Here is a 57,671-nt window from a genome sequence, read left to right on the forward strand (position 1 = left end):
AAAGTGCATAATCAATTGCTTGCTGTTTAAATTCAGCACTAAAACGTTTGGCCATTTCTTGGATCTCCAAAGTTAACGTTACGTTATCTTTAGAGGGAAGTACTGTCCATTATTTTGGCTAGGATCAGTTCATCCTGATGAACTCCTAAATATTGCCCTATCTTAATAGATGTATAAAAATTGTCTAGTGTGTAAATATATGAAATTTAACAATTTATTTAGAGTAAAAACTCTAAATTATTACCCTAATCCATTAATTATTGTGAAGGATTAAATCAAATGAAAATAAAAAAGCCTCTATATTCCAGAGGCTTATTTATTGGTTTAAAAATTATACAGATGAAAGTGCTTGTTCTAAGTCGGCAATCAGGTCATCAACATGTTCAATACCGATAGAAAGACGAACCATATCTTCACTTACGCCGGCAGCTTTTAATTCTTGTTCATTGAGCTGGCGGTGAGTTGTGGTTGCAGGATGACACGCCAGACTTTTCGCATCACCAATATTCACCAGACGAGTAAATAGCTGTAGTGCGTCAATGAAGCGAGTACCCCCTTCACGACCATCTTGAACACCAAAGGATAAAATTGCAGAAGGTTTACCTTTTACATATTTTTGTGCAAGTTGGTGTTGTGGATGATCTTTTAAGCCTGCGTAATTGACCCATTTTACTTTTGGATGATTTTGCAAATATTCCGCGACTTTCTGTGCATTTTCAGTATGGCGTTCCATCCGTAAATTAAGCGTTTCTAGACCCTGTAAAATTAAGAAAACACTGAGCGGGCTAATCGCAGCACCTGTATTGCGTAATGGCACTACACGAGCTCGTGCTATATAGGCAGCCTCACCTAAAGCTTCGACATAATTAACCCCGTGATAACTTGGGTCTGGTGTATTCAAAACCTTAAACCGCTCTGGATATTTACCCCAAGGAAATTTGCCGCTATCGACAATTGCACCGCCAATACTATTACCATGGCCACCAATATATTTAGTAAGCGAATGGATAACGATATCAGCCCCATATTGAAATGGTTTTAATAAAGCAGGGGTGGCAACTGTGTTATCGACAACGACAGGTACACCATATTCATGGGCGATTTTTGAAATTGCTTCTAGATCAATGATATTGCCGAGCGGGTTACCAATTGACTCAACAAAAACAAGTTTAGTTTTATCATCAATTAAATTACGCAAGCTTTCAGGTTTTTGATAATCAAAAAAGCGAACTTCAATTCCTTGTTTTGGTAGTGTATGGGCAAATAAGTTATATGTACCGCCATATAAAGTTGAGACAGAAGCAATATTATCTCCAGCTTCAGTAATGGTCTGAATGGCATAAGTAATGGCTGCCATTCCCGATGCTAAAGCTAAAGCACCAATGCCTCCTTCGAGTGCAGCAAGGCGTTGCTCAAGTACAGCAGTGGTCGGGTTCATAATACGGGTATAAATATTACCTTGTACTTTTAAGTCGAAAAGGTCTGCACCATGCTGTGTATTATCGAAGGCATAAGAAGTGGTTTGATAAATAGGAACAGCGACCGCTTTGGTTGTTGCTTCAGGAGTGTAGCCTGCGTGAATGGCTAAGGTTTCGTTTCGGTATGTATGTGACATTGTTATCATCGAAGTGGTCAAAGAATAATCCAGATTTTTTAGCATACTCTTTATGCATGATTTAGATATTTTTATGTAAAGTTCAGCAGTTTTAAGCATAAAAGAACTTAGTTTAATTTTTTCAGATCACTGAATTGAATTTACATGATGTTGAGAGAACGCCACAAAAACTTACTGGCAGTCTGAACTTTGCAAGAACACTATAAAAAGCAAAAGTAATTCAATTCATGATAAAAAAGCTGGAGAAGTGAAGTAATGAGTACTCAAAAAGTATCTGACATTATCATTGAGGTGCTGGAACAAGCAGGTGTTCAACGTTGCTACGGTATTGTAGGTGACACCTTAAATCATGTCACCGACTCCATGTCTAAGAGTAAAATTGAATGGATTCATGTGCGCCACGAAGAGGTTGGTGGCTTTGCAGCAGGTACGGATGCTTTACTCAGTGGTCACTTAACGGCATGTGCAGGATCTTGTGGACCAGGGAGTCTGCACTTTATTAATGGTTTGTATGAATCGCATCGTAATCGTGCCCCAGTCATCTTGATTGCCAGCCAGATTTCCACCGAGATGGCCGGATTTATCGACTTTCCACAATATGTCGATTTTAAATCGGTTTATGCCAAAAATTCGGTTTTCTGTGAAGAAATAACCCAACCTTCACAGGCCAGACATATTATGAGTATGGCTTGTCAGGCTGCACTAACCAAGCGTGGTGTCGCGGTGGTTATTGTTCCTGCGAATATCAGTGAAGCGTCAGCCGAAGCAGGTCTACCTTTTGTACCACGCCAAACAGATCCCGATATTTTGCCGAGTAAATCTGAGCTCAAACAGATTGTTGATCTGATTTCACAGCATCAAAAAATTGGAATTTATGCAGGGGCAGGATGTGAAGGTGCGCATGACCAACTAGTGGCTTTTGCAGAGAAGTTAAAAGCTCCCATAGCACATACTTCACGTGCCAAAGATTTTGTCGAATATGACAATCCATACAATATGGGTATGACAGGTATTTTTGGTAATAAAGCGGGTTATCAGACCCTTATGGATTGTGATTTACTAATTTTACTGGGTGCCGATTTTGCATGGGCACAGTACTATCCAAGTCATGCCAAAATCTTGCAAATTGATATTGATCCGACCCATTTGGGTCGACGCCATCCAATTACATTGGGCGCCGTGGGTAAAATTTCATCGACGCTCGATGCTTTATTGCCACTACTTGAAACACGTCATGAACGTGACTTTCTAGATCATTGTCTTGCACTGAAACATCAGAGTGATGAAACACGCCATAAAGAAGAGCGGGTAGGTAAAGATGGGCTGATCCATCCACAATATCTGGTTTCGCTACTCAACCGCTATGCAGATCAGGATGCAATTTTCTTCGGAGATGGTGGTTCACCGATGGTATGGGTATTAAGACATATTGACGTCAATGGCAAACGTCGAACCTTTACCAGCTTATTACATGGCACTATGGCCAATGCCATGCCACAAGCACTTGGAGCACAAAAAGCATTTCCGAATCGCCAGATTATTGCATTGTGTGGAGATGGTGGCTTAGCCATGTTACTGGGCGACCTGCTCACTACAATTCAGGAAAAATTACCCATCAAGATTGTGGTATTTAACAATAGTTCGTTGAATTTTGTAGAGCTTGAACAAAAAGTTGAAGGATTGCTTGACCATTATACTGATTTGCTCAATCCTGATTTTGGTCAGCTTGCTAGTGTAATTGGTTTGCATGGGCAAACAATAAAGCATGGCGACGGGTTGGAGCAGGCAGTTGAAAGTTTTTTAAAACATGATGGCCCAGCTTTACTCGATGTTCATACCAATCCGATGGAACTGGTAATGCCGCCAGATCCTAATCTGAATCAGGTTTCATCAACCTCACTCTATGCAATTAAAGCATTAATGTCGGGTCGGGTAGATGATGTTAAAAACTTATTAGTCAATAATTTCATTAAATAACTCTATGTAAATCAGTTCAACTCTCCGCATTCTGATAAATGAAAAATGCATGATTCAAGGTCATGCATTTTTTATATCAGGAAACAATTTTGACGACATTTATCAGTCATAAAAACCGATTAAACTCAATCACGCCTTATTTTTTTGCCGCGTTCAGCATATAATAGCTACTATTTTTCGCTCATTGCGATCTGTTGGTTTTTCAATTGAGGAGTCCTGCGTGGCCCAATATATTTATACGATGAACCGAGTGTCTAAGATGGTTCCGCCAAAGCGCGAAATCTTAAAAGACATCTCTTTATCATTTTTCCCGGGTGCCAAAATTGGTGTTCTCGGTTTGAACGGTGCGGGTAAATCTACCTTGCTTCGTATTATGGCTGGCGTAGATAAAGATTTCTCAGGTGAAGCTCGTGCACAACCTGGAATTAAAATCGGCTATTTAGAGCAAGAGCCGCCACTTGATCCAACTAAAGACGTTCGTGGTAACGTTGAAGATGGCGTACGTGAAGCTTTAGATGCTTTAGAACGTCTAGATCAGGTATTTGCAGAATATGCAGACCCAGATGCAGATTTTGATGCGCTTGCAAAAGAGCAGGAAAAATTAGAATCAATTATCCATGCTTGGGATGCGCACAACCTAAATAACCAGCTTGAAATCGCGGCAGATGCCTTGAACCTTCCAGCTTGGGATGCAGATGTAACATTACTTTCAGGTGGTGAACGTCGTCGTGTAGCGCTTTGTCGTTTATTGCTTTCTAAGCCTGACATGCTTCTTCTTGACGAACCGACGAACCATTTGGATGCAGAGTCTGTATCTTGGTTAGAGCGTTTCTTGAAAGATTTCCCTGGCACAATCGTTGCGATTACGCATGACCGTTATTTCCTTGATAACGTTGCCGAGTGGATCTTGGAGCTTGACCGTGGGCATGGTATTCCTTACCAAGGTAACTACTCTTCTTGGTTAGAACAGAAAAATGCTCGTTTAGAACAAGAGCAGAAACAAGAAGAATCTTTTGCTAAAGCATTGAAAAAAGAACTTGAATGGGTTCGTTCAAATGCGAAAGGTCAGCAAAAGAAAAACAAAGCACGTATGGAACGTTTTGAAGAGCTTAACTCTAAAGAATTCCAACAACGTAATGAAACGTCTGAAATCTATATTCCACCTGGCCCGCGTTTGGGTAATAAAGTTGTGGAAGTTGAAGGCATCAGCAAATCATTCGATGGTCGCTTGTTGTACGAAAACTTAACGTTTACCGTACCTCCAACAGCTATTGTGGGTATCGTTGGTCCAAATGGTGCGGGTAAAACCACTTTATTCCGTATGATGACTGGCGAACAGCAACCGGATACGGGTACTGTGACTTTAGGTGAGTCGGTTAAAGTGGCTTACGTAGGTCAGATTCGTGACACCTTGGATAACAATAAAACGGTTTGGGAAGAAGTTTCTGGCGGTTTAGATATCCTGAAAATTGGTGATTACGAAATCGCATCACGTGCTTATATTGGTCGCTTTAACTTTAAAGGCCAAGATCAGCAAAAACGTGTAGGTGAATTGTCTGGTGGTGAACGTAACCGTTTACAACTTGCGAAGATCTTACAGATGGGCGCAAACGTGATCTTACTGGATGAGCCATCGAACGACTTGGATATTGAAACGTTACGTGCGCTTGAGGATGCAATTCTTGTGTTCCCAGGTACGGTAATGGTGGTATCGCATGACCGTTGGTTCCTTGACCGTATTGCAACGCACATCTTGTCGTTTGAGAACGAACAGCCAGAATTCTACACTGGTAACTATGCAGAATATGAAGCTTACCGTCAGTCACGTTTAGGCGAAGATGCATCTCAAAAACGTACGAAATACAAAAAGATTACGGGTTAATTATCCGTAAATGAAAAACCAGCCTAAGGGCTGGTTTTTCTGTTTTTATGAGTCAGACTCTTATTTATTAAAGTCACCTCTTAAATCTGACCAGATAAGAGAGGGTGCTACTGTCACCAAATCAAATGCCATTGCTAAAGAATAAAGTGCCATACGTGTTACACGTTTAAACGTATTTCATTTTTTTGCTGTAATGCGATCTTAAAGTTTTTAAATTATCCGCTGGGCTTTTAAGGTATTAGTGGTTTGCTAAACTTATTGTTTGCAACTAATTGATGTGAAAGAATATAAAAGCGGCATTTATATTTTTTACAATTAAGCAGTATTTTTTGAAATCCTAATTTTTAAATTTTTTAGTCACGAAAGAAAATTTAGGAACAATTTGATTTACAAGAACTGAACCTATAAATCAAGATTCTGTAATTTTATTACATGTAGATTGCCTGCTATAGTGACTTTGTGCAATTTACGTCATGGTGTACCGTTGGTACGTTCTACAGTTTTTATGTCCGTCTTGTTTAGTTTGCTTATATTCCAAAGCTTATGGAATGTGGCAGCAGCATTTTGTGTGCATGAAAATAGGGGAACAGCATTACAACATTTTGGTCATCATGCAGATTTAAATGTGTATCAATCTTCCGACCATATGCAGACTGAACATGTTGGTATTATAGAAAATTCTGATAATGCTCCACTAAGTTGGCAAGATCATCATGATCATTTACCTTCATGTTTTCATGTAGTCATGACTGATAACGCCAAACAGGCTCAAGAACCTGTTGTATATGTACATGAGCGTTCACAAGTCTATTACTGGTCTAATTTTTATCAGTCTCCGTATCTTGGAGACTTAAATCCCCCTCCTGTTTTAACCCCGCTATAGGTGGGGTAGCCGAAAAATAACCCACTAGAAATTTATTTATTTCAAAGGGTTAATTATATGTGCAAACAAGGCACGGTAGTCCTCTATGTGGATTACTCATTTAGATATTTACGTCTTTATTCTAATCAAAAGGCAGAATATAAGTTTTCATCAAATTTTTCTGAAGAACAGAAATATCATCTAAACAAAACAGTTACCTTGTCTCTGAGTATTCACGGTGATGGGGGATTATGGAAATGAATATTTTATTTTCCCCCCGTGTTCGAACTGTGAGTTCCAGAGTTATTGGTTTTGTTTTGGCTATTGTTCTCGCTTTAAGTTTTAGTAAATGGCATTTTCAGGCGGCATTTGTAGAACATATCTTATGGGTTTTTGGATGGCTATTTGTTGGTATCGGAGTAATGGGAAGAATATGGTGCAGTCTTTACATTTCTGGATTTAAAAATGCCAAGTTAGTGACTGACGGCCCATATTCTCTGTGTCGAAATCCTCTATATCTGTTTAGCTATTTGGGAGGACTCGGAATCATGTTGATTACTGAGACTTTCATTTTTCCCATATTATTCACGCTTTATTTCTTCTGTTATTACCATTATGTCATAAGCCAAGAAGAAGCTTTTTTAAGTGAAAAATATGGAACAGCATATTCAGATTATGTAAAGACAATTCCCCGTTTTTTACCCAGTTTCCAGAATTTTAAAGAACCAGATTTTTATCAAGTCTCACCAAAGCACTTTCGTCTTTTTTTGACTCAAGTCGTTTGGTTTATCTGGATTGCTGCGTTGGTTCAACTTTTTGATGAGCTGCGATCGCATGGTGTTCTTCCTTCATTATTTAGTTGGTTCTAGTAAAAAGTGAAATGTGCATGCTTTTCAAAGAATCGGAAGATTGTACTGAATTGATGAATCGAGGCATGCAAAAAAATATATGTATTTAAGGATTAACTCCTTAAATACATGCGGAATATTTAGATTAGGTGATTATGATGTTAATTAAATTAAATATAAAATCGGCTTTGATGGTTCTATTTCTTTCAACGAGTTTGGCTCATGCTGATGGAGGATTAATATTCCTCGAAAAGAATATTAAGTCTCAGCAAGAAACAAAAGCTAAAACAGAAAAAAGTAAGAATCCTCATTTAACATGTAAATGTAAATAATTTTTATTTTTGCGGAAAGCTAATTATTTAATAATTAGCTTTCTAGCTATAAAGATAAACATTTTTAATGGCTTATTTATCTTTAATCCAAGTTATTCGGTATTGTTTCTATGTTGACATTCAGAGATGTAATTTTATTACATGCGATGAGCCTGCTATAGTGCCCTTGTTCAACTTTTTAGTTTAATGGTGTGCTGTTGCCACGTTCTGCACTTTTCATGTCCGTCTTGTTCTGTTTGCTCATATTCCAAAGTTTATGGAATGTGGCAGCGGCATTTTGCGCTCATGAAAATCAGGAAAAAGAATTGCATCATTTTGGTCATCATGCAGCGCTGAATTATGAAATTTCACAGCATAGCCATACTGAAAAGACTGACGTCGCAGGGACCACTCACAAAGCTCCTTTGAACTTGTCTGATCATCATGATCATTTACCTTCATGTTTTCATGTTGTGATTGTAGAAGCGCAAGAAAAAATTGTTTCACCGTTAATGCGGTCATCTGAGCTCAAACAACAATACTATTGGTCCAATTCTTATAAGTCCCCTCATATCTCTAAACAAGATCCGCCTCCTGTTTTAACCCTGCTATAGGTGGGGTAGCCGAAAATTAGCCCACCAGAAATATTATTTATTTCATAGGGTTATTTTATGTCTATTTTTTTATACGAAAAGCGTTTCGTTAGTCTGAGTTCCTCTTGGGTACTTAAATCATTAGTTGTTGCTGTTGCACTTTCAGCTAGTGTGATAACAACTGCTGCTAGTTCAAATCAAAATCTTACTGAGAACACTCAAGCGCAGCGCGTACAGAATGTTTTAACGTTCGACCAAGTACTTGATCAGGTTAAGCAGTTTCAGACTCAAACAGGAATTTGGCAAGCTCAACAAGATATTGCAGACAGTAATATCAAGCAGAGCCAGCTATGGGAAAATCCTACTGTTTCAGTACAGCAAACGGGTTTTAGCTCTGGAAAAGATCAGGAGCTTGAACTTGGGATCTCTCAAAAGCTAGATATTTTTGGTGTACGCTCCGCGGCAAAAAAACTAGCAACTGTCCAGCAAAATCAAGTTGAGTTAAATCAGGTTTTGTATGAGGCTCAACTCAAGCTGGCTGTTAAATATTTATGGTCACAAGTATCAATTTTAGAGCTTCAACATGAGGTTGCTAAAGCTCAGTTAAGAACAAGTCAAAACTTTCTTGATGCTACGCGTTTACGCTTTCAAGCAGGCAGTATTGCTCAGGTTGATTTAGACCGGACTTTAATGACACATGTTGAAAATCAGCGTTTATATCAAGAAGTGGAATTATCACTGAGTAGTGCCAAACGAAAACTGGCGAACTTATGGGGTGAGACGGAAGATAACTTCACCTTACGTCCAGATATAAAAAGTGCGTGGCCTTTAAAAAATGAAGGTGATATCGATCAATACTTAAAACAGAATTTGTTAGAACAGTCCATGCGGCTTCAAGCAATACAGCAAAATTCTGAAATTAATTACTTAAAGGCAAAAAATCGTCCTACGCCTACGGTAGATATGGGTGTGGTTCGTAGTAAAACTGCAGATACAAATAGTACTGAAAATCAGTTTCGAGTAGGTATTGCAGTTCCCTTAAACATTTTTAATCGTCAACAATATGCCCTGAAAATTGCTCAAAGCAAACTTGACTTAATTGCTCAGCAGCAAAGTTTTTATAAAAAGCAAAGCCTAGATTCTATACGCACCTTACAGTACGAGTTGGCTGGTTTAAAGCAGCAATATAACTTGATGAATCAACAACAGATTCCTTTATCAGAAACGGTACAGGAGAAAATGTTGCTTGGTTTCAAAGTAGGTAAATTTGCAATTACTGATGTTCAGCAATCTACCCTGCAATTACAAGAACAAAGATTGAAAAAAGTTCAACTACTTAAATCTGCTTGGCAAAAAGCAATTGAGGCAGAAAGTTTAGCTCTCGGGATCGATCCTAATATAGTGATGGCTGGGGATGCATTAAATCAAATTAATCAAAATTTATGGCAAGACACTTATAAGTTGCCAACAGTTGGAGGGGCAGAGTAATGTCAGTTAAAAAAATGAAAAACCAATGGCTTATTGCTATTTTGCTTCTGGTAGTCTGTCTTGTTATAAGTGCTTGGTTATTTTTCTCAGGGAAAAAACAGCCTAATACTGAGAAAAGTGAAGAAGGACAGGCAGAGGGTGATGCGGGTCATGAAGAGTCTGAAAAAGAAGAAGGAAGTTTAAACCTGACTTCTAAGCAACTGGTTGAATATGGTGTGAAGTTAGAGCAAGTAGAACGTGGAGAGGTTGAACAGAGTCTCTCTTATCCTGCCAAACTCGTTGTAAATACAGACCAGCAAGCACATGTCTCTTCTACTTTTTCTGCGCGAGTGGATAGCGTAAATGTTGCACTGGGACAACAAGTTGAAAAGGGTCAGGCGCTTGCGACTTTATTTGTACCAGATTTGGTCGATCAACAAGCTAACTTAAGCATGGCACAAGAAGCGCTCACATTAGCTCAGCAAGATTACCAACGTGAAAAGCAATTGTGGGAACAGGGTGTTTCAGCACGTCAAGATTATCAACGTGCTTATAATGCTTATCGTCAGGCACAAATTCAGGTACAAGCTGCAAATAGCCGTTTAAGTGCCTTGGGAGCGAATCGCTCAAGTAAAGGTCGATATGTTTTAACGGCGCCTTTAAGTGGTGTAGTCAGTAATAAAGATATTGTTATTGGTGAGCAAATTGGCCCTGAAAAACAGTTATTTATTATTGATCGCCTAGATCAACTATGGGTTGAGTTTGTGTTACCAAGTACAAATACCAATATTCAGCCTAATGAGGAAATTGAATTTAAATCGCTGCAAACCAACAATATTTTTAAGGCGCAAGTACAAAGCTTAACTACTGAAGCTGACAGTCAAACTGGTCGTTTGCAGGTCCGAGCTAAGGTAATAACACCTTCAAAAGAATTACGACCTAACTTAATGGTCAACGTGTTACTTAAACAAAATAATACAGCGACTGTATTACGGGTTAATAAGACAGCAGTACAACAGATTGAAGGAAAGAATGTGGTCTTTGTTGCAAAACAGGAGAAAGACAAAATTCATTTTGCTCCTGTTACTGTGGAGTTAGGCAATTATTCTTCAGATGGACAATGGGTCGAGGTTAAATCCGGAATTACTGAAAAGCAGCAATATGTGACCCAAGGTAGTTTCTTGCTTAAGTCAGAACTGGAAAAAGGGGAGGCTGGGCATGGACACTAATAAACCTGATTTACCAGAGGCTGAAGGTTTATTTGACCGGATTATTCAGTTCTCAATTAACAATGCCATTTGGGTCATGATGTTTGTAGTGGCTTGGATTGGTGTTGGAGTCTATAGTTATCAGAAACTTTCAATAGATGCCGTGCCTGATATCACCAATGTACAGGTACAAATCAATAGTCAGGCCAGTGGTTTTACAGCTCCAGAAGTTGAGCAAAGGATTACTTATCCGATTGAAAATGCTATGTCTGGAATTCCAAATTTGGAACAGACTCGCTCAATTTCCAGATATGGTCTTTCTCAGGTCACGATTATTTTTAAAGATGGCACTGATATTTATTGGGCACGGCAGCTGATTAACCAGCGTTTACAAGAAGCAAAGAGTGCTTTACCGGATGATATCGAGCCGCAAATGTCTCCAATTTCAACTGGACTCGGTGAGATTTATCAATGGGTTGTAAAAGCTGATCCAAACGCTAAAAAAGCTGATGGTTCAGCTTATACTGCGATGGATTTACGTGAGATACAGGATTGGATTATTCGGCCACAGTTACAACGCGTACAAGGGGTAGCTGAGATTAATAGTATTGGAGGATATGATAAGACGTATGTAGTCTCTCCAGATCTGACACGTTTACAACAATTGCAAATTCCACTTACTGATTTACAGGCTGTACTTCAGAATAATAACGAAAATCGAGGGGCTGGCTTTATTGAAGAGAATGGCCAGCAACTAACCGTTCGAGTTCCAGGCATATTGAGTTCGATACAGGATATCCAGAACGTTACTGTAGCTACTAAAAATGGCTTACCAATAAGAGTTGCAGATGTAGCCTCAGTATCAATAGGGCATGATTTGCGTACTGGTGGTGCTACCTATAATGGACAGGAAACTGTTTTAGGTATCGCCATGATGATGATGGGTGAAAACAGTAAAACCATTGCTAAAGCGATTGATCAGAAAGTCCAAGAAATTCAAAAATCACTTCCTCAGGGGGTCAAGATTGAAACAGTCTACGATCGTAGTAGTCTCGTAGACAAAGCGATTAAAACGGTGGCCAAAAATTTGACTGAAGGGGCGATTTTAGTCATTGTTATCCTTTTCATTTTTTTAGGAAACTTTCGTGCTGCTATAATCACTGCTTGTATTATTCCCTTGGCAATGCTTTTTACCTTAACAGGTATGGCAGAACAAAAAATCAGTGCTAACCTCATGAGCTTGGGAGCTTTGGACTTCGGGATCATTGTAGATGGGGCAGTTGTTATTGTTGAAAACTGTATTCGGCGTTTGGCTGAAGCACAGCATTTAAAAGGTCGTTTATTGACACGTTCAGAACGTTTTACAGAGGTCTTTCTCGCAGCTAAACAAGCACGACGCCCATTAATATTTGGTCAGATCATTATTATGGTCGTGTACCTACCAATTTTTGCTTTAACAGGTGTAGAAGCAAAAATGTTCCATCCTATGGCAATGACCGTTGTCCTAGCGCTATTGGGAGCAATTATTTTATCTGTGACCTTTGTTCCGGCAGCAGTAGCTCTTTTTGTTACGGGGGAAGTGAAGGAAAAAGAAAGCCGTTGGATGATGACATTGAAAAAAGGTTATGCGCGCTTACTCGATAAAGCTTATGCCTTTCGATATGTTGTTGTCACAGCAGCTGTCAGCATCTTGATTTTGACAAGTGTAATTGCAACAAGAGTAGGTAGTGAGTTTGCGCCTCAACTTAGTGAGGGGGATTTTGCCCTGCAACTCATGCGTGCACCAAGTACTGGTATAGAGGAATCACTTAGGATTCAAGAGACCGTAGAAAAGCAGTTACTGAAAGCCTTCCCAGAAATTAAAGCTATTTTTGCAAGAACAGGAACAGCCGAGGTTGCTACAGATGTGATGCCTCCTAATATTTCCGATGGTGTCGTTTTACTAAAGCCACATGATCAATGGCCTAATCAGAAGGAAACGATAGATGAATTGCGTGCCAGAATGCTGCAATTCGTGAATCAGATTCCTGGTAATAACAGTGAATTTTCACAACCAATTGAACTGCGCTTTAATGAGCTTATTTCTGGTGTGCGTAGTGATATTGGGGTGAAAGTTTTTGGGGACGATATGCAAGTTCTCAATCAGGAAGCGGAAAAAATAGCTCAACAGCTACGCAGCATTTCAGGTGCCAGCGAAGTCAAGGTTGAACAGACTGACGGTTTGCCATTACTGAATGTAGAGGTTGATTATGCATTGGCTGCTCAATACGGTTTATCAGTCAGATCGATTCAAGATATTGTCGCTGCTAGTATTGGAGGGCAGAGTGTAGGACAAATTTTACAGGGTGATAGACGCTTCAATTTCGTGATTCGTTTACAGGAAAACATGCGTACGCCGCAGCAACTCGCACAATTACCTATTCGTTTACCAAATGGTGGTTTGATCCAGTTGCAAGACGTCGCAAAGGTTGAGAATATTTTAGGCCTTGCTCAAGTAAGCCGTGAAAATGGTAAGCGTCGAGTTGTTGTGACGGCAAATGTGCGTGATCGGGATCTTGGATCTTTTGTACAAGAAATGCAAAGCAAGCTATCACAGCAAAAGCTACCTAGCGGTTATTGGTTAGGCTATGGAGGACAGTTTGAGAATCTTGCTTCTGCTACTGCAAGAATGCAAATCGTCGTACCTATGGCACTCATCATGATCTTTGTGTTGCTTATGGCTGTATTTAGTAACTTTAAAGATAGCTTACTGGTATTTAGCGGAGTTCCTTTTGCTTTATCCGGTGGATTAGTTGCTTTATGGCTGAGGGATATACCGCTTTCCATGTCTGCTGGGGTTGGGTTCATCGCTTTATCTGGTGTTGCGGTATTGAATGGTCTGGTCATGCTCACATTTATTAAAGAGCTAAGAACAACCTTAGATCTCCATGCGGCAACTTGGAAAGGCGCTGTACTACGACTACGCCCTGTATTAATGACGGCATTTGTTGCTTCACTTGGTTTTATTCCGATGGCCTTGGCGACAGGAACCGGAGCAGAAGTACAACGACCTTTGGCAACGGTCGTAATTGGTGGGATTATTTCATCTACGATATTAACTTTGGTTTTATTACCAGTCATTTATCGATGGATGAATGAAAGCAAAGCAAAAAATGCTGAGCATTCATAATGTCATCGTTTTGATATATCTTTTTTGATGACAGCGTCAATTCAAAAAAGTGTTTGAAAGAGGTAAAAGTAAAATGTATCTATCGCTACTTTTACCTCTCCATAAAGATAAATAATAAGGAGTCCGCAAAATGGGTGGACAACATGGTCATGATCATAGTCATGCTGTAGTGACTGAAGGTAATGCTAAGAAATTAATGATTGCTTTAGCACTGACTTCAACATTTTTAATTGTTGAGGTCGTAGCTGGTTTAATCACACAAAGTTTGGCATTACTCTCTGACGCTGCGCATATGTTTACCGATGCAGCTGCTCTGGCAATTGCTTTGGTTGCAATTCAGATCGCGAAGCGCCCAGCCGATAATAAACGTACTTTTGGTTATCAGCGCTTTGAAATTCTGGCTGCATTATTTAATGCGCTCATGCTGTTCGTGGTGGCGATTTATATTTTATATGAAGCTTATATCCGCTTCTCTAAGCCGCCTGAAATTCAAAGTGTGGGTATGCTCATTGTGGCGACCATTGGTTTGGTGATTAACCTCATCTCAATGAAAATCCTCATGTCGAGTGCCAATAACAGCTTAAATGTCAAAGGTGCTTATTTAGAGGTTTTGAGTGATGCGCTAGGCTCGGTTGGCGTTATTATTGGTGCAGTTGTGATCTACTTTACCAACTGGTACTGGGTCGATACGATTATTGCGGTATTGATTGGTTTTTGGGTATTACCAAGAACATGGGTTTTACTTAAACAAAGTATCAATATTTTGCTCGAAGGTGTACCCGAAGAAGTCGATATCGAAAAGTTACGTGCCGACTTACTGTCTTTAAATGGTGTTGAAAGTATTCACCAACTCAAGGTATGGGCAATTACGTCTAAAAACATCCATTTAACCGTGCATTTATTTGCACCTGACGCTGATCGAACCAAGCTTTATCAAGATGCTGTTGAAATGCTTTCCCATGAGCATGGTATTGGCGAAGTGACATTGCAAATTGAAGATGATGCCGAGATCAATTGCCAGCATATTGCTCAGCATGCTTCACATGAACATGATGAGACTGACAAAGAACATTCACATCAGCACTAAGCTGATGTGAATAATTTTTTAAATTTCCCATTCGTGATTGCAGTCACGACATTTCCAGTGTTTTTGTGACTGCATAAATGCTTGCATAGACAACTTAAAGTCAGGCAGATCACGCCAGAACATAAAACCTGCCCCTAAAGTCACAACAAAAACAACGACCGTTGCAATTTGTAGAGAAGTGCCTGCACCATTGCCAAAAATCCACATAAAAATACTAATCACCACCAAAAGTAATAGTACAAAAATGGCAGGAACTAAAATCACTAAGCTTTTAGGCACAACAGGCTTGGCACTGTTAACACCTTGGCTTACAGGCATAATTTTAACACTTTGACATTGAGGGCAACGATATTGCATGACAGCTCCACATTAAATTTGAATCTATTCTAACGGAAATGCAAAGAAAGGAAAAAAATTGTAGGGTTTTTAAAAAGTGGTGTGAAAATGAGATATAAAATACTTTTTTGAAACAAGGATATATAAAAAAATGATGATTTACGCGTACACATAAAAGTTAAAATAATACTGTAGAGCATGCTAATCTAGATAAAAACCAAGTGTATTCAACACTGGAAATGAGCTGAAAAGCTTATTAGTAGGATGCGAAAGAAATATAAAAAGGAGAAGGACTTGGGTCAAGAAGATGACAATAAGTCGGAGCCTATAACGACATCAGCAGTTTCAGGGGCCCCTGACCCTATAAAACTGTCATTCTCACGCCGATTGCTGCATAAGACCTTGCAACATGCTCATGATGCAGTTGGCTTTGCTAGTGATACGACACGTAATCTTGCAGAGGTAGCAGATGCAGCTTTAGATGCTTTAGACCATGTAACAACTCATACAAAGCGAGGGGTTGTTGGCATGACCAATTTGGCAGCTGGAACTGTTAGAGACATGGTGTCTGAAACGAGCGAAACTGCGCGGCAAGTTGCCTTAATCATGGCACGTACCTTTTTAGGTAAAAGCACGCTGAATTTATATTTGCCTGAAATGCTGTTAAACAGTCAAATTCGTAAACGAATAGATCGTTCAGAAATTGATGATATTAAAGTTCAATGTGGGAACGATCGATTTCAGGTTGAAATAGATGGACACTATCACCGTTTCATATATCGGCTTAGTTTAGATTTCCGTGTGTTGGAGTGCCGAATTGGGCAAGAAAAATTTTTACGCTTACGCCAAATGGATGAAAGTTTAGATGTGCAAATTCGTCATGGGGGAACTTTGTCGAATTGGGCTGTGCGTCGAATTGGACGAGTTGGTTTTGAAGTGATTAACATGTTGCCTATACCATCGCTGATTAATCATTTGATTCGTGATATTCCAGGCATTCAGCGTGATGGTCACCGTATGTGGTTTATTGATCTTGAACAGGCAGGATTTATTGACTTCATTAACAACCGTTCATGGATGGTAGAAAAACTTTTAAGCTTGACAGACTTTAGTATTTTACCGGGACTTAATATTTTGAGAGAAAGCCGTGAGCTTGTACAGCAATTGGTAGATCAGTTTGAAATAAAAGGTTTGCGAGTTCAATCAGGTCGTCTTGAAGTTCAAGTTGGAATTGCGAATTAAATTAAAATGATGGAAAGCTGGTTGATGATCAGCTTTTTCTACTTTTTTAAGATAAGAAAAAAGCCACTGTCATTATGCAGTGGCTTTTTAGAATTTGGCGTCCCTACGGGGATTCGAACCCCGGTTACCGCCGTGAAAGGGCGATGTCCTAGGCCTCTAGACGATAGGGACTTATATGAGGCTAGTTACCTGTGTGCAGTAAACTGCTTACCTAAATTCTCGACAAAGATAATTAATCTTTGCTTTTCCTCGAATTTAGTGGCGTCCCTACGGGGATTCGAACCCCGGTTACCGCCGTGAAAGGGCGATGTCCTAGGCCTCTAGACGATAGGGACGTTTCAGAGGTGGGCGTATATTAGGTCGATTTAATAAAAGTGTCAAATAGTTTTCTGAAGAAATATTAAAAAAAAATGGTCAAGCGTTTAAAAATAACTCAAATTGTAGAAAATATAGGCATTTATGGCTTATTTTTATTGAAAAGGTTCAATAATGGCTTTGATAACTTCATGATGCTGTAAGTATCCTACAATTTCATGAGGCTGGTTGGCAAAAGTAAAAATTTCTTGATTGATAATTGGTGGAGTAAAATCAAAAGGTGCTTCACTTAATGGGAAAGCTGTTAAAAAATCATCTTTTGAGTAGAAATTATACCAATCACCATTGAGGCATTTTGGTCGTTCAATCGGAATGGGGAGTTTACTTTGGATCACCCGAAAAGAAAGTGGTGAAGCCAAGGTAACAAAGCGTTGTACTGAAAAATGATAAGCCGGATCCGATAATAAGTGAAATGCAATCACAGACCCCAAAGAGTGCGCGACTACAATGCAGTCTTCATCGTCGTGCATTTGTTTTAAAATTCTTTGGTGAACTTCATGCATAAAATCAGGATTTGATAAATACATATACGTTTCAATTAAGAATTGCTGAATTAAGCTCTCGTGTAGTTTTGGAAAACTATTTAGAAGGATTACCATTTCCTTAAGAAGACGGTCTTTTACTAGCTGAGAGGTTAGATATAAGCGCTCTGATAGGTTTTCTGCTGGTTGATCTGGAGAAAGCGGCAGCTGAGGAATAAAAGGAGTATGTTCCTTAGGTGTAGACTGTTGCTGGTGTAAATGAATAGGTAAATGAAAGTTAAACGATTTTGGAAGTAAGGTATTTAAGTCTAATTGATTGGATAATTGATATTTCGTCATTAAATCGCCATAAAATGGCATATGTATATGTAGATCTCTTAAATTAACTCTACAATGTAATTGTTTTAAGCCCAGTTTAAATACTTTTAGCCAATGCTCCTTTAAGCTATGTGCTGTGTAATTCTGCTGATTCATCCCGTGGATAAATATAATTTTCATTGTAGGCAAAGAATTGTTTTTAATATGAATTTTAATCTACAACGGCAGGTTCTATAAAGCCAGTGTCTAGGCAAAAAAAAGTGTAGCTTTTTGCTACACTTTTAATTACAAGCACTTAAGCTTTGTCACGATAAAAAATAAAGTAACTCACATAACATAAAGCAGTAAAAATTAAGCAACCTACAAAACCAGCTCGCATTTGAGGGTCTGCTGCCATACTTAAACAGGTAATAAAGCAGAATAGAAAACCTAAAATTGGGACAATAGGAAATAATGGTGCAGCGTATTTTAAATCTTTAACTGTATGCCCAGCTCGGTACCACTGTCTACGGAAATTGAACTGACTTAAACAGATACTCATCCAGACAATCACCATGGTGAAAGCTGCAACACCAAGCAAGTTTTTAAAGATGGTTTCAGGTGCAAATTGTTCTGACAATAAACCGGGAATTGCACCAAACATAGTTACTACTAAAGCAACAATAGGTGTTCCGCTTTTTGAAAGAGTTGAAAATACACTTGGAAGAAGCTTTTGTTCTGATAAAGACCACATCATGCGTGATGCTGCATACAAACCTGAATTGGCAGCTGAAAGTAGAGCAGTAATAATTACAAAACGGATGATGTCGTCAGCATATGGAATGCCAATATAATTAAATACAGTAACGAAAGGACTGCTACTTACACTTTCACTGCTTAAGCCTGCAAGCTGGAAAGGAAGTAATGCGCTGATCACGATAATGGTGCCTACAAAGAAAATAAGAAGACGCCAAATCGCAGCATTAATTGCTTTAGGAACATTCTGAGCCGGATCTTTAGTTTCACCAGCAGCCACACCAATCAGTTCTGTTCCAGAGAACGCAAAATTCACAATCAGCATGGTCGTAAAAATGGGGAGAAAACCGTGTGGGAACCAGCCTTGGGCAGTTAAATTACTAAACAGAGGAGCAGTTTGAGTGCCATGAAAAGGAATTAAACCAAAAATGGCTAATAACCCAAGCACAATAAAGGCAATAACAGTAACGACCTTAACCAGTGCTAGCCAGAACTCAGACTCAGCAAATACTCGAGTGGAACTAATATTGAGTCCAAAAATCGTCACTGCAAATATGAGAGTCCAAATCCACATTGAGACTTGTGGAAACCATTCCTGCATCAGTAGAGCAGCAGCAGTAAACTCGGTTCCTAGCGTTGCTGTCCATGTTAGCCAATACATCCATGAAATCATATAACCTGTACTTGGACTAATGTACTTTTGAGCATATGCACCAAAAGAGCCAGATACAGGCATGTGGACAGCCAGCTCGCCTAAGCAGAGCATAACCATGTAAGCAATCGCGCCCCCAAGAATGTAGGCAATAATTGCGCCAATAGGTCCAGTTTGTGAAATGACTTCCCCTGAACCCAAAAATAAACCAGTACCGATTGCTCCCCCGAGCGATAACATCACAAGGTGGCGAGTACTCATGGCTCTTTTTAAAGGTGCAGTACTGTTCTGATGCTGAGCATCTAGTTGATTGTCAGATGGCTGCATATTACATACACATTGAGAGAATTTGAGAAAGACGCTATTTTAGATAAAATAGACAAATGTGCAATCAAGAAGGTGTCAAAGAATAGACAGGAAGGTGACGAAAGAGTCTTTAAAATGAATTTTTCTAATAGAAAATGGCGTCCCTACGGGGATTCGAACCCCGGTTACCGCCGTGAAAGGGCGATGTCCTAGGCCTCTAGACGATAGGGACTTGATGAGGCAAACACAAAGGATCTTGGTGGAGCCAAGCGGGATCGAACCGCTGACCTCTACAATGCCATTGTAGCGCTCTACCAACTGAGCTATGGCCCCAGTTTGTGTGAGCGCAATATTAGGGTGAATGCGCTCACACGTCAACAAAAAAATGAATTAAGCTTCGCTAGTTGCTTCATTTTTCGGCAGTTTTAAGCTTTCATTGAGTTTTTCCCAGATTTTTACCTCTTTTTTGCTCGGTGCACCTACAATTTCTAATGCATGTCGTAAACGAGCAAAGGTTAAATCAGGGCCAATCGTAACCATTGATTGCATAACTGGTGTTGAACTAGTTGAACCAGCAATTGCAATAAAGAACGCTGGCATAAAGTCACGTAATTTAATACCCATCTGATTTGCCAAGTCCATTAAGGTTTGGCTAACCGTGTCATTATTCCAAGTAAATTGACCTTCAAGACGCCAAATTGCAAATTGTAAGCTTTGACGAACTTGTTCTTGAGTCAATTTTTTACTTTCAAACATTTCGGCTGTAATTTGTGGCATATGGTTAAAGTAAAAACCAGCCCAATTCACAGCTTCAGAAAGTAAATTAATACGTGGTTGAATAGCCGCAGCAATGTCTTCTAAAGTGCTGCGATCACTTTTCCAAGTAAGAAGTCGGTCTAATAGTTGGCCCGGTGTTAAGCCTTTAATCCATTGACCATTTAACCAATTGAGTTTTTCGACATCAAAAATTGGACCACCTAAAGATACACGTTGAATATCAAAGTGATCCATCATGTCTTGCAGGGTAAATACTTCACGCTCATCTGGCATTGACCAGCCCATACGGCCTAAGTAGTTGAGTAAGGCTTCTGGTAGAACGCCGATATCGCGGTAGTAATTAATTGATGTTGGGTTTTTACGTTTAGATAACTTCGATTTATCTGGATTACGTAACAATGGCATGTGGCAAAGTGTTGGCATTTCCCAACCAAAGTATTGGTAAAGCAACTGATGCTTTGGCGCAGATGGAAGCCATTCTTCACCACGTAATACATGCGTGATTTCCATTAAATGGTCATCAACTACATTGGCTAAATGGTAAGTTGGCAAACCATCTGTTTTAAGAAGGACTTGCATGTCGACTTGTGCCCAAGGAATTTCTACTTCCCCACGCAATAAGTCATTAAATTTACATACGCCTTCTTCTGGCACTTTCATACGAATGACATGAGGTTCACCTGCTTCAAGGCGGCGAGTAACTTCTTCTTGAGAAAGCTTTAAACCACGACCATCATATTTTGGTGTTTCACCACGAGCTTGCTGCTCGGCACGCATTTGATCTAGTTCTTCTGCTGTCGCGAAACAGTAAAAAGCATGACCTTTTTCAACAAGTTCTAACGCGTATTGCTTATAAATTCCCATACGTTCTGATTGGCGATAAGGCGCATGAGGGCCACCTACATCTGGACCTTCAGACCAGTTTAACCCTAACCAACGTAATGAATCTAAAATCATTTTTTCAGATTCTGGAGTAGAGCGAAGTTGGTCTGTATCTTCAATTCTTAAAATAAATTCCCCGCCATGTTGTTTCGCAAAACACATGTTAAATAAGGCAATGTAGGCAGTACCAACATGAGGGAAACCAGTAGGAGAAGGTGCAATACGAGTACGAACTTTCATAGATAATGGGTCAAAATAAAAATTGAAACTATTATAACGAAAAAGCCCAGTATTCTGACGTTTTTATTTAACGGCAGACTGGGCTTAATTTGAAACGATGAGGGGCCGTTTCAAATATTAAGAAGTATGTGGCTGGAAGATTGCCTGAACAAAACGTGAAAAACGTTCATGCTGTGCTGCAAGAAAATTTTGAGTAGGTGTTACACGAATTGTGTTAAGTACTTTTAGCTCATCATCTGTAGATGGTAAGGCTATGGCATTGCGTTTTTGTTGGTCTAGTGCTTTTTCAATAAGCGAAGACTGACGGTCAGAAACGCTTTTGCTCGGTGTATCTTTGAGTGCTGCGGCAGTAGATAATTGCGATGCAAAACTGAGCACCAAACCCAAACTTAAAGCTTTTCCATAATTAATTTTCATTTTTGCTCATCCCCTCAGTATGTACATTTCGTCTATTTTTTGAGTTTAACCAAATGTAAATTACGGTAACGCTACGATTCAAACATAAATTTTAATAAAAAAGTAGAACTATGTCACACTTTTTACAAAAAATACCTTTATTTCACCTTGGTATCTTTCAAATGTAGCCTATCTGTATCCATTACGTCTCATTATTTAACAAATTAATGTGTAGATAAAGTGAAGACTATAAATAAACTATAAGAATAATTACAAAACTTTTCGAAATTATGAATAAAAAGTAATCTTCGATTATATCTTTTAAAGTAATTAGCAAACCTTAAAATATTATAAGTATTTGATTGAAAAATAAAAAAATAAAAATATATTAGAGTTTAAAATAAATTGGATTTTTTAATAAATGAAAAAAATAGCAATAATTGCAGTTGCAACATATATGGGGTTGGCAGTAACTGCGGTGCAAGCTGCGACTACATTTTTAAATGTTTCTTATGATCCAACCCGCGAATTTTATCAAGAATATAATCAGGCATTCGGAAAATTTTGGAAACAACGTACTGGTCAGGATGTCGATTTTAAACAATCCCATGGTGGTTCAGGAAAACAGGCTCGAGCTGTAGCAACTGGTCTTCAGGCTGACGTGGTGACTTTGGCTTTAGCAAATGATATTGATGAAATTGTTAAAGCAGGATATATCCAGCCAAACTGGCAAAAAGAATTTCCTAATAACTCGGCACCTTATACATCTACAGTCGTGTTTTTGGTTAGAAAAGGTAATCCAAAAAATATTCGTGACTGGAATGACTTAACTAAGCCTGGTGTTGAAATTATTACGCCTAATCCGAAAACGGGTGGAGCACCGCGCTGGATTTATCTTTCTGCGTGGGGATATGCTTTAAAACAGCCGGGTGGCAATGACGCCAAAGCAAAAGAGCTAGTTAAAAAACTTTATCACAATGTTAAGGTGCTAGATTCGGGAGCCCGTGGTTCGCTTACTACATTTGCTGAGCGTGGAATTGGAGATGTTCTACTTTCTTGGGAAAATGAAGCATTATTGGCAACGAAAGGTCTCGATAAAGATAAATATGAAATTGTGTACCCATCAATTTCAATTTTGGCAGAGCCTTCTGTTGCGATTGTAGATAAAACAGTCGATAAGGACGGTAACCGTACTTTAGCAAAAGGCTATCTCAACTTTTTATATTCACCGTTAGGGCAAGAGTTGGCTGCGAAACATTATTTTCGTCCACGTAATCCTCAAGTCGCTGCTAAATATGCAGCACAATTTCCAAAAATTAAATTATTTACGATTAATGACGTTTTTGGTGGCTGGGCAAAAGCTCAGCAAACTCACTTTGCCAATGGGGCCATCTTTGATCAGATTTATGATGGGAAACAGTAAATAAAATATGGGCAGCTCCCTAGTTTAAAAATTAATTAAACTTTTCATATTGAAGCAAGTGAACCTGAAAAGGTGAGCTTGCTTTTTATTTTGCTTAAAAAATGCAAAGAAAACGGTTTTCTCTATGAAAAATTAATATTTTCCTACAAAAAGCCGTTTGGTGTTCATCGTAAACAAGGTGATAATGTGCAGTTACATTTTTACGCTATGATTTAACTCCTATGTCGCATATTTCTGTCTTACTTTTTGAGACCGTTGAAAGCTTATTGGCAGATCGCACAACTGGGGTGTATATCGATGCAACCTTTGGACGAGGTGGGCATACACGCTTATTATTGTCGAAACTCGATGAAAACGCTCGAGTATATGCCTTTGATAAAGATCCTCAGGCTCTAGAAGTTGCAGCCGCTTTAGCACAAGAAGACCCGAGATTTACCATTATTCATGCAAGTTTTGCTGATATAAAAGAAAAAATGCAGGAAATTGGGGTGCAAAGCGTTGATGGGATTATGGCTGACCTAGGGGTGTCTTCTCCTCAATTAGACCAAGCAGAACGTGGTTTTAGTTTCATGCAAGACGGCCCTTTAGACATGCGCATGGATAATTCTAAAGGCTTGACGGCTGCTGAATGGTTACTTGAAATTGAAGAAGAACAATTGGCTAATATCATTTATCAATACGGTGAAGAACGATATAGTCGACGTATTGCGAAAGCAATTAAACAAGCCGGAAAATTAGATACTACGGCACAATTGGCTGAACTTGTAAAAACAGCTCATCCAAAATGGGAAAAGCATAAGCATCCAGCTACGCGTACTTTTCAGGCAATCCGTATTGCTATTAACAAAGAACTGGATGATATTGAAGTGTTTTTGCCGCAAGCTGTAGACTTGCTTAAACCAAAAGGACGTTTGTCGGTGATCAGCTTCCATTCGCTTGAAGACCGCTTGATTAAACAGTTTATTCAAAAAGAATCAACTTTGGCCGAGGATTCTGGTTGGGGTATGCCAGAGCAGCAGGTTGATACAAGAAGATTAAAGAAAATTTCGCGGGTTCGTGCGAGTGAACAAGAAGTAAAAGCGAACCCACGTTCACGTAGTGCATGGCTTCGGGTTGCTGAACGCTTGGAACAAAAAGGCGAGTAATGAAAAGCAGTGATGAAATCGAAACCACAGGAAAAAAAGTGGTCAAAAAATTCGTAGTGTATGCAGTCATGGTGGCAGTGGTTTTTATCAGTGCCATGATGGTGGTATTACAGGTGTTTGAGTATCGTCATGATTATAGAGAGCTAAGCTCTTATATGCGTGAACGTGACGATCTCAATGCTGAATGGGGACGTTTATTGATTGAGCAGCAAACGTTTGGTGCTACTGCTCAAATTGGTACACGTGCTGTCACACAATTACGAATGTTTTCGCCACCTGCTGCAGAAACGGTGGTAATTTCTTTACCGATGACTCCAGAGCACAATAAGTAAGGCCTTGCTGTATGGTAGATAAGCGAACAAAGCAAACACGAAAAAAACAGCAGTCTATTTCGGAAAAACCAAGTCTTGCCTTCGATATGTGGCGGTTTTATCTGCTCTGGGCAGTGGTGTTACTGTGTTTTGTGGTATTAATTGCGCGTGCATTTTATGTTCAAATCATTAATAAGGACTTTTTGCAAAATAAGGCCAATGCCAATATTTTGCGTACTGAACGTATAGAGGCTATGCGTGGTGTGATTAGCGATCGCCACGGTGTGCCTTTAGCGATTAGTAGTCCAATCATGAAAATTGTGATGGACCCGCGTGATTATTTTGAAACCAAACATTTATACGATCAAATTACGGCTGAATTAAAACAAGATCCAAAAAATCGTAAATTAAAACGCCAGTTACCTGATAAAAATTTAAACCTAGATGAGCTTGCCGATGTAGTTGGTGTTGATCGTGCTGATCTTAAGAAGCAGATGAATGCGCGTCCGCGTTCTCGCTATCTAGTTTTGAAAAAAGAAGTTCCACCGCAACAAGCTGACCTTATTATGAAAGGCAACTTCCAAGGGGTCTATGCGGAGAAAACTTACAAACGCTATTATCCGCAACCACAGCCGAATGCCCAAATTATTGGCTTAACCAATAGTGATGGAAAAGGTGTTGAGGGCTTGGAAATGCAGTTGAATAAACAGCTTTCCGGCGTTGATGGCGAACAAAAAATTATTCGTGATAAGCGCGGTAATCGTTTAAAAGTTTCTGAAGTAATTCGTGAGGGCGAGCCGGGTGAGAATATCACTTTAAGTATCGACTCTCGCTTGCAGTACATTATGTACCGTGAATTGACGGCCGCAGGCGTTGCGAATAATGCACGTTCAGCAACGGCAATTGCAGTTGACGTTAAAACTGGTGAGATTTTAGCAATGACCAGTTGGCCATCTTACAACCCAAATGATAAGAATGGCTTATCTAATAAAGATGCTATGCGTAACCGTGGTGCGATCGATATGTTCGAGCCGGGTTCGACCATGAAGCCATTCACGATTTCATCTGCATTGGAAACTGGGCAATATACGCCGAATACCATTGTAAATACCTCACCCGGCTCAATGCGTCTGGGTTGGCATACGATTCGTGATACCCATAACTACGGGGCTTTGACTGTAACTGGTGTCATTATTAAGTCATCAAACGTAGGTTCTGCAAAAATTGCATTATCACTTCCGAAAGAGACATTGCCGACTTTCTTTAAGCGTGTTGGATTTGGTAAACGTTCTGCAGTGAAGTTCCCGGGTGAAAGTGCTGGTTTAGTACTTCCTGTAAGTAAATTAAACTCTTCTCAAATTGGTACCATGGCTTATGGTTATGGTCTAAACGCAACTATTCTTCAGTTAGCACAAGGCTATGCGATGCTTGCGAATCATGGCGTCGAAATGCCATTAAGCTTGCATAAATTGGATCAGGCGCCTAAAGGTGAGCAGGTTTTAAATCCTAAAATTGCTGATCAAGTCTTGTTAATGCTTGAGCAAGTGACTATGCCGGGTGGTACGGCGACACAGGCCAATATACCAGGATATAGAGTAGGTGGTAAAACAGGTACCGCTCATAAATTACGTGCGGATGGTAAAGGCTACTCAAATAGTGAATATCGTGCTTTATTTGCAGGCGTTGCACCAATTAGTGATCCGCGTTTAGCAGTTATCGTGGTTGTGGAGAATCCACAAGGTCGTTACTACGGTGGTTTGGTTGCTGCACCAGTTTTTGCTCGTATTATGCAAGAGTCACTGCGTTTAATGAACGTACCACTTGATAAGCCACTTAATACTCCACAGAATCCTACTCGCAGGTAAGCTATGACTATTTCTTTTCAAGAAATTAATCCAATCGAGATTGATACACAATGGCCTCACCAGCCATTTCATGGCTTTGGTTTAGATAGTCGCAAAGTCGGAGCGGGTCAAATTTTTATTGCGTTGACCAGTTATAGCCAACCTGAAAAAACACGTACATTTGCTGAAGCAGCTTTAGCAAATGGGGCACTTGCTGTAATTAGTGAAACCGAATTAGGTGTTGCAAATGAGTGGGTATGCCCTGATGTGCGCCAGCGCATGGGTGAGTGGCAAAAACGTTATTTACAACAGACTGATACAGTTAAACCGTTAAGGATTATTGCTGTAACAGGGACAAATGGTAAAACGACTATTTCTCGCTTAATTGCTGAGTTAATTAGTTCACAACAGCAGCGCTGTGCAGTGATGGGGACGACTGGTAATGGTATTTTGCCAGACTTGATTCCTTCTACGCATACCACCCTTGATGCTCTACAATTACAAAATGAATTACATGCTTATGCTAAGCAGGGTGCAACTTTTGCTTCATTAGAAGCGAGTTCGCATGGTCTTGAGCAGGGGCGACTAAATGGCTGTGATATTGAAATTGCTGTTTATAGCAACTTAAGTCGTGACCATCTTGATTATCATGGCACTTTAGAAGCTTATGCAGAAGCAAAGGCTCGTTTATTTCAATTTAATTCATTAAAAATTGCTGTGATTAATTTAGATGATGCACATGCAGATTTAATGATTAAGTCTGCTCAGAATAATCCAGCGCAACCTAAAATTTTGACTTATTCATTAACTCAAAATACAGCCGATTATTACATCACCGATTTAAGCTATAGCTTGGCTGGTGCAACCTTTAATTTGATGTGTCAGCAAGGTTCATTTGCGGTAGAAAGTCCGCTATTAGGCCATTTTAATGTTGAAAACTTGATTGCGTCGCTCATAGCTGCTGAGCAAGCTGGTTTTGATTTACAAGCATTAGTTAATTTTGTTCCTAAACTAGTTGGTGCCCCAGGCCGAATGCAAGTCATTCGTGATGATGAGCGATTGTTTGTAGTCGATTATGCACATACACCAGATGCATTAATTCAAGTGCTTAAGACCTTAAAGCGACATGTCTCTAATCAGCTTTGGGCGGTATTTGGATGTGGTGGAGACCGTGACCGTGGTAAGCGTCCACTTATGACTCAAGCCGCTTTAGATGGTGCAAATCCGGTTATTTTGACTTCAGATAACCCAAGAACAGAAGACCCTGAACAGATTTTTGCTGACATGAAGCAAGGAATCGATTTTTCAGGGCACCGTATGCATGAAATTCATGACCGCCGTGAAGCAATTAAATTTGTTGCAGAACAAGCTCAAGCTGGTGACATTGTAGTGGTTGCCGGTAAAGGTCATGAAAATTATCAAGAAATTAATGGTGTGCGTCACTGGTTTGATGATGTGGTTGAAGTGCGTTCTGCGATTGATGCACAACATCATACGGTAGATTCTGCTTACCCTGCACAATAGGAAAAATTATGCATACTTCAACCACCAGTACCGTGCCTTTGGAACCGTGGACAGCTCAACAATTACAACAGGCAACAGAGGGTTACTGGCATAAAGACCAGATCCCTCAAACTGAAATTAAACGTATTTTGACTGACTCTCGTCATGCAGAAAGTGGGGACGCCTTTTTAGCACTAAAAGGTGAACGTTTCGATGCACATGATTTCGTTGCACAAGTTGCAGCAAATGGTTGTCAAATTGCGATTGTTGAACGTCCATTAGATATTGATATTGCTCAGCTTGTGGTTGTTGATACTCGTTTAGCTTTGGGGCAACTTGGTGCTTATCGCCGTCAGCAGAATGCTCAATTGAAAGTGATTGCTTTAACGGGAAGTAGTGGTAAAACCACCACGAAAGAAATGTTAGGAAGCATACTGTCTCGTTTAGCACCTACACTCATCACCCGAGGCAACTTAAATAATGACCTTGGCGTGCCGATGATGCTGCTTGAGCTTCGCAAGGAACATCAATACGCGGTGATGGAACTTGGTGCAAACCATCAAGGTGAAATTGATTACACATCAAAACTCGTTCAGCCACATGTCGCGGGCATTTTAAATATTGGAACTGCTCATTTAGGTGAGTTCGGTGGACGTGATGGTATTTGCCGTGCTAAATCGGAAATTTATCGTCATATTTTGCCTCAGGGCGTTGCTATTGTTCCGCAACAAGACGATTTCACTGCCGAGATTCGTGAAGCAGCCAAAGATCATCAAATTTCTAGCTTTGGTATAGGTGGTGATGTATTTGCTACAGAAGTTGAGCTGCTACCACAGTCTGCCAATTTTCAGCTACATACGCCTCAAGGTTCTAGCCTTGTACGATTGCCATTTGCTGGCGAGCATAATGTACAAAATGCAACGGCAGCCGTAGCGTTTGCTCTAGCGCTAGGAATTAGCTTAGAAGATATTGTAAAAGGTTTGGAGCAAGCACAAGGTGCTAAAGGTCGTTTGAACTTTATTCAAAAAGTGCCTTACTTATTTATTGATGATACTTATAACGCCAATCCAACCTCTATGCGTGCTGCGGCACAAGTATTACTTCAGCAAAATGGCATTAAAGTCATGGTGATGGGTGATATTGGAGAGCTTGGCGATAGTAGTTGGCAAGAGCATCACGATTTAGGTCGAGATCTTGCAGAACTTCCTTTAGACCATATTGTTGCAGTTGGGCAGTTTGCCTCGGCAGCTCTTGAAGGTGCAGGCCTTCATTCTAATAAATTGAAAGCATTTCAGACTCAAGCTGAGGCGCTTCCATTTTTAATCAATCTAATCCAAACACATCAACCCCAGTCCATGAGTTTCCTGTTTAAAGGTTCTCGCTTTACTCATATGGAAACGTTGATGGCTGATTTGATGGAGAAACTTTAAATGCTGTTATGGTTGTTTGAACAACTTGCGGGCTATCACAGTTCGTTTCAAGTCGTTCGTTATTTAACATTACGTTCTTTACTCAGTGTATTAACGTCACTGACCATTGGTTTGGTTCTCGGACCGATCATGATTCGTAAATTACAAGCGTTAAAATACGGTCAGGCAGTAAGTTCGTTTGCTCCTGAAAATCATGCCAAAAAAATGGGTACACCAACGATGGGTGGGATTCTAATCCTGCTTTCAATTGGTATTAGTACTCTATTGTGGGCTGATTTATCTAATCCGTATGTTTGGATTGTGCTTGGTGTGATGGTTGTGTTTGGTGCGGTTGGCTGGGCAGACGACTGGATTAAAATCCGCTACAAAGACAATGCTGGCTTACCTGCTCGTAAGAAATTCTTTTGGACTTCTATTGCGTCACTCGGTGCTGGTATTGCGTTATATTTAATTGCAACTGAACAATCTAATGCAGAACATACTGCAAATATGTTGGATTTATTGATTCCTTTCTTTAAGAATCTTTCTATTCCACTTTCTATCGTTCCTTTGGGTTTAGCATTTATTGTATTCACTTATTTAGTCATTAATGGTGCGTCTAATGCGGTTAACTTAACTGATGGTTTGGATGGTTTGGCCATTATGCCAGTGGTTATGGTTGCTTCAGGTTTAGGTGTATTCGCTTACTTATCTGGTGACATCCGTTTTGCTAATTATTTGCATATTCCATATGTGAAATATACTTCAGAGCTGGTTGTGATCTGTTCTGCTATGATTGGTGCAGGCTTGGCGTTTCTTTGGTATAACGCACACCCAGCGCAAGTCTTTATGGGTGATGTGGGTGCTTTAGCTCTAGGTGCGATGCTTGGAACAATTGCCGTGATGGTGCGCCAAGAAATCGTATTTGCGATTATGGGCGGTGTTTTTGTGATGGAAGCTGTTTCGGTATTCCTGCAAATTGGATCGCTACGGATGCGGAATAAGCGTGTCTTCTTGATGGCACCTTTACATCATCACTATGAAAAACAAGGCTGGAAAGAGACTCAAGTAGTTATTCGGTTCTGGATTATTACGATTATACTAGTCGTATTAGGCTTAATGACCTTAAAATTGCGCTAGAAATTATTTTGGTGTCAATATAAAGCCAGTTTCTACTGGCTTTTTTTATTGGAGAGGTAAATGACAAAGGTTGTTGGGCTAGACCAATTATCTGTAATTAACCAAAAAGTGGTTAGTGATGGGGAAGTATTACCTCAAGTTGTACTTAAAGATGGTAGTAAAGTACAAACTGGAACAGTAGCGACGATGTTGCATAATATTGATTTGTATAATGCAGGGCAGCGCGGCCAAATTGAAGAGGAATTAAAAATTGCGATTCCGACTTTAATTAAAATTGGTTTATTTGATTTGTTTGATGTAGATGAATGGATTTCTGGAACAAATGCAGGCCGCACATTTGTCGGACTGCACGCAAAGGCTTATTTACAACAAAAAGAACAAGAGAATAATTAAAAGTGACTATGCAAAATTTAATGTGTCCTGTGTGTCGTCAAAGACTAGAGCTGGTAAATAAAACTTGGCGATGTGATCAGGGTCATAGCTATGACATTGCAAAACAAGGTTATGTAAACTTACATGTTGTCCAACATAAGCACAGTAAAAATCCAGGAGATACTCCAGAGTCTGTAGATGCGCGCCGTGCCTTTTTACAGGATGGCTATTATCAACCTTTAAAGCAAGCTGTGGTTGCTTTGCTAAAGCAGCTTAAAGCTAAATCAGTACTTGATATTGGTTGTGGTGAGGGTTACTACACAAGTGCAATGCAAGATGCTGTTGAGCAGTGTGTAGGTGTAGATATTGCGAAAAATGCTGTACAACGCGCAGCAAAGTTAAATCACAACGTGACTTGGGTTGTTGGTACAGGAGCGACTTTACCGGTAATCGATCGAAGTATGGATGTGTGTACCAGCCTTTTTAGTCCAATTCCCCAAGCAGAAATTTTACGTGTGCTAAAAGATGATGGATATTTAATTGTTGTCACACCTGCAACTGAACATTTATATGCGATGCGTGAGGCACTGTTTGAGCAGGTCAATCCGCACACACCGCAAAAGTTTGTTGAACAACTGCAAGATTTATTTGAGTTGAAAGAACAGCAAATTATAGATGCTCCTTTATTACTTGACCAAGATGCTTTAAAAAATCTGATCGCTATGACGCCATATGCATACAAGGCTTCTCCAGAGCGCCGTATGCAATTAGAACAGCAATCACACCTGCAAGTAACAGCATCATTTCAAATATATCTTTTTCAAATGCGTAATAAAAAAGCCATCTAACGATGGCTTTTTTATTTTTACTCAATTTGGTTAATCAAGTTTTCTAATTCATCTTTGTCACGCTTCGGTGATGCTCCTTGTGCGGGCTTCATTGCTGGAGGCGCTGCTTTAGATGGAATTACAATTTCTTCGCCTGGTAAGTCATCGAAGTCATTGGTAGTGTTTTTAGGCTGTGGCGGTGCAGGACGATAAAGTGGTCGAGCCAATGGTGGCGCTGCGCGATATGTTTTCTTATCGCCAACTTCACTTGCGACATCTTGTTTTTCACGAGAAATAGGTGCTTGAGCATCTTTCTCTAAACGAACCCAAGACGCTGGAGTGCCTTTAAGCGATTGATCCATAAAGTTAATCCAAATTGGTAATGCGGCAATACCACCATACTCGCGACGACCAAGTGTCGTTGGTTGGTCGAAACCAACCCAAGTAATAGCGACTAATTTGCCATTAAAACCTGCAAACCATGCATCTTTTGCATCGTTTGTTGTACCTGTTTTACCACCCAAGTCACTACGGCCAATTTTAAGTGCAGCACGACCAGTACCATGCTCAATTACATCACGTAAGATATTCGCCATATCATAAGCAGAGCTTGATTTTAAAATACGCTGAGCTTGTCGATATTGACTGTTATTTTTATCTGTTTGTTTAAGATTAAGCTGTTTTGCTGCTTTTTCTTTCTGCTCCAACTCTTTATTGGTCACTTCAACAACTTGATCATCTGGTGTGGTTGCTTGAGCATCATCTGTTGTTTCAGGTGCATTAATACATGGAATACATGCATATTCTGGTTTAGCTTCGTAAATAACTTTACCGTATGCATCTTCAATACGTTGGATGAAATGTGGTTGAACACGGTAACCACCATTTGCAAAAGTTGCATAACCCGTTGCCATTTGAATTGGTAATACTTGAGGTGTACCTAAGGCAATAGTGTAGTTACGTGGAATTTGATCTTCTTGTAAACCAAAATCCATGAATAACTGACGAGTACGTTCAATTCCTACAGTCTGCAAAAGTCTTACTGATACAGTATTACGAGATAAATACAAAGCGCGTCGTAATGGAATCATGCCTAGGTAACGACCATCAGAGTTCTTTGGTGTCCACTTGCCAATGGTAATCGGACTATCGTTGACCATGGTGTAAGGTGTCATACCACGTTCTAATGCCAAAGCATAAAGAAATGGCTTAATGGTAGAACCCGGTTGACGCCAACCTTGCAAAGCACGGTTAAATTTTGATTGATAAAAATTATAGCCGCCAACAATCGCTTCAATTGAGCCATCATTTGGATTAATTGCAATAAGCTGGCCTTGAACTTTTGGTACTTGAACTAACGACCATGCAGTTTTAGCTTCATTTGGACGTAAGCGAATAATATCTTTCACTTTAACAATTTGAGATGCACGTGAAGGTGCTCCACCTACGCTATTTGCATTGCGATAGGGGCGGGCCCATGACATGCCGGACCATTGCACAGTGACGGTGGAACCATCTTGCATTAAAGCTTCAAAAGAATTGCTATTTACTTTAGTTACTTCTGCGGGGTAGGTGTTAGCATAAGCTCTAAATTGGCTTAAAGGTTTATCATGTGCTTCTGCGCCACGCCAACCATGACGTCTGTCATAGGCCTCAAGACCATCTTGTACAGATTTCTCAGCAATAGCCTGACGTTGGGCATTAATGGTCGTATAAACCTTATAACCTGAGTCAATGGCTTGTTCACCAAAATGTTTTACAAGCTCTGAGCGAACCATTTCACCAGCATATGGATGAATATTATTTAAGTCGCGGTTAGGCATATTCAAATTGATAGGCTCAGCCACAGCTTTTTGATATTCCGCTTGAGAAATATAACCGAGTTGCAACATACGGCCTAAAATCCAGTTACGGCGTTCAAGTGCACGTTCAGGGTTAACAACAGGGTTATATTTGGATGGCGCTTTTGGTAAACCTGCAATCATTGCCATTTGAGCAATGCTAAGTTCATTAATGCTTTTGTTATAGTAAATTTTGGCTGCTGCTGCGATACCGTACGCATTTTTCCCCAAGAAAATCTTATTGACATAAAGACTTAAGATGTCTTCTTTAGATAAGTTTTGCTCAATTTTCCGAGCCAAAAAGATTTCTGTTAGTTTACGTTTTAACGTTCTCTCGGGACTTAAATAATAGTTTTTTGCGACCTGCATTGTGATAGTCGAACCACCCGTTTGCACATCGGAACCAGTCACACTCTCGCTTAAAGCACGACCTAAACCTTTAAAGCTAATACCGCTATGCTCAAAGAAAGATGAGTCTTCTGCAGCTAAAAATGCATGAATAAAAGCAGGAGGAATTTGTTTGTACTCGACCGGTATCGAAAGTTTACCACCATACTCAGCAATAAGTTGATTGTCGGCTGTATAGACTTGTAATGGTTTTAGAAGTGGTGCTTTCTTTAATGAACTCATTTCCGGGAGGGTTGGGGCAATATAGAGATACATGCCATAAAATCCCATCGGAAGTGAGACTAAGATAATAATAATGATCAAAAAAATTGGACGCACGAAGCCCAAACTGGATAGCTTTTTCATGATAAGTAAGCTTTAATAAGATCGAATACAAACTAATTGTGGTCAGTATAGCCTTTAGACATGCGGATTGTTAGATGAGATATTGTATCCGTGTAAAAATAAAGACCGAGATTGTTGGTTTGTAATTTTTTTTGGGGATAAAAAAATAATAGGACAATAGTGTGCTCAGGTTATATCGTAAACCTAATAAGGGGTTAATGGGCGTCGATATTAGTTCGACTTCTGTTAAGTTGTTAGAGCTCTCTGTCAAGAACGGTAAATATTGGGTTGAAAGCTACGCTTTGATGCCTTTACCTGAAAACAGTGTAGTTGAAAAAAATATCTTAAATCCAGAAGCAGTAGCGGAAGCATTGGAAAGGGCGATTAACTTAGCAAATCCCCAAACCAAAAATGCTGCAATTGCTGTTCCTACATCGACGGTTATTCATAAAACTATCGAGATGGATGCGGATATGAGCGATGATGAACGTGAAGTTCAGATTCGTGTAGATGCGGAGCAGTATATACCGTTCCCTTTAGATGAGGTGAGCCTAGATTTTGAGGTTCTACCTGACCGGCTTGCGAATTCAAATCGTGTAAATGTACTCTTAGTCGCAACAAGAACGGAAAACGTAGAAACGCGCGTTGAGGTTCTTGAGTTGGCAGATTTAAATCCTAAATTGGCTGATGTTGAAAGTTATGCTGTTGAGCGCGCATTTAGTGTGTTTGCTGATAGCTTACCTATGGGTGCAAATACGATAGGGGTTTTAGATATTGGCCATACCATGACAACATTGTCTGTCATGCAAAACGGCAAAATTATTTATACCCGTGAGCAAGTTTTTGGCGGAAAACAACTTACGCTTGAAATTCAAAGTCGTTATGGTTTGTCTTTAGAAGAGGCAAGTCGAGCGAAAAAAGATCGTTCTTTACCAGATGACTATGAAATTGAAGTATTAGATCCGTTTCTAGATGCTGTAGTTCAGCAAGCAGCTCGCTCTTTACAATTCTTCTTTTCTTCATCTCAGTTTAACGAAATAGACCATATCCTGCTTGCAGGCGGAAATGCGAATATTCCAGGTCTTGCCAAGCTTTTGCAGCAAAAATTAGGTTACCGTGTCACTATTGCCAATCCATTTTTACAGATGGGTTTTTCTCCTCAAGTCGACGTTCAAAAAATTGAAAATGATGCCTCATCTTTAATGGTGGCGTGTGGCTTGGCTTTAAGGAGTTTTGATTAATGGCAACAATTAATTTACTACCTTGGCGTGAAGAGCTGAGGGAGCAAAGAAAAAAACAATTTATAACGTTATGCTTTGGGGTGGTTGTGTTAGGAATTACAACCGTATTTGGGGGGTGGTTCTATTTTGATCATAAATTAGATGATCAAGAACAAGCAAATCAACTTATTACAAGTACTAATCAAAACCTTGATCAGCAATTAAAAGCATTAAATGGTTTACAAGAACAACGTGATGCCATCATTGAGCGTATGAAATTGATTCAAGATTTACAGAGTCAGCGTCCAGTTGTGGTAAGACTGGTTGATGAATTAGTCAGAGTCACGCCGCCTGCAATGTATTTAACAAAATTTAGCCGAACTGGGGATAAATTTACGATTGAAGGTAAAGCTGAAAGTCCAAATACGGTAGCTGAACTACTGCGTAATCTTGAAGCATCTCCTTGGTATCGAAATGCTTTTATGAATTCTTTCTTGGCTACTGAAGATAAAAAAGATAAGGCAGCAAGTTCTCTTCTTCCTAGAGTAGAAGATAATTACGGTAGTTTTGTTGTGACTGTCGATTTAGGGGAAATGGGCGTGACCACAGCTGATAATAATGCTGATAAACCAGCCGTAGCTAAAGATACGGGGGCAGCCAAATGAGTCAAGATGAACTTCAAGAGTTATCGTTAGAGCAATCGGCTTCAAAGAAAAAGAAATTTAATCTCGATAAATTCCTTCAACAATTTAATACGCTCGATATGAACAACTATGGTAGTTGGCCCATATCTGTAAAAATTACTTGTTGGATTTTTATTTTCTTTGCTGTATTAGCTTTGGGTTATTTTGTTGCTATTCAGCCAAAGTTACAAGCAATTGATAATGCTCAAGCTCAGGAAAGTAACTTGTTAAACGAATTTCGAGAAAAAGATTCGAAATTACGTAACTTGCGGCAGTATCAAGTCCAACTTCAAGAGATGCAAGCAAATTTTAATCAGCAATTAGAGCAGTTGCCTAAAGAAACAGAGATTCCTAGTTTGGTTGAGGATATTAACTTAACTGGTGTGAACTCAGGATTGAAATTTAAAAATATTCGCTTGGAAAATGAAGTCAAACAGGAAGTCTTTATTGAACAACCGATTGCGATAGAAGCTACAGGTGATTATCACGCCTTTGGAGCTTTTGTGAGTAGTATTGCTGCGTTGCCGCGTATCGTAACCATGCATGACTTTACTGTTGATGTATCTCCAACTAAAGACAGCAAATCTGATATTCCTGTATTGAATTATTCTATTAAAGCGAAAACCTATCGCTATGTAGAAGCAACAGATACAGCGGAGCAATCGACCCAAGCTCCAACACCATCTGCTTCAACTAGCACGACTGCTCAGCCGAAATAGGAGAGTTATGATGAAAATTAAGCAAATTACTCTTTATATTTTGGCTTGTGCTGCGCTTGTAGGATGTGATTCAAGAATTGATGCAGTCAATCAGCAAATGGCAAATATCCGTAATCAACCGCCGCTAGCTATTGAACCAGCACCTATTTTTACTCCTGTACCACAATTTAATTATGCTGCTCATCAATTAAAAAGTCCATTTATGCCAAGCTCACTGGCTGCTGAACTCAAAATTATGGCTGGAAAACGTGTTTATCCAAATTTCTCACGTACGCCACAGCCATTAGAAAGTTATGCACTTGAGGCTTTAAGTATGAAAGGAAGCATGCGCAATAGTCGTGGTCAAATATTAGCTCTTATCCAGACGCCAGATCATCAAGTTGAACGCGTACAAGTGGGCAATTATATGGGCATGAATCAGGGCCGTATTACCCAGATTAGTCCGACTCAGATTGATTTGGTCGAGATCGTGCCAGATGGTCGAGAAGGCTATGTCGAAAGACCGAGAACATTGGTCTTGATTGGGCCTGCACCCTAATATTTAGGGAATAACAACGAAAAAGTATTTTTAAAGATTATTTATTGGGGATGGTCAGACAATGAATCAGGTATTCCGTCAGTTTTCTATGGGGGCTGTAGCGATTGCAATTATGCAGGCTGCATCTGCACAGGTCAGCATGACCAATATTGTACCAACGCAAATTGCAGGTCAGGGTACAGAAATTAGAGTCATGTTTAATGGTTTGCCTCCACAACCACAAGCTTACCAACTTGAAAACCCTTCGCGTTTAATACTAGATTTTGATAAGGCGCAACAAAGTTTAAAGCAGTCTAAAATTGCTGTTGCAACGAATGAAGCAAGTTCCGTTGATGTGACTTCAGATGATGTACGTTCACGCTTAACTGTAAATCTAAAAGATGCTGGTGCTTTTACAACGCGCGTGGAAGGAAATACTTTTATTCTAAAAATTAATTCAGCTCAAACAACGAATAAGCCGATACCAGCAGCTACCGCACAACCACAAGGTGTTTCAAATATTGGCTTTCAGCGTGGTAGTCAGGGAGAAGGTTTAGTTGTTGTCGATCTTTTGGGAAGTAATACACCTGTAGATGTTCAACAACAAGGCAGTAAGGTTGTTATAAGAACATTAGGTACAAAGATTCCGACACATTTAGCACGTCGTTTAAATGTAAATGATTTTGCAACGCCCGTATCAAGTATCGATGCTTATAATGAAAAAGGTGCTGGTGTAATCACAATTCAGTCATCTGGTAGTTATGAATATATGGCTTATCAAGCTGAAAATAAGCTCACTATTAGTTTGAAACGTCCACAAGATAAAAGTACATCAGCTTCGTATAAAGCACCAAGTTATTCTGGTAATAAGCTTTCATTAGACTTCCAAGACATTGAAGTGCGTCGTGTATTACAGTTGCTTGCCGATTTTACAGGCATCAATATGGTGGCTGCTGATAGTGTGCAAGGTAACATCACCCTACGTTTGAAAGATGTACCTTGGGATCAAGCACTAGATATTATTTTAAAAACTAAGAATCTTGATAAACGTCGTAATGGAAATGTAATTTGGATTGCTCCTGTTACTGAATTAATTAAAGCAGAAGATGATGAGGCAAAAGCCTTAGCTCAAACGATTAAGTTAGCGCCAATCCAAACAGATTATATTCGTTTGAGTTATGCGAAAGCGACTGATGTGCTTAAGTTGATTGAAGATACTCGTGATGGTAAAGGTGCAGTTGCAAATCGTACCGCAAACTCTGATTCTCTTGCGTTGGAGAGCTTATTAAGTTCACGTGGTAGCGCTGTTGCTGATACCCGGACTAATACTTTGATTGTAAATGATACAGCACAAAATATTGATAAAATTCGTAAAATGATTGAACTACTTGATGTTCAAGTTAAGCAGGTGATGGTTGAAGCTCGTATCGTCAGAGCGTCTACGTCATTTACTAAAGAACTTGGAGTTAAGTGGGGTATTCTTTCACAAGGTATTACTAATAATAAAAATTTATTGGTTGGTGGTAGTGAAACAACTTTATGGAATTTACGTGACCCTAAAAAAGATGAAACTACTGGAGGTTATAAATATACCATCGAACGTCCAGATAACTTAAACGTTGATTTGGGAGTCTCTAATCCGGCGGGAAGTATTGCCTTTGGTCTTATCAGTATGTCTGATTTTATGTTAGATCTTGAACTCTCAGCTTTACAGGCTGATGGTTATGGTGAAGTCATTTCAACCCCTAAAGTCATGACTGCCGATAAGCAAACTGCAAAAGTTGCCACGGGTCAACAAGTTCCTTATCTAACGACAACGATATCTGGTGCGGGTTCAGCAGCCACAACATCATTTAAAGATGCTCTTTTAAGTCTTGATGTTACACCTAGCATTACGCCTGACGGTAAAATTCAAATGAAATTAGATATTTCAAAGGATTCGGTGGCGGGTGAAGCACCAAATGGTGAGTTAATTCTGAATAAGAATAATATTAATACCAATGTGCTGGTTGATAACGGAGAAACCGTCATTTTAGGTGGTGTATTCGAGCAAACAACGACAAATACCCAAACTAAAGTTCCATTCTTTGGGGATATTCCTTTAGTTGGGCGTTTATTTAGAAAAGATGTAAAGTCTGATGATAAACAAGAGTTACTGATTTTTGTAACACCACGAATTGTTAATGACACTTTGGCGAGAAATCATTAATATATTTTTCAATGAAAGCAATTGAAATAGGTGGCGCCTTGCCAAGCAAAGCGTTTGAAACCCTACCAAATATTTATTTGGTAGGGCCCATGGGGGCAGGAAAAACAACCGTTGGACGTCATTTAGCAGAACTATTAGGGCGTGAATTTTTAGATAGTGATCATGAAATTGAGCGCAAGACAGGGGCAACTATTCCTTGGATTTTTGAAAAAGAGGGAGAGGTTGGGTTCCGAACTCGTGAAACTGTGGTTTTAAATGAGCTGACCTTACGTAAAGCGTTGGTGTTGGCAACAGGTGGTGGAGCAATTACCCAAGCGCCTAACCGAGAATTTTTAAAGCAACGCGGAATAGTTATTTATCTCTATACACCTGTCGAATTACAATTACAAAGAACCTACCGCGACAAAAATAGACCATTATTACAAGTTGAAAATCCTGAACAGAAATTGCGAGACCTATTAAAGATCAGGGATCCTTTGTATCGTGAAGTTGCGCATTATACGATTGAAACGAATCAAGGGGCTGCACGTGATCTCGCACAAAAGATTTTGCAACTTATTCTATCGAACAAGCTAAAATAGACAAACTGACTAGTGGTTTTATAAATTCATGCAAACATTACATGTTGAATTAGGCGAACGCCGTTATCCTATTTTTATTGGTAGTCAACTTGACCCGAAACAATTACTAGAGCCTTATATTCATGGTCAACAGGTCATGATAGTCAGTAATGTGACGGTTGCGCCTTTATATTTAAGCCACTATCAGGAAGCTTTAAAAAGTTTAGGTAAAACAGTTGCGACTTGTATTTTGCCTGATGGTGAAAAATACAAAGATATTCAACATCTAAATTTAATTTTTGATGCATTACTTGAAGCTGGTTTTAACCGTGATTGTACCGTTTTAGCTTTAGGTGGCGGTGTTATTGGAGATATGGCTGGTTTTGCATCTGCTTGTTTCCAGCGTGGAGTTTATTTTGTTCAGGTTCCTACCACATTACTTTCACAAGTAGATTCAAGTGTTGGTGGAAAAACAGGAATCAACCATCCGCTTGGTAAAAATATGTTAGGTGCTTTTCAACAGCCGCAAGTTGTTCTGGCTGATATGGCACAACTCAATACATTGCCAGAACGTGAACTCTCAGCAGGTTTAGCTGAAGTGATTAAATATGCTCTTTTAGGTGATGTCGATTTCTTGGTATGGCTTGAAGAAAATATGGATGGGCTTGTTGCGAGAGATGCTAATTTACTTGCAGAAGCTGTCTATCGTTCATGTGCTCACAAAGCGCGTATCGTTGCTAATGATGAAAAAGAACAAGGGGAACGTGCTTTACTTAATTTAGGCCACACTTTCGGTCATGCGATTGAGTCATATCTTGGTTATGGTACTTGGTTACACGGTGAAGCTGTTGCAACTGGTATGGTCATGGCGGCAGATTTATCACAACGTTTGGGTTGGATCTCAAATGAAGATGTAGCTCGTACAAAAAAAATCATTCAACGTGCGAATTTGCCGATATCATGTCCCCAAATTCCATTGGATGATTTCCTTGGATACATGGCGCATGACAAAAAAGTTCTCAATGGGCAATTACGTTTGGTGTTATTAAAACAACTTGGACAAGCTGTCATTACTAAAGACTTTGATGTCGAATTAATGAAGCAAGCTATTTTGGCAAATCAACACGGATAATAGATAAGGTAAAGCATGACTGTATCACGTACATTTTGGCAGAATGTTCAACAATATATCTGGTTGGTTGGTGGTATTGCCTGCTTGTTGCTGGCCTTCATTTTTTGGGTAATTACCGATAGCAAGAAACTGGTTGAAGTTGAAAAGTCAGCTGATTCTGATGCACCTGTTCAAATTCAACCAGAGAAAGTTGCTACGACACCTAACTTGGGTGCTTTAGCTGATGAAGTTCGTCCACTTGATCTAACAACTCGTACAGTTGCATCTGGTGAGCATGAACCAGAGTTTCGTGGTACGAAATTTATTAACGAAAATAAAAAACAATGGACGCTTGAGATATTTAGAGCCTCTGATGAAGACATCATTAAAAACTTTTTAAAAAATCGTAGTGATCGTAATAAATTTATTTATTTTCGCTTAAGTGGTGAACAGCAAGCGGAGCAGTATGTTTTGGTTTATGGAACCTTTAAACGCTCAGACGATGCAATTCAGCAGTTAACGCAGATTAACCTACAATTGCCTGAGTCTATTAAGCCTCAGCCACAACAGTTCTCAAGTTATGCTCCTTTGGTCAATGATTTGGGTGCAGATGAGATAAAAGGTGGTAATAATCAGCTTTATGAAGTTCGTCTGCGTCCAGCCGCTCTGCCTACAATTGATGAATCATTATTGATGGCTGGATCAACTAATGCTGCAGTCAATGTTCAGCCGAAAGCTCCTGCGACCAATTCAGCTACTAAGACCACTATTGTTCGCCGTGATGCTCAAGGAAATGTAGTGGATGTACAACAATCGAATTCAAATATTGATCAACCTAATAAGCCAGCTCAAACACGTTCAAACGATATTCAATAAAAATGCCTCAAATAAGGGCAGAAAAAGGAGATAATTCGCTCAATAATATGCACAATATTGGTGCAAAATAAAATCTAATAATATTTTTTGACCATATCTGGTGCATATTTAGTCATTTTTTGGTGTGATAACGCGAATAAAATAGATATATTTATATTGAATATAAGTACTTAGATTGATTTTTATTATATGGCACAATTTTTGCTTTATTGTTGTGCTTATTAATGTGCTGCAAACTATTTTAGCCCTCTAAGAAGTGAATTCTATGCAGAGTCGTGGGGTCGAACTGCTTTAAAAGAGTGCGAAATAAGTCAAAACATTTTTCTAGCAAAAACCAGTGTACGTAAAAATGGAACAGCGTATATTGGCTTATCAGCCCAAAATTTTTTATTTGCGAAACATTGAGCTAACTATCATCGGTAGGCACTATCGCAAAAAGAAGTTGTTTGTTTGACGCTCGAAAGAGCCTTATTGAAAGAAGGGTACGCTATGCACATGCCATCGCCTAATACTGTAGCTCCCGCTCAAGGTTTATATCAGCCTGATGAGTTTAAGGATAACTGTGGTTTTGGACTGATTGCCCATATGAAGGGTGAATCAAGTCATCATCTAGTAGAAACCGCGATTCACAGTTTAAGTTGCATGACGCACCGTGGTGGTATTGCCGCAGATGGCAAGACGGGAGATGGTTGCGGCTTATTATTGGCGATGCCAAAGCAATTTTTCCGTGATGAAGCAAAAAAACTAAGTGATATTACACTCAGTGAAATTTTTGCTGTGGGTACGGTATTTTTAAATATTGATCCAGCATTAGCACAGCACTCTAAAAATATTTTAACGAAAGAAATCGAGTCAGAAGGTTTACGTGTACTTGCTTGGCGTATCGTTCCTACAAATAACGATGCATTAGGTGAAATTGCGCTTCAATCTTTACCAGCTTTTGAACAAGTCATTGTGAACTGTCCAATGGGTGTAACTGAGGTTGAATTTAACCGTAAGTTATTTTTGGCGCGTCGCCGTGCGGAACAACAACTCCAAAAAGATCCGCTATTTTATGTGACTACACTTTGTTCAACAGTCATTAGCTATAAAGGCTTGATGATGCCTGCGGCAATTGCTGAGTTCTATACAGACTTAGCAGATGAGCGCTTAAAATCGCATATTGTGGTATTCCACCAACGTTTCTCTACAAATACATTACCGCGTTGGCCTTTGGCTCAGCCATTCCGTTACCTTGCGCATAATGGTGAAATCAACACCATTACAGCAAACCGTAACTGGGCATTGGCACGTACGCCTAAATTTGAAAACCCATTATTACCAGGTCTTACTGAGCTTAATCCGATTGTAAACCGCACAGGTTCAGATTCTTCAAGCCTAGATAACATGCTTGAGATCTTGGTGGGTGGCGGTATGGATTTATTCCGTGCATTACGTATGCTCGTTCCACCAGCTTGGCAAAACGTTGAAACTTTAGATGCAGACTTACGTGCGTTCTATGAGTTCAACTCTAAGCATATGGAAGCTTGGGATGGTCCTGCCGGTCTTGTTATTCAAGATGGTCGTCATGCGATTTGTATGCTTGACCGTAATGGTTTACGTCCTGCGCGTTGGGTAATTACCAAAAATGATTACATCACCTTAGCATCTGAAATCGGTGTTTGGGGCTATGAACCTGAAGATGTAGTTTCTAAAGGTCGTGTAGGCCCGGGTCAAATTTTGGTGGTTGATACCCTAACAGGTAAAGTACTCGATACTAAAGATGTGAGTACACATTTGAAAAACATGCGTCCGTACCGCGAATGGCTACGTGATCATGCAATTCGTTTAAAAGCAGACCCAGAACTTGAAGAACAACTGGTTGATAAAGGTTTAACTGGTGAGGCATTAAAAGTAGCTCAAAAAATGTTTATGGTGACATTTGAAGAGCGAGACCAGTTACTACGCCCAATCGCTGAAAGTGGACAGGAAGCAGTAGGCTCTATGGGTGATGATACACCTATGGCTGTATTGTCTCGTCAAGTACGCCACGTGACAGATTATTTCCGTCAACAGTTTGCACAGGTAACAAACCCACCAATTGACCCGCTACGTGAGTCAATTGTAATGTCGTTAGAAACCTGTTTAGGTCGTGAGCAAAATGTATTTGAGCAAGGCCCTGAGCATGCTGATCGTATCATCATCTCTAGTCCAGTATTGTCAAATTCAAAAATGCAGCAAATCCGTAGCATTGAGCGTCCGGGTTATGAAGCAGTTGATATCAACTTAAACTATGCCGAAGAAGAAGGTTTGCAAGCTGCGATTACACGTATCTGTGAAGAAGCGGCGCAAGCAGTCCGTGATGGCAAAACTTTAATTGTCTTAACAGATAAAAATATCAGCCAAGGTTTATTACCAGCAAACGCAGCACTTGCAACAGGTGCGGTACATCATTACCTCATCAAAACTGGTCTGCGCACTGATGCAAACATCATGGTTGAAACTGGTTTTGCACGTGATCCGCATCAATTTGCAGTATTACTTGGTTTTGGTGCAACCGCTGTTTATCCATACCTTGCGTATGATGTGATCAATGATTTGATTGCTAAAGGTGAGCTTTTAGGTGACCCAGTCCATGCGCAAGCAAACTTCCGTAAAGGTATTGAGAAAGGCTTATTAAAAGTTCTTTCAAAAATGGGTATCTCTACCGTTGCTTCTTATCGTGGTGGTCAGCTCTTTGAAGCAGTAGGTTTATCATCTGAAGTGGTAGATCAGTGTTTCTTAGGTGTTCCAAGTCGTATTCAAGGTGCAACATTTGCTGACCTCGAAAAAGACCAGAAAAAATTAGCAGCGACAGCATGGTCAAGTCGTAAACCAATTGATCAGGGTGGTTTGCTTAAATTCGTATTTGATAAAGAGTACCACGCGTTCAACCCAGATGTGATTAACTCATTACACAAAGCGGTTCGCTCTGGTAAGTACGAAGACTTTAAAGAATATGCTGAGTTGGTGAATAATCGTCCAGTAGCGACTATTCGTGACTTATTTAAGTTAAAAACAACCAATTCAATTCCAGTTGAGCAAGTTGAATCAGTTGAAGATATCTTGCCTCGTTTTGACTCGGCTGGGATGTCTTTAGGTGCGCTTTCTCCAGAAGCACATGAAGCAATCGCAATCGCAATGAACACGATCGGTGGTCGTTCAAACTCTGGTGAAGGCGGTGAAGATCCTGTTCGTTACGGCACAATTCGTAACTCAAAAATCAAACAGATTGCATCTGGTCGTTTCGGTGTAACACCTGCGTACTTAACTTCTGCTGAAGTATTGCAAATTAAAGTTGCTCAAGGTGCAAAACCGGGTGAAGGTGGTCAGTTACCGGGTGGTAAAGTAAATGGCTTAATCGCACGTTTACGTTATTCAGTACCGGGCGTAACACTTATTTCACCTCCGCCACACCACGACATTTACTCAATTGAAGATTTGTCTCAGTTAATTTTTGACTTGAAACAAGTTAACCCGAAAGCAATGGTATCTGTGAAGTTGGTATCTGAACCGGGGGTAGGAACAATTGCTGCGGGTGTTGCAAAAGCTTATGCAGACTTCATTACCATTTCAGGTTATGACGGCGGTACAGCTGCATCTCCACTTTCATCAATTCACCATGCGGGTTCGCCATGGGAGCTTGGTCTAAGTGAAGCGCATCAAGCACTGCGTGTAAATGACTTGCGTGGCAAAGTGCGTGTACAAACTGATGGTGGTTTAAAAACTGGTCTTGATGTCATCAAAGCAGCAATTTTAGGTGCTGAAAGCTTTGGCTTTGGTTCTACACCAATGATCGCTTTAGGTTGTAAATACCTCCGTATTTGTCACTTAAATAACTGTGCAACCGGTGTTGCGACTCAACAAGATCATTTACGTCAAGAGCACTATATCGGCGAGCCAGAAATGCTCATCAATTTCTTCCACTTCATTGCGGAAGAAACTCGTGAATGGTTGGCAGCATTAGGTGTGTCTTCATTAAAAGACTTGATTGGTCGTGTGGACTTGCTTGAAGTATTACCGGGTGAAACTGAAAAACATGCGCATCTTGATTTAAGTGCACTGTTAACTTCACATCCTTCTGCTGAAGGTAAAGCGCAGTACTGTGAAGTACAAGGTAATGCACCATTCGATAAAGGTGTATTGGCTGAGAAAATGGTTGCAGAAATGCTTCCTGCAATTGAGTCAAGTGCAGGTGGTCAGTTCAACTTTAATGTTGTGAACTGTGACCGTTCAATCGGTGCTCGTGTATCGGGTGAAATTGCTCGTCGCTACGGCAACTTGGGTATGGAAGCACATCCAGTTGTAATGAACTTAACTGGTACAGCTGGTCAGTCACTTGGTGTATGGAACGCTGGTGGTTTACACATCCGTCTTGAGGGTGATGCAAACGACTATGTAGGTAAAGGTATGGCGGGTGGTCGTATTTCGATTTTCCCACCACAAGGTTCACCTTTCCAAACACAAAACACAGCAATTATTGGTAATACCTGTTTGTACGGTGCAACTGGCGGTAAGCTTTTTGCAGCAGGTACAGCGGGTGAGCGTTTTGCAGTTCGTAACTCTGGCGCATTTGCTGTAATCGAAGGTGCAGGTGATCACTGCTGTGAATATATGACAGGTGGTGTTGTGACTGTACTTGGTAAAGTAGGTCATAACTTCGGTGCGGGCATGACTGGTGGTTTTGCTTATGTACTTGACCTTGATAATGACTTCGTAGATTACTACAACCATGAGTTGATTGATTTAAATCGTATTTCAACAGAATCTATGGAAGATCATAAAGAGTTCTTGTTGCGTATTATCGATGAGCATATCAAAGAAACAGGTAGTGCTTGGGCTTATAAAATCCGCAATGAGTTTGACTTCTACAGCCGTAAATTCTGGCTTGTAAAACCAAAAGCTGCTAACTTGCAATCGCTTTTGAAAACTACACAAGCTGACCCACAATAATTCCACGACTGCAAAGACATAGGCAGGTGCGGGCAACAGTGAAATCCGCGCCTACCCACGGAGAGAGACATGGCAGAACGCCTAAATAATGACTTTCAATTTCTGGATGTACCACGCCAAGATCCAGAGAAAAAAGATATTACTGTCCGCAAAGCAGAATTTGTGGAAATTTATAAGCCTTTTACTTCGGAAACAGTCACTAATCAGACTCACCGTTGTTTAGGGTGTGGTAATCCTTATTGCGAATGGAAGTGCCCAGTACATAACTACATTCCGAACTGGTTAAAACTGATTGCTGAAGGTCAAATTTTCCAAGCTGCCGAGCTTTGTCACCAAACAAATACCTTACCAGAGGTATGTGGTCGTGTCTGTCCACAAGACCGTTTGTGTGAAGGTGCTTGTACTTTAAATGATGGTTTTGGTGCAGTAACCATTGGTAATGCTGAAAAATACATCAATGACACAGCTTTTGCTTTGGGCTGGCGCCCAGACATGTCACATGTGAAATGGACAGGTAAAAAAGTTGCAATTATTGGTGCAGGCCCAGCAGGTCTAGGCTGCGCAGATATTTTAGCACGTGGTGGTGTTAAGCCAGTTGTATTTGATAAACGTCCTGAAATTGGTGGCTTACTGACATTTGGTATTCCAGAATTCAAAATGGAAAAAGATGTCATGAAACGCCGCCGTGAAATTTTCACAGGTATGGGCATTGAATTCCGTTTAAATACTGAAATTGGTAAAGATGTCACTATTGATGAATTACTTGCAGAATATGATGCAGTATTCATGGGTATGGGAACTTATACCTACATGAAGGGGGGCTTCCCTGGTGAAGACCTTGATGGGGTTTATGATGCACTTGATTTCTTGATCTCGAACGTAAATCGTTGCCAAGGTTGGGAAAAAGATCCTAGTGAATACATTAGCTTAGACGGTAAAAAAGTTATTGTTCTAGGTGGTGGTGATACCGCTATGGACTGTAACCGTACTTCATTGCGTCAAGGTGCTCACGATGTAACTTGTGCATACCGCCGTGATGAAAGCAACATGCCGGGTTCTGCACGTGAAGTGAAAAATGCCTACGAAGAGGGGGTGAAATTCCTATTCAATCGTCAACCAATCGAGATTGTTGGTGAAAATGGCAAAGTAACAGGCGTAAAAGTAGTAACTACGCAAATGGGTGAACCTGATAGTCGTGGCCGTCGTAGCCCTGAACCAATTCCTGGTTCTGAAGAAGTTTTACCAGCTGATGCAGTTTTACTAGCGTTTGGTTTCCGTCCAAGCCCAGCAGACTGGTTTGGTAATGTGAATATCAATCTTGATGGTTCAGGCCGTGTTGTTGCAGCTGAAAAGCAAGAATTCAAATTCCAGACATCAAACCCGAAAATCTTTGCTGGTGGTGATATGGTACGTGGCTCAGACCTTGTAGTTACAGCAATCTGGGAAGGTCGCCAAGCTGCTGAAGGTATTTTAGATTACCTTGGTGTTTAATAAATTAATTTGTTAAATCACTCAAAAAAGCCTACTTCAAGTAGGCTTTTTTTATTGTTTACCATTAGTCAGTTTGACATTTTTGGCAAATACAATAAGCTTTTTTGCCCTTTTTAGTGCTTAAATCCCAAGACATACTCAAAGCTTCCTTCTTCAATACAGTAGGTGTTGAGTATGAACATCGCAGGTATGACGTCAGAAAAATCATATTTAAATCGTCGAAAAGCGTTGGGTATTACAGTACGTTGCCTTGAGTTTAATCCTCAAGCAATCACGCGCTATTATTTTGCGAACTCGCCTTTAATGTCTCATTTTTTAACTGCACTCTCTTCAACATTTCCAGTAGGAGAGCAGTTTTTTGTAAATAGTGTGCGTAATGTGCGCGACAAAGTTTCAGACCCTCAACTACAGGCACAAATTGCAGCTTTTATTGGGCAAGAAGCGATGCACTCGAAAGCGCATGGTGAATTTAATGAGGCTTGGCGCCGTGAAGACTATAATTTGGATCGTTTTCAAGCGTGGCTAAATGAACGTGATAAATATTTAAGAACAATTCCACCTAAGCTACAGCTGGCACTGACATGTGCATTTGAGCATTTTACGGCTTTGCTTGGTGGATATATTTTACAGCATCCCGAACTACTAAAAACTTTAGATCAAGATGCCCTGAAGCTTTGGGTTTGGCATGCTATTGAGGAAATTGAACATCGTTCAGTTGCATTTGATGTCTATCAACATGTCTATGGTGATGACCGTATTCGCCGATTATTAATGCGTAGTGTCACTACAGGATTTGCAAGTCTCGCTTTCTATGGAACAACTCGTTTATTTTGGCAAGATAAATGGAAAAGCTTGCCTAAAATAGGTGGAAATATTTTTGGCGTATATTTACTTGTTAAAATGCTTATACAACTTACACCTGAATATTTTGCTTATTACAAAAAGGACTTTCATCCAAGTCAAACAGATTATGGACATATGATCGACTACTGGAAAAGCTATTTGGCTGGTGAATATCAAATGACAAGTTTCCAAGAAGAAACAATGCAACGACCAAGCTAAAATAAAAACTGGATTTAAAGATCCGGTTTTTTAAATTTATAAAATAAAAGCAACACAATAATGCCAAATTCATCATACAATCGAGACAAGAGGTTAAAAATATAAAGAAAAACTTGAGGATGAAGTGACGATGAAAACGTTTAAACAACTGGTAATCGCGACAACACTTGCAACCACCTTACTATTTTCCGGCTGTGGCTATAATACTTTACAGGTCAAAGATGAGGCTGTAACAGCGGCATGGTCTGAAGTACAAAACCAATATCAACGTCGATCAGATTTGGTACCAAACCTTGTAAATGTGGTTAAAGGCTATGCTAAACATGAAGAGCAAGTATTAACAGAAGTCACTCAAGCACGTGCAAATGTTGCAGGTTTGAAAGTTGATAAAGAAGTATTAGAAGACCCAGCATTACTGGAAAAATATCAACAAGCACAAAGCCAGTTAACAGGTGCACTATCTCGACTTATTGCTGTTTCAGAAAATTACCCAGATTTAAAAGCCAATACCCAATTCCAAGAATTACAAGTTCAGCTTGAAGGCACAGAAAACCGAATTGCTGTCGCACGTAATCGTTATATTACAACTGTTCAGGACTATAACTCTTATGTCCGTCAGTTCCCACAAGCTGTAACAGCAAAAGTGATTGGTATGCATCCGAAAGCTAATTTCTCTGCGGAAGCATCGGCTCAACAGGCTCCAAAAGTTTCTTTTGATTAATTTAAATCAAGGAAGTGCCGCATGAGAAATACGATATTGCTTCAGTCTAAGCAAATTAAGGTATTCGTTATTACCTTAATGGTGCTTTGCTGCAGTGTTCTTTTTCAGAGTGCGGCTTGGAGTGAGAATAATATTGCCACTGCTACAGATGAAACTGACACGGTGGTGGCAGGTAAAATTATTCAACAGCAGCAAGTTCAAGCATCGAAGCCTAAAGTAAATGAGCAGGCTGCTTCAAGTGCCGGGCCTCAAGCTCAAGTTGCGAATGACATGGCTGATGGTGAATCAATTCGTGGTTTACCTACATTAAATCAGCCTGTCATTGATCAAGCCAATATTTTAAGTGAAGCTGAAAAGCAGCAACTTAACCAGAAAATTTTAAATTTATATCAGCAAGGTAAGGCACAAATAGGTATTGTGATTGTACCGACTACGGGCCAAGAAGATATTTTTGATTACGCTTTGCGTGTCGGTGAGAAATGGCAACTTGGTTCAAATAAACGTGATAATGGTTTGCTTATCGCAGTTGCAATTAATGATCATAGAATACAAATTCTAACTGGATATGGTTTGGAAGGCGTATTACCAGATATTGTCGCAAGTCGAATTATTCGAAATCAAATTACACCTTACTTTAAACAAGCCCAATATGCACAAGGCTTAAATGCTGGTGTCGATGAAATTACAAGAATTTTAAATCTAGATCCGGAAGTTGCTCAGCAAGCTGCCCAAGATTTAAAAGAGCGCCAACATCAGGCTGCCGAAGAACAACAAGCCAAACAAACAACGCTGACGATGGCATTGTTTATTCTGATTGCTGGAATTGTAGGCTCATTTATTGTTGGTCGACCTCTTAGTGCCTCTACCGCAGGTGTTGCGGCAGCTGTAGCAGGCTTTGTAAACGGTGCAGGCGTGGTCACTAGTTTATTACTTGGATTTGGTATCTTCTTTTTACTCATTACCTCAATTGCCCAACTTATTTTACAGGCTATTTTAAGTGGTTCTGGTGGGGGTGGACGCGGAGGTGGCTTCGGTGGTGGAGGCGGTGGTTATGGTGGCGGCGGAGGTCGTTTTGGTGGTGGAGGTGCTTCAGGCTCATGGTAACAACATCAGAAACAACACAAATTATTACTCAACCCAAAATTGAGGAATCTATAGAGCCAAGTTTAAAACGTTGGTTTAAGCATCTATGTTATTTTCCTGCTAGTAGCCGTTATTTCAATAAAAAAGATAAACAGGCTATTGCTGAAGCTGTTCAACAAGCAGAACTTGGTCATGTTGGTGAAATACAGGTCGTTATAGAAGGACATATTCCTTGTTCACAAGCATATAGGCAAAATACGCGCTTAAGGGCACAACAATTATTTGCAGAACTTGGGGTTTGGGATACTGAGCTTAATAGCGGTGTGTTGCTCTATTTAAATTTATGTGAGCGAACAGTAGAAATTATATTTGACCGCGGTATTAGAAACGCGACGACTGATCAAGTGTGGCAAAAGATTTGTGAGTGTATAGTTCAACAGCTCAAACAAAAACAGTATCTACAAGCTGTAGTGATGGGGGTTCAGCAAATTGGTGATGTAATGTCACGTTTTTACGATGAGAATATGCTGGATCAAAATAATGAATTGGGCAATGCACCGATTATTATTAATTAGCTTATCTGCCTAAAAAAATAGCGTTTTTAAAAATTATTCCAAATACGATAGTTGACAAAAATTGTCATCTATTTAGCTGCTTTTAAAGAGATTTTTATCACATTAAAGAGTAAAAAAAAGAAATAGCATGTGAAGTAATTTTTATTGGTGATTCAGTTCTTAGAAATTTTGTGTGACAATTTTTGTCAGTTATTTGCTTAATACACTACTAAAATTAATTTTGATAAATCTTAACTTACTGTTTTTAAATAAAAATAAAAGTTGGCATGGTTGCTGCAATATAGTTGGTAGCTTAAAAAGCTTATATAAAAACATATATACAATCTTTGGGGAAAAGGCTATGAATGCACAAAAAGGTTTTACATTAATTGAACTTATGATCGTGGTTGCGATTATTGGTATTTTGGCAGCGATCGCAATTCCTGCTTATCAAGATTACACAGTTCGCTCACAAGTAACTGAAGGTTTAAATATGGCTGGTGGTGTTAAAACAGCTGTGAACGATTATTATACAGATGTGGGTGAATGGCCAAAAGATATTAAGGCGGCTGTTTGTGGTAAAAATGCGACTAAAGACTGTGATGGTGGTACAAATATTGATTATAAAGGTAATTACGTATCACAAATCGATGTAGGTAATGGTGGTGTTGATATTACCTATGGTAATAAAGCAAATGCTGATGCATTAAATACAAAAAAATTATCTCTGATTCCGGGTACAGATACTGCTAAAAACGTTACTTGGGTTTGTGGTAATGCTGCAAAACCAGATGGTGTTACTTTAGCGGCAAATGCAAAAAATAGTACAGATATTGATGCGAAATACCTTCCTGGTTCTTGTAAAAACTAATTAAATTTTTAAAGTAAAAAGCTGGATTTATTCCAGCTTTTTATTTGGATTACATATGAGTAAACGTATTAAGTTCTTTATAGTACATATAACTTTTTCACTTATAGTCATTAGTTTATTGCTTTGTTGTATTTTTCTTGTTTGGTATCCCGCTCCTTTGAGTAAAGCGACAGGACTAGAACACATATTATTTTTACTAATTTTAGTTGATGTTATTGTTGGGCCTCTTTTAGGATTGTTGATATATAAAGAAGGTAAAAAAACTCTAAAGTTTGATTTGGCTATTATTTGTATTTTACAAATTAGTGCGTTTCTTTTTGGCTGTTATCATGTGTTTAAGGGCAGACCTGTATGGATAGTATACAGTGTCGATCAATTTGAATTAATACGTGACAATGAAGTGGTTTCTAAATCATATCAACCTTCATTTTTAGGCCCAAAATTTGTTGGTATTCAATACTCTCAAGATCCTCAACTAAAGCAAAAAGAAATGTTTCAAGAATTATTCAGCGGAATAGCTTTAGCACAAGATCCAAAAAACTATAAAGAATTGAGCCAAATAAAATCACAACTTTTGCAACACTTACAAAATCTAAAAAGTCTTAAAGAGTATAACTCTAAACAGCAAGTAGAAAATATTTTAAAAAAATATCCAGAAGCTAATGCATGGGTTCCTTTAAAAGCAAATGCTGTAGATATGGTTGTTTTAATGGATAAAAACTCAGCTCAAGTCGTTAAAATTGTAGACTTGCGACCATGGAAATAAGTTAGGAAATCTTGTGAGAAGATACATAGAGAACCTAATTCTTCTCACTTTCTTCCATGTATAATTCATCTCAAGTTTTTGGCCTCTAATCTGTCTTTATGCAACTATTCTTTCTATTCCTCGCAGCAATTCTGTTGGGTTTTGCGTGGCTATCGCCATTTCACTATATTCCTTGGGTGATGTTCTCTAGTGAGATAAGTACTTTTGTAGCAGGTTTAAGTGTCTTAGCTGCGCTTTTTCACCAAAATATTAAAATTCCGCGTGCACAATTATTATTGTTACCATTTATTTTAATTCCAGTGGTGCAGTGGGGCTTTGGTTTAGTATTTGATTTTAGTACAGCTTTATTAAGTTCACTTTACTTGTTAGGCTTCTGGTTTATGGTGGTGGCGGGTTATAACCTATCATTAGATCAACAGCAGCGAGGTCAAATTTTTACAGGTTTTAGTTTACTTATTGTTATTGTTTCGGTTGTAACAAGCGTTATTGCAATTTGTCAGTGGTTAAATATTGATACAAATTTTGCTCATATGTTGCATTTGATTGGTAATAGACCTTACGGTAACTTTGGTCAACCCAATAATATGGCAACCTTTCTCATTATGGGACTCTTAGGATGCTTATATTTATATGAAAAGAACAAGGCTTCAGTTTGGTTGCTCTTGCCATCAGCACTAATTATTTTATTTTCAGTTGTTCTGAGTCAATCACGAACCTCTTGGATTGTTTTGCCATTTTTACTTATCTATTGGGCTATTAAGCAATTTAACAAACCTAAGCGGTTTGGGCTATTTCAAGGCCTACTTTGGTGTGCTGGCTTTTTCTTGATGGCTGGTTTGGTTTTACCGTTTATTACAAGTTTAATTGAAATATGGATGCATACAGATATAACTCAGACGAGTAGCTTGGCTGAACGGGCAAGCTCTGGTTATTTGCGTTTTAATATTTGGATGCAAATGTTAATCGCTGTACAGCAACATCCTTGGTTGGGATATGGATGGAATCAAACCAGTGTTGCTCAAATGTCTGCTTATGCTCTTTTCCCAACGACGGAGTGGACGACAAGCGCTCATAATGTGTTGCTAGATCTCATTATTTGGAATGGTATTCCAATTGCTACAGTAATGATTGCTTTGTTTGTTTGTTGGTTGTTTTGGTTAAATCAACAAGCGAAAGAAACGATCTCAATTATCGCGTTTATGATGGTCTGTACAGTACTTATTCATGCGATGTTAGAGTTTCCGCAGCGTTATGCTTATTTCTTGCTGACATGTGGTTTTTTATTGGGGCTAATTCAAGCCCAGTCTCCGATATTGAAAGGCGTTGTACTAAGTAAACACCTTCTGCGTTTAGTATGGGTCATAAGCTTGATGCTTATAATCGCAATTTGGCGTGATTACAACGTATATGTCATGAATAGTAATTTACTGTTTAAAAATAAGCAGCCAAATGCTGAGTTTATGGGAAGCGATCGAATTTTTGTTTTAACTCAATTTGATCAACGTTTAAAGTGGATTGCACTTAATCCTAATGTAACTTTATCTGAAGCAGAATTAGTTCAATGGGGAAATTTTGTGAAGAACAAAGCAACTCCATATAATTTGCGTAAATATGCTCAGTTACTTGCTTACAATGGAAAAGTAGATCAAGCAGAGCAACAAATATTTATTTTGCAGCACCTTTATGGGCAGCACACAACACTTTCGGAATTATTAAAAGATAAATAAAAAGAATCCCCTTGCACTACAAGGGGATTCTTTTATGCAAGATTACATTTGGCTCTGGATATAATTTTCGATACCAACGCTACCGATAAGGTCAATTTGAGTGTCTAACCAATCCCAATACTCTTCTTCTTTTTCTAGAATTTCTTGTACTAAATCACGCGTTACATAATCTTGTTCTGTTTCAGCTAAAGCGACTGCTTTTTGAATAGCTTCAATGTTTTCTTTCACTTTGCGAATATCACATTGCAGAACTTCTTCTGTATGTTGACCAATATATAATTTACCTAGATGTTGAAGATTTGGAAGGCCTTCTAAAAATAAGATACGCTCAATAATTTTGTCAGCATGCTTCATTTGACGAATTGATTCTTTATATTCAGCAGAACCGAGTTGTTCAATTCCCCAGTCATTAAACATGCGAGAGTGTAAAAAGTATTGGTTAATTGCAGTTAAATGATGATACAGCACTTGGTTAAGCTGATTGATCACATCACGATTGCCTTTCATTGTAGCTACTCCAAAACAATTTCTGCCTTAATCCAATTAAGGCAATCTATGAGTTCATTTTAGTGAACAATCATGGAGATGGCGAGTAATTTATAGAACAGCAAATGAAAATCGCAATCAAAAACAACACAATATTGGTAAAGGTGAATTTCCTTCCAAAAAAACCGCTTGAATGAGGAACAATGAATGTTCCGCAAAAAGCGGTGGAGGAGTCAATAATTAACTGTTAAATACTAATTTTTATTATGCAGCTACCGAAATGCGTGCAGCAATTTCAGCTAATTCATCACTAATAATAGCACGTGCTTCTGGTGCACAGCGTCCGCAACAAGTACCAAGATCAAGCAAATCGCGAATTTCACGATAGCTTTCAGCGCCATTTTCAATAGCGTCTTTAATATCTTGATCTGTAATGCCACGACACAAGCAAACGTACATGGGAGTGATCCCCAAATATAAATGCGATAATTGATATTATTGATAATTATTATCGTTTGTCAATGAAATTCATTTAAAATCTCATTTATCTTTATTGGGATTTTGGATAAAAAAATACCACCTAAGCGGAAATCTGAGAGTTGTCTAGATTTTTAAGCACGGTGGTATTTACGTTTTTCACTAAATATTTAAGAATTAATTTTTATCTTATTGATTAATAATAACAATTCCATCCATTTCAACTAATGCACCTTTGGGTAAACTTGCTACCCCAAGTGCAGCACGAGCTGGATATGGCTGAGCAAAATATTCACCCATGATTTGGTTTACAAGTTGGAAGTTAGATAAATCAGTGAGAAAAATATTGAGTTTTGCAATATCTGCAAGTGAGCCACCTGCGGCTTCACAAACTGCTTTGAGGTTATCAAATACACGGCGGATTTGAGCTTCAATACCGTCGACGAGTTCCATACTGTATGGATCTAAACCAATTTGCCCTGATAGATATAGAGTGTTGCCTACTAAAATGGCTTGAGAATATGTGCCGATAGCAGCAGGGGCATTTTCAGTATGAATGACTTGACGGGACATTTGGTTCTCCTTGATTAAATCTTTTTCCATCATAATCGATGATACGTTTTGACAAAAGTATCATCGATTTAATTAATTAAGTGATTTTGGAAAGTTAGATTTTAGTAAAGCAGAACAAATTTTAGCTAACTTTGGAAATTTCCGCCTGCGGAGCTGGGGCATCTAAGCGTTCAATACGTGGGAATCCGTAGTGCATGCGTAAATCACGAATAACCTTTGCAATATGCTTACGATTGTTCACTACAATATTGAAGAAAGTTCGTTGCTCGTTGGAATGTACCATTTCTACCCCTGCATTATTTTTACGGCATTGATAGATAAGGTCTGATACCTGCTCATCATTCATGGCCATATAAATTGCAAGGTAGGCAGTAAAGCGTACATCATCTACATCATCTGCTTTCCATTGAAGCGGCATGATATTTTCTGGGTGTAAATGCTGTTCGTGAAGTAAATTATGACAACGAATTCGGTGCACAATCAATCCACGGCGTGTTAAATGACCTTGAATGAGATCGCCTAAAACTGGATTGCAGCAGTGAGCATATTTAACATCGATGCCTTCAGTACCCTGAATTAATCGGTCTGAATTTTCTACTTGTGGATGTTTGTCGTTTGCAAACAAATGATTGGCTACGAGTTGAGGAAGTAAGTCTCCAACTGCGATTTGCTCGAATAATGCATCTT

The 57,671-nt window shown here is 39.4% G+C and carries 47 protein-coding genes, 4 tRNA genes and 2 pseudogenes (1 of these 53 running past the window's edge); 37 read left to right on the plus strand and 16 right to left on the minus strand.

Features of this window, described 5'->3' with window-relative positions; genetic code table 11:
* Positions 1 to 331 precede the first annotated feature (331 nt).
* Positions 332 to 1,615 carry an O-acetylhomoserine aminocarboxypropyltransferase/cysteine synthase family protein gene (locus MSG95_RS09250; protein WP_077166015.1) on the minus strand — a complete coding sequence of 428 codons (1,284 nt, stop codon included), beginning with the start codon at positions 1,613 to 1,615 and terminating at the stop codon, positions 332 to 334.
* A 255-nt stretch (positions 1,616 to 1,870) separates the two neighbouring features.
* On the opposite strand from MSG95_RS09250, the gene MSG95_RS09255 reads away from it, so the two are divergent.
* Positions 1,871 to 3,592 carry a thiamine pyrophosphate-dependent enzyme gene (locus MSG95_RS09255; RefSeq protein WP_077166014.1) on the plus strand — a complete coding sequence of 574 codons (1,722 nt, stop codon included), beginning with the start codon at positions 1,871 to 1,873 and terminating at the stop codon, positions 3,590 to 3,592.
* A gap of 220 nt (positions 3,593 to 3,812) precedes the next feature.
* Positions 3,813 to 5,474 (plus strand): energy-dependent translational throttle protein EttA, encoded by a 1,662-nt coding sequence (ettA, locus tag MSG95_RS09260; protein ID WP_004705132.1) that lies wholly within the window; start codon positions 3,813 to 3,815, stop codon positions 5,472 to 5,474.
* 60 nt (positions 5,475 to 5,534) lie between these two features.
* On the opposite strand, the pseudogene MSG95_RS09265 reads toward ettA, so the two are convergent.
* Positions 5,535 to 5,680: pseudogene (locus MSG95_RS09265) on the minus strand (hypothetical protein); the annotation flags it as partial.
* Positions 5,681 to 5,958: 278 nt separating this feature from the next.
* On the opposite strand from MSG95_RS09265, the gene MSG95_RS09270 reads away from it, so the two are divergent.
* The 8 genes from MSG95_RS09270 (at position 5,959) to MSG95_RS09305 (ending at position 15,019) form a co-directional block, all read left to right on the plus strand.
* Entirely contained in the window at positions 5,959 to 6,357 is a 399-nt protein-coding gene (locus MSG95_RS09270) for a cation efflux protein, CzcI-like (protein ID WP_373868771.1), read from the plus strand.
* Positions 6,358 to 6,587: 230 nt separating this feature from the next.
* The gene (locus MSG95_RS09275; protein WP_077166011.1) at positions 6,588 to 7,205 is read left to right on the plus strand and encodes a methyltransferase family protein; all 618 of its coding nucleotides are present in this window, start codon (positions 6,588 to 6,590) and stop codon (positions 7,203 to 7,205) included.
* Positions 7,206 to 7,342: 137 nt separating this feature from the next.
* Positions 7,343 to 7,516, plus strand: coding sequence for a hypothetical protein (locus MSG95_RS09280; RefSeq protein WP_191036735.1), 174 nt, complete (start codon positions 7,343 to 7,345; stop codon positions 7,514 to 7,516).
* A 197-nt stretch (positions 7,517 to 7,713) separates the two neighbouring features.
* Positions 7,714 to 8,109 (plus strand): cation efflux protein, CzcI-like, encoded by a 396-nt coding sequence (locus MSG95_RS09285; protein ID WP_363295791.1) that lies wholly within the window; start codon positions 7,714 to 7,716, stop codon positions 8,107 to 8,109.
* A 57-nt stretch (positions 8,110 to 8,166) separates the two neighbouring features.
* On the plus strand, positions 8,167 to 9,576 hold the full coding sequence (locus MSG95_RS09290; RefSeq protein WP_077166009.1) for a TolC family protein: 1,410 nt from the start codon (positions 8,167 to 8,169) through the stop codon (positions 9,574 to 9,576).
* Positions 9,576 to 10,784 (plus strand): efflux RND transporter periplasmic adaptor subunit, encoded by a 1,209-nt coding sequence (locus MSG95_RS09295; RefSeq protein WP_077166008.1) that lies wholly within the window; start codon positions 9,576 to 9,578, stop codon positions 10,782 to 10,784. Before MSG95_RS09290 ends, MSG95_RS09295 begins: the two co-directional genes overlap by 1 nt.
* Positions 10,774 to 13,932, plus strand: coding sequence for an efflux RND transporter permease subunit (locus tag MSG95_RS09300; protein WP_077166007.1), 3,159 nt, complete (start codon positions 10,774 to 10,776; stop codon positions 13,930 to 13,932). The genes MSG95_RS09295 and MSG95_RS09300 overlap by 11 nt, the downstream gene beginning before the upstream one ends.
* 130 nt (positions 13,933 to 14,062) lie before the next feature.
* Positions 14,063 to 15,019 (plus strand): cation diffusion facilitator family transporter, encoded by a 957-nt coding sequence (locus MSG95_RS09305; protein ID WP_004705149.1) that lies wholly within the window; start codon positions 14,063 to 14,065, stop codon positions 15,017 to 15,019.
* Positions 15,020 to 15,037: 18 nt separating this feature from the next.
* Here MSG95_RS09305 and MSG95_RS09310 read toward each other — a convergent pair whose 3' ends face one another.
* The gene (locus MSG95_RS09310; protein WP_002051673.1) at positions 15,038 to 15,376 is read right to left on the minus strand and encodes a membrane protein; all 339 of its coding nucleotides are present in this window, start codon (positions 15,374 to 15,376) and stop codon (positions 15,038 to 15,040) included.
* A gap of 273 nt (positions 15,377 to 15,649) precedes the next feature.
* Between MSG95_RS09310 and MSG95_RS09315 the strand changes: the two genes are divergently transcribed.
* A complete protein-coding gene (locus tag MSG95_RS09315) occupies positions 15,650 to 16,597 on the plus strand; it encodes a hypothetical protein (protein WP_077166006.1) in 948 nt (315 codons plus the stop codon).
* Between the two features lie 95 nt (positions 16,598 to 16,692).
* On the opposite strand, the gene MSG95_RS09320 is transcribed toward MSG95_RS09315, so the two are convergent.
* From MSG95_RS09320 to MSG95_RS09355, 8 genes are all read right to left on the minus strand, one after another.
* Positions 16,693 to 16,768: transfer RNA gene (locus tag MSG95_RS09320), tRNA-Glu, on the minus strand.
* Positions 16,769 to 16,856: 88 nt separating this feature from the next.
* Positions 16,857 to 16,932 (minus strand) — tRNA-Glu (locus tag MSG95_RS09325).
* Between the two features lie 135 nt (positions 16,933 to 17,067).
* Positions 17,068 to 17,952 (minus strand): hypothetical protein, encoded by an 885-nt coding sequence (locus MSG95_RS09330; RefSeq protein ID WP_077164844.1) that lies wholly within the window; start codon positions 17,950 to 17,952, stop codon positions 17,068 to 17,070.
* Positions 17,953 to 18,067: 115 nt separating this feature from the next.
* Complete coding sequence (locus MSG95_RS09335; RefSeq protein WP_077163645.1) at positions 18,068 to 19,486, minus strand: amino acid permease; 1,419 nt, start codon at positions 19,484 to 19,486, stop codon at positions 18,068 to 18,070.
* 135 nt (positions 19,487 to 19,621) lie between these two features.
* Positions 19,622 to 19,697: transfer RNA gene (locus MSG95_RS09340), tRNA-Glu, on the minus strand.
* A 25-nt stretch (positions 19,698 to 19,722) separates the two neighbouring features.
* A tRNA-Ala gene (locus tag MSG95_RS09345) sits at positions 19,723 to 19,798 on the minus strand.
* A gap of 57 nt (positions 19,799 to 19,855) precedes the next feature.
* Entirely contained in the window at positions 19,856 to 21,364 is a 1,509-nt protein-coding gene (gene gltX / locus MSG95_RS09350) for a glutamate--tRNA ligase (RefSeq protein WP_049066028.1), read from the minus strand.
* Positions 21,365 to 21,481: 117 nt separating this feature from the next.
* Positions 21,482 to 21,781 (minus strand): hypothetical protein, encoded by a 300-nt coding sequence (locus MSG95_RS09355; protein WP_049066027.1) that lies wholly within the window; start codon positions 21,779 to 21,781, stop codon positions 21,482 to 21,484.
* Positions 21,782 to 22,181: 400 nt separating this feature from the next.
* Between MSG95_RS09355 and MSG95_RS09360 the strand changes: the two genes are divergently transcribed.
* From MSG95_RS09360 to MSG95_RS09400, 9 genes are all read left to right on the plus strand, one after another.
* Positions 22,182 to 23,183 (plus strand): sulfate ABC transporter substrate-binding protein, encoded by a 1,002-nt coding sequence (locus MSG95_RS09360; protein ID WP_019457884.1) that lies wholly within the window; start codon positions 22,182 to 22,184, stop codon positions 23,181 to 23,183.
* 221 nt (positions 23,184 to 23,404) lie between these two features.
* On the plus strand, positions 23,405 to 24,328 hold the full coding sequence (gene rsmH / locus MSG95_RS09365) for a 16S rRNA (cytosine(1402)-N(4))-methyltransferase RsmH (protein ID WP_019457883.1): 924 nt from the start codon (positions 23,405 to 23,407) through the stop codon (positions 24,326 to 24,328).
* Positions 24,328 to 24,660: a cell division protein FtsL gene (gene ftsL, locus MSG95_RS09370; RefSeq protein ID WP_004705170.1), complete on the plus strand. Its 333-nt coding sequence runs from the start codon at positions 24,328 to 24,330 to the stop codon at positions 24,658 to 24,660. The genes rsmH and ftsL overlap by 1 nt, the downstream gene beginning before the upstream one ends.
* 11 nt (positions 24,661 to 24,671) lie before the next feature.
* Positions 24,672 to 26,504: a penicillin-binding protein PBP3 gene (gene ftsI, locus MSG95_RS09375; protein WP_019457882.1), complete on the plus strand. Its 1,833-nt coding sequence runs from the start codon at positions 24,672 to 24,674 to the stop codon at positions 26,502 to 26,504.
* A 3-nt stretch (positions 26,505 to 26,507) separates the two neighbouring features.
* Positions 26,508 to 28,007, plus strand: a complete 1,500-nt coding sequence (locus tag MSG95_RS09380) for a UDP-N-acetylmuramoyl-L-alanyl-D-glutamate--2,6-diaminopimelate ligase (RefSeq protein ID WP_077164845.1) — start codon at positions 26,508 to 26,510, stop codon at positions 28,005 to 28,007.
* Between the two features lie 8 nt (positions 28,008 to 28,015).
* Positions 28,016 to 29,416 carry a UDP-N-acetylmuramoyl-tripeptide--D-alanyl-D-alanine ligase gene (locus MSG95_RS09385; RefSeq protein WP_077164846.1) on the plus strand — a complete coding sequence of 467 codons (1,401 nt, stop codon included), beginning with the start codon at positions 28,016 to 28,018 and terminating at the stop codon, positions 29,414 to 29,416.
* Positions 29,417 to 30,535, plus strand: coding sequence for a phospho-N-acetylmuramoyl-pentapeptide-transferase (gene mraY / locus MSG95_RS09390; RefSeq protein ID WP_004705178.1), 1,119 nt, complete (start codon positions 29,417 to 29,419; stop codon positions 30,533 to 30,535).
* 60 nt (positions 30,536 to 30,595) lie between these two features.
* Positions 30,596 to 30,928 (plus strand): DUF7709 family protein, encoded by a 333-nt coding sequence (locus tag MSG95_RS09395; protein WP_077163639.1) that lies wholly within the window; start codon positions 30,596 to 30,598, stop codon positions 30,926 to 30,928.
* Positions 30,929 to 30,930: 2 nt separating this feature from the next.
* A complete protein-coding gene (locus MSG95_RS09400; RefSeq protein WP_139344726.1) occupies positions 30,931 to 31,755 on the plus strand; it encodes a putative RNA methyltransferase in 825 nt (274 codons plus the stop codon).
* 17 nt (positions 31,756 to 31,772) lie between these two features.
* Here the strand turns inward: MSG95_RS09400 and ponA are convergent, their stop codons facing one another.
* Entirely contained in the window at positions 31,773 to 34,328 is a 2,556-nt protein-coding gene (gene ponA / locus MSG95_RS09405) for a penicillin-binding protein PBP1a (protein ID WP_139344729.1), read from the minus strand.
* Between the two features lie 161 nt (positions 34,329 to 34,489).
* Between ponA and MSG95_RS09410 the strand changes: the two genes are divergently transcribed.
* The 17 genes and pseudogenes from MSG95_RS09410 to MSG95_RS09490 all read left to right on the plus strand — a co-directional run bounded on the left by MSG95_RS09410 (position 34,490) and on the right by MSG95_RS09490 (position 55,448).
* On the plus strand, positions 34,490 to 35,548 hold the full coding sequence (locus MSG95_RS09410; protein WP_039251099.1) for a pilus assembly protein PilM: 1,059 nt from the start codon (positions 34,490 to 34,492) through the stop codon (positions 35,546 to 35,548).
* The gene (locus MSG95_RS09415; RefSeq protein ID WP_077163636.1) at positions 35,548 to 36,192 is read left to right on the plus strand and encodes a PilN domain-containing protein; all 645 of its coding nucleotides are present in this window, start codon (positions 35,548 to 35,550) and stop codon (positions 36,190 to 36,192) included. The genes MSG95_RS09410 and MSG95_RS09415 overlap by 1 nt, the downstream gene beginning before the upstream one ends.
* On the plus strand, positions 36,189 to 36,929 hold the full coding sequence (locus MSG95_RS09420; RefSeq protein ID WP_077164849.1) for a type 4a pilus biogenesis protein PilO: 741 nt from the start codon (positions 36,189 to 36,191) through the stop codon (positions 36,927 to 36,929). The genes MSG95_RS09415 and MSG95_RS09420 overlap by 4 nt, the downstream gene beginning before the upstream one ends.
* 10 nt (positions 36,930 to 36,939) lie before the next feature.
* Positions 36,940 to 37,467: a pilus assembly protein PilP gene (locus MSG95_RS09425; protein WP_004705193.1), complete on the plus strand. Its 528-nt coding sequence runs from the start codon at positions 36,940 to 36,942 to the stop codon at positions 37,465 to 37,467.
* Positions 37,468 to 37,528: 61 nt separating this feature from the next.
* Positions 37,529 to 39,655: a type IV pilus secretin PilQ family protein gene (pilQ, locus tag MSG95_RS09430; protein ID WP_077164850.1), complete on the plus strand. Its 2,127-nt coding sequence runs from the start codon at positions 37,529 to 37,531 to the stop codon at positions 39,653 to 39,655.
* A gap of 11 nt (positions 39,656 to 39,666) precedes the next feature.
* A complete protein-coding gene (aroK, locus tag MSG95_RS09435; RefSeq protein WP_004705195.1) occupies positions 39,667 to 40,236 on the plus strand; it encodes a shikimate kinase AroK in 570 nt (189 codons plus the stop codon).
* A gap of 28 nt (positions 40,237 to 40,264) precedes the next feature.
* A complete protein-coding gene (gene aroB / locus MSG95_RS09440; RefSeq protein WP_077164851.1) occupies positions 40,265 to 41,347 on the plus strand; it encodes a 3-dehydroquinate synthase in 1,083 nt (360 codons plus the stop codon).
* 15 nt (positions 41,348 to 41,362) lie between these two features.
* Positions 41,363 to 42,236 (plus strand): annotated as a pseudogene (locus tag MSG95_RS09445) (hypothetical protein).
* A gap of 461 nt (positions 42,237 to 42,697) precedes the next feature.
* Positions 42,698 to 47,173, plus strand: a complete 4,476-nt coding sequence (gltB, locus tag MSG95_RS09450; RefSeq protein ID WP_171262289.1) for a glutamate synthase large subunit — start codon at positions 42,698 to 42,700, stop codon at positions 47,171 to 47,173.
* Between the two features lie 69 nt (positions 47,174 to 47,242).
* Positions 47,243 to 48,664, plus strand: coding sequence for an FAD-dependent oxidoreductase (locus MSG95_RS09455; protein WP_019457868.1), 1,422 nt, complete (start codon positions 47,243 to 47,245; stop codon positions 48,662 to 48,664).
* Positions 48,665 to 48,838: 174 nt separating this feature from the next.
* Positions 48,839 to 49,726, plus strand: a complete 888-nt coding sequence (locus tag MSG95_RS09460) for a metal-dependent hydrolase (protein WP_324624762.1) — start codon at positions 48,839 to 48,841, stop codon at positions 49,724 to 49,726.
* Between the two features lie 130 nt (positions 49,727 to 49,856).
* Positions 49,857 to 50,447, plus strand: a complete 591-nt coding sequence (locus MSG95_RS09465; RefSeq protein WP_077164853.1) for a LemA family protein — start codon at positions 49,857 to 49,859, stop codon at positions 50,445 to 50,447.
* A 21-nt stretch (positions 50,448 to 50,468) separates the two neighbouring features.
* A complete protein-coding gene (locus tag MSG95_RS09470) occupies positions 50,469 to 51,551 on the plus strand; it encodes a TPM domain-containing protein (protein WP_077164854.1) in 1,083 nt (360 codons plus the stop codon).
* Complete coding sequence (locus MSG95_RS09475) at positions 51,545 to 52,105, plus strand: TPM domain-containing protein (RefSeq protein WP_077164855.1); 561 nt, start codon at positions 51,545 to 51,547, stop codon at positions 52,103 to 52,105. Before MSG95_RS09470 ends, MSG95_RS09475 begins: the two co-directional genes overlap by 7 nt.
* A 340-nt stretch (positions 52,106 to 52,445) precedes the next feature.
* Positions 52,446 to 52,955 carry a pilin gene (locus tag MSG95_RS09480; protein ID WP_077164856.1) on the plus strand — a complete coding sequence of 170 codons (510 nt, stop codon included), beginning with the start codon at positions 52,446 to 52,448 and terminating at the stop codon, positions 52,953 to 52,955.
* Positions 52,956 to 53,010: 55 nt separating this feature from the next.
* A complete protein-coding gene (gene tfpZ / locus MSG95_RS09485) occupies positions 53,011 to 53,721 on the plus strand; it encodes a TfpX/TfpZ family type IV pilin accessory protein (protein ID WP_077164857.1) in 711 nt (236 codons plus the stop codon).
* Positions 53,722 to 53,819: 98 nt separating this feature from the next.
* Positions 53,820 to 55,448, plus strand: a complete 1,629-nt coding sequence (locus MSG95_RS09490; protein WP_077164858.1) for a PglL family O-oligosaccharyltransferase — start codon at positions 53,820 to 53,822, stop codon at positions 55,446 to 55,448.
* A gap of 42 nt (positions 55,449 to 55,490) precedes the next feature.
* Here MSG95_RS09490 and bfr read toward each other — a convergent pair whose 3' ends face one another.
* The 4 genes from bfr to MSG95_RS09510 form a co-directional block, all read right to left on the minus strand.
* Positions 55,491 to 55,955: a heteropolymeric bacterioferritin subunit Bfr gene (bfr, locus tag MSG95_RS09495; RefSeq protein ID WP_000678123.1), complete on the minus strand. Its 465-nt coding sequence runs from the start codon at positions 55,953 to 55,955 to the stop codon at positions 55,491 to 55,493.
* Positions 55,956 to 56,198: 243 nt separating this feature from the next.
* Entirely contained in the window at positions 56,199 to 56,393 is a 195-nt protein-coding gene (locus tag MSG95_RS09500) for a bacterioferritin-associated ferredoxin (protein ID WP_004705220.1), read from the minus strand.
* 207 nt (positions 56,394 to 56,600) lie between these two features.
* Positions 56,601 to 56,984: a RidA family protein gene (locus tag MSG95_RS09505; protein ID WP_002051728.1), complete on the minus strand. Its 384-nt coding sequence runs from the start codon at positions 56,982 to 56,984 to the stop codon at positions 56,601 to 56,603.
* Positions 56,985 to 57,105: 121 nt separating this feature from the next.
* Positions 57,106 to 57,671, minus strand: the end of a protein-coding gene (locus tag MSG95_RS09510; RefSeq protein ID WP_004705224.1) for a RelA/SpoT family protein. 1,540 nt of this gene lie beyond the right edge of the window; only the last 566 of its 2,106 coding nucleotides appear in the window; its start codon lies off the right edge, out of view; it ends in the stop codon at positions 57,106 to 57,108.

This window comes from Acinetobacter sp. IK23, assembly GCF_035615275.1.
GTDB classification, from domain to species: domain Bacteria; phylum Pseudomonadota; class Gammaproteobacteria; order Pseudomonadales; family Moraxellaceae; genus Acinetobacter; species Acinetobacter seifertii.

Excerpts from the sequence above, each read along its gene's own strand:
- MSG95_RS09250 (WP_077166015.1), bottom strand. The coding sequence starts at position 1,615 with ATGTCACATACATACCGAAACGAAACCTTAGCCATTCACGCAGGCTAC.
- MSG95_RS09255 (WP_077166014.1), top strand. The coding sequence starts at position 1,871 with ATGAGTACTCAAAAAGTATCTGACATTATCATTGAGGTGCTGGAACAA.
- MSG95_RS09275 (WP_077166011.1), top strand. The coding sequence starts at position 6,588 with ATGGAAATGAATATTTTATTTTCCCCCCGTGTTCGAACTGTGAGTTCC.
- MSG95_RS09280 (WP_191036735.1), top strand. The coding sequence starts at position 7,343 with ATGTTAATTAAATTAAATATAAAATCGGCTTTGATGGTTCTATTTCTT.
- MSG95_RS09290 (WP_077166009.1), top strand. The coding sequence starts at position 8,167 with ATGTCTATTTTTTTATACGAAAAGCGTTTCGTTAGTCTGAGTTCCTCT.
- MSG95_RS09295 (WP_077166008.1), top strand. The coding sequence starts at position 9,576 with ATGTCAGTTAAAAAAATGAAAAACCAATGGCTTATTGCTATTTTGCTT.
- MSG95_RS09300 (WP_077166007.1), top strand. The coding sequence starts at position 10,774 with ATGGACACTAATAAACCTGATTTACCAGAGGCTGAAGGTTTATTTGAC.
- MSG95_RS09305 (WP_004705149.1), top strand. The coding sequence starts at position 14,063 with ATGGGTGGACAACATGGTCATGATCATAGTCATGCTGTAGTGACTGAA.
- MSG95_RS09310 (WP_002051673.1), bottom strand. The coding sequence starts at position 15,376 with ATGCAATATCGTTGCCCTCAATGTCAAAGTGTTAAAATTATGCCTGTA.
- MSG95_RS09330 (WP_077164844.1), bottom strand. The coding sequence starts at position 17,952 with ATGAAAATTATATTTATCCACGGGATGAATCAGCAGAATTACACAGCA.
- MSG95_RS09335 (WP_077163645.1), bottom strand. The coding sequence starts at position 19,486 with ATGCAGCCATCTGACAATCAACTAGATGCTCAGCATCAGAACAGTACT.
- gltX (WP_049066028.1), bottom strand. The coding sequence starts at position 21,364 with ATGAAAGTTCGTACTCGTATTGCACCTTCTCCTACTGGTTTCCCTCAT.
- MSG95_RS09355 (WP_049066027.1), bottom strand. The coding sequence starts at position 21,781 with ATGAAAATTAATTATGGAAAAGCTTTAAGTTTGGGTTTGGTGCTCAGT.
- MSG95_RS09360 (WP_019457884.1), top strand. The coding sequence starts at position 22,182 with ATGAAAAAAATAGCAATAATTGCAGTTGCAACATATATGGGGTTGGCA.
- rsmH (WP_019457883.1), top strand. The coding sequence starts at position 23,405 with ATGTCGCATATTTCTGTCTTACTTTTTGAGACCGTTGAAAGCTTATTG.
- ftsL (WP_004705170.1), top strand. The coding sequence starts at position 24,328 with ATGAAAAGCAGTGATGAAATCGAAACCACAGGAAAAAAAGTGGTCAAA.
- ftsI (WP_019457882.1), top strand. The coding sequence starts at position 24,672 with ATGGTAGATAAGCGAACAAAGCAAACACGAAAAAAACAGCAGTCTATT.
- MSG95_RS09380 (WP_077164845.1), top strand. The coding sequence starts at position 26,508 with ATGACTATTTCTTTTCAAGAAATTAATCCAATCGAGATTGATACACAA.
- MSG95_RS09385 (WP_077164846.1), top strand. The coding sequence starts at position 28,016 with ATGCATACTTCAACCACCAGTACCGTGCCTTTGGAACCGTGGACAGCT.
- mraY (WP_004705178.1), top strand. The coding sequence starts at position 29,417 with ATGCTGTTATGGTTGTTTGAACAACTTGCGGGCTATCACAGTTCGTTT.
- MSG95_RS09395 (WP_077163639.1), top strand. The coding sequence starts at position 30,596 with ATGACAAAGGTTGTTGGGCTAGACCAATTATCTGTAATTAACCAAAAA.
- ponA (WP_139344729.1), bottom strand. The coding sequence starts at position 34,328 with ATGAAAAAGCTATCCAGTTTGGGCTTCGTGCGTCCAATTTTTTTGATC.
- MSG95_RS09415 (WP_077163636.1), top strand. The coding sequence starts at position 35,548 with ATGGCAACAATTAATTTACTACCTTGGCGTGAAGAGCTGAGGGAGCAA.
- MSG95_RS09420 (WP_077164849.1), top strand. The coding sequence starts at position 36,189 with ATGAGTCAAGATGAACTTCAAGAGTTATCGTTAGAGCAATCGGCTTCA.
- MSG95_RS09425 (WP_004705193.1), top strand. The coding sequence starts at position 36,940 with ATGAAAATTAAGCAAATTACTCTTTATATTTTGGCTTGTGCTGCGCTT.
- pilQ (WP_077164850.1), top strand. The coding sequence starts at position 37,529 with ATGAATCAGGTATTCCGTCAGTTTTCTATGGGGGCTGTAGCGATTGCA.
- aroK (WP_004705195.1), top strand. The coding sequence starts at position 39,667 with ATGAAAGCAATTGAAATAGGTGGCGCCTTGCCAAGCAAAGCGTTTGAA.
- aroB (WP_077164851.1), top strand. The coding sequence starts at position 40,265 with ATGCAAACATTACATGTTGAATTAGGCGAACGCCGTTATCCTATTTTT.
- gltB (WP_171262289.1), top strand. The coding sequence starts at position 42,698 with ATGCCATCGCCTAATACTGTAGCTCCCGCTCAAGGTTTATATCAGCCT.
- MSG95_RS09455 (WP_019457868.1), top strand. The coding sequence starts at position 47,243 with ATGGCAGAACGCCTAAATAATGACTTTCAATTTCTGGATGTACCACGC.
- MSG95_RS09460 (WP_324624762.1), top strand. The coding sequence starts at position 48,839 with ATGAACATCGCAGGTATGACGTCAGAAAAATCATATTTAAATCGTCGA.
- MSG95_RS09465 (WP_077164853.1), top strand. The coding sequence starts at position 49,857 with ATGAAAACGTTTAAACAACTGGTAATCGCGACAACACTTGCAACCACC.
- MSG95_RS09470 (WP_077164854.1), top strand. The coding sequence starts at position 50,469 with ATGAGAAATACGATATTGCTTCAGTCTAAGCAAATTAAGGTATTCGTT.
- MSG95_RS09475 (WP_077164855.1), top strand. The coding sequence starts at position 51,545 with ATGGTAACAACATCAGAAACAACACAAATTATTACTCAACCCAAAATT.
- MSG95_RS09480 (WP_077164856.1), top strand. The coding sequence starts at position 52,446 with ATGAATGCACAAAAAGGTTTTACATTAATTGAACTTATGATCGTGGTT.
- tfpZ (WP_077164857.1), top strand. The coding sequence starts at position 53,011 with ATGAGTAAACGTATTAAGTTCTTTATAGTACATATAACTTTTTCACTT.
- MSG95_RS09490 (WP_077164858.1), top strand. The coding sequence starts at position 53,820 with ATGCAACTATTCTTTCTATTCCTCGCAGCAATTCTGTTGGGTTTTGCG.
- bfr (WP_000678123.1), bottom strand. The coding sequence starts at position 55,955 with ATGAAAGGCAATCGTGATGTGATCAATCAGCTTAACCAAGTGCTGTAT.
- MSG95_RS09500 (WP_004705220.1), bottom strand. The coding sequence starts at position 56,393 with ATGTACGTTTGCTTGTGTCGTGGCATTACAGATCAAGATATTAAAGAC.
- MSG95_RS09505 (WP_002051728.1), bottom strand. The coding sequence starts at position 56,984 with ATGTCCCGTCAAGTCATTCATACTGAAAATGCCCCTGCTGCTATCGGC.